Consider the following 57,671-nt stretch of genomic DNA (forward strand, 5'->3'; position numbering starts at 1 on the left):
CAAAAATCACCTCAGAATTATTATTACTATTATTTTAAATGAAAAAAAGACTGTAAACAAACTAGATTTTCGCTAGTTTGTCTACAGTCTGAAAGGATGACAATTTGTCATCCTTTTTTGCTGTTCTTAAAGATTGATGCCTTTAACTGAAATGAACATATGTTACAAAATTTAGATATATTGAATCAATACATTTACAAATTCTTCTAAAAATATTTGGTCTTCCTCGTCGAATCTATTTTTAATAGGGCTATCGATATCTAAAACCCCAACTAATTTACCTTCTTTAACGAGTGGAACGACAATCTCTGAATTTGATGCTGCATCACATGCGATATGTCCTGGAAACTCATGCACATCTGCTACACGTTCAGTTTTTAAATTAGCTGCAGCTGTACCACATACACCTCTGCCAACTGGAATACGAACACAAGCAGGTAAGCCCTGGAATGGTCCTAGAACTAGTTGATCTTCCTTCATCAGATAAAAGCCTACCCAATTTATGTTATCTAGAAATTGATTTAATAATGCAGAAGCATTAGATAGATTTGCGATCTGATCTTCTTCACCATCTAGTAGTGCTTTGAGTTGATTAAGTAATAATTGATATTGATCTTGCTTATTACCATTGTATTTTTCGACATGAAACATGAATATTACCTACTTTCAGCTATTTAGTTACAAAACCTCATCAAACATTGTCGAGCGAATGATAAAGGATTCTCCAAATTCGAATTGAATTATTACATAAGGAGGTGAGTGTGATGGCTCAAAAAGTGTTAAAAGATACAAGACAGAAAATTCTTACTGCTGCGATTGAACTTTTTAATTCAAAGGGTTTTACTGGTACGTCAGTTAGAGAAATCGCCAGTAAAGCAGATGTAAATGTTGCACATATATCTTACTATTTTAAAGGAAAAGGTGGCTTACTAGAATTTCTTGTTTCTTATTACTATGAAGGATATATTAAACTAATAGAAGATAATTATTCTCTTCTCCAATATAGTAATGTCCACGCAGTATTAAGTAAGATTATTCTAGATATATTAAATTATCAACATGAAAATCGTCAACTTTCAAGATTAGTTTATCGTGAAGTGACGGTTGATTCGATCTTAATACGTGAGGTTATGACAACATATTTAACAAAAGAGAAGTACTATATTAAGTCTTTATTTGAACAAGGAATTAAAGAAGGTTATTACCGCAAGGCCTTTATTCCACATTTGATCATTCAACTTCGAAGTCTTTTGCATACGCCATACCTACAGCCACAATACATGAGTGAAGTGCTGCATATTCAGTCACACGAAGCTTATTTTGTTCATCAATACTATAAAGAGCTTAAAATATGGTTAAATTCATTGCTGATTGAAAGCTATTCAAGAGATGAAAAAATAGCAGTTATTCGTTAGTTTGAAACGAATAAACTTGGAATAAGCAGTACTTAAGAAAGGCTCTGTTCAGAAAGATTGTTCCTTTTAGTCAGGTGCGATTTGTAGATGAAAAGATGCCAATACTTTGTACAGAGTTGTTTCTATCATGATTCCTAAAAATAGCATAGTTTACCAAGAATAGCTTTAAGAAAAGAATTATGTCAATGAATAAAAATAAGAATAATTCTTCCCAACATCCCTTGCACAATGGGCATCAGAACCGTATATTAAAGGGATTTTTTGTTTTTTCGCCAATTGGATAATTGTTGGTCCAGGATAAGCTTCTCCACAGAATTCTTTTCTTAAACCCGCTACATTATAATCAATCTCCATACCTTGATCCTTAATTGCCTGTAGAATATGTAAAATCGTTTTTTCCATAGAAAATGTTATTGGATATAACTTTTGAAATTTATTTACTAATGTTAGATGACCAATCCTATTTGGTTTATAAGTACCTAAATAACTATTAACTGAATGTAAAACTTCATCATAATATAATTGGTGAAGTTTTTGTAATGACCCGGAAAGCTGAACCATTTCTCCAAAAGTATTTTCATCAAAGTCTAGGCAATAGTAGGAGTTCTTTATATTTAAGAAATGAACAGAGAGAATACTATCATCTAAATATTTTCCATACTTATTTAGAAACTTTGTTGTTTCATTTTCAAAATCTTTAATATAATCTACCTCTAGACCAAGGTTGATTGCTATTTTATTATGATATTTATTTTTTACTATTTGAACTTTTTCAATATATTCCTCTAAATCCTCTAGCTTCATTGCACTATCCTTCATAGGTGTAGGATCAGTAAAACCAATTGGAAGTGGAGCATGCTCTGTAAAGCTTAAGCTTTGAAAGCCTTCTATAATTGCTTTTTCAACATATTCTTCTAATAAATCTGTAGTCCCGTGTGGACAATATGGTGAATGAACATGTCCATCTATTTTCAACATACTTCTTTCCCTCTCTTCGTTACCATTTTATTTTGCTATTCATCTATAGCTGTAGTATTTAGAAACTTAATGAAAATAGTATATAAAGAACTTGAGATATTTCATTATAATGATATGTTACATTACTCCTCAGACACAGGTTTCTTGAGAGGATAAATTAGGCTTTTGTTACTTTGCAGTTGGGGCTAAGGACTTTCCTCGACCTTACACTTTTATCAATTATTTCCTTTGCTTTTTTATTTTTTTTGAGTGAATTTTGCTTGCAAAATCACATTTACAACAAAATAGGACAAATAATGTAAAAAAATAAAAATTTCTGGTCAAAAAATGTCGTTTACATGGTATCATAAAAACATTGAAAAAACATTATAAACTCTTATATAAAGTGTGTTCTGTTTTAGGACTTTACTATGTATTTAAATAAATGAAGTAATTTAGCTTAGCATGTAACGGACTTCAACAATAAAGTTTAATAAAATTCTATTAATTAATAAAAATAATTTGATATAAACGCTTATCAGCATGATCATGTGAAACCTTTCATCTTTGGGGAGTTTCAATCATCCCTGTCATGACGATTTTGTGTAACAACGAGGGGGCTCATTATGGAAGTTATCATTGGACTAGTCCTTCTAATATGTATTTTATTTGGTACTGGATATGTATTAAGAAGAAAGATATATAAAGAAGTAGATCGGTTAGAGGCACGGAAAATTGAAATTATGAATCGATCGATTATAGACGAGTTATCAAAAGTAAAAGAATTGAAAATGATCGGACAGGCAGAAGAGTTGTTTGAGCAGTGGAGAGATGAATGGGATGAGATTATCACTTCTCAACTACCAGAAGTTGAAGAACTTCTATTCGATGCTGAGGATTACGCTGATAAATATCGCTTTAAGAAATCACAAAGTGTTCTTGAACATATTGATGAGGTGTTAAGAACTGTAGACGATAATATTGATAAGATTATCGTAGAAATTAATGAGTTGGTTTCAAGTGAGGAAGAAAACTCAGTTGAAAGTGAAGAAGTAAAAGAACAAACGAAAAAAATAAAAAAGACATTGTTAGCACACAGCCACCAATTCGGGAAATCTCATAGTAAATTGGAGGATACGCTTGAAGAGATAACGAGTGCGTTAAAGCAATTTGATATTGAAACAGAACAGGGTAATTATTTAGTAGCGAGAGATCTTCTAAAGAATACAATGAAAAATGTTGATACACTTCAAGTCAAAATAGATGAAATTCCTAAGCTGTTGACTGAATGTCATACAACAATTCCAAATTTACTACATGAGCTAGAAGATGGATATAAGGAAATGATCGCAACTGGTTATTATTTAGAACATCTTCAAGTAGACGAAGAAATAAGAAAAGTTAGAGAAAAGCTTTCTTTGATTAGCCAAAAAATTGAAGATACTGAAACAGAGGATATTCAAGAAGGTCTTCAATTACTTCAAGAATCAATAGACCAATTATATGATCTACTAGAAAAAGAAGTGGAAGCAAGTCAATTTGTGAAACAATCTAAAAACAAAATAGATCAACAATTAGAAAAGCTTTCAGAGCAAAAAACAGCTACTTTACTAGAAACGGACCAAGTGAAACAAAGTTATCAATTATCTGAAACTGAGCTTGAGAAACAAAAAGTTATTGAAAAGCAGATTTCTCAAATTGAAAAGAAGTTTGTGCATATTCAGCAAAATCTACAAAGTGATCATGTGGCACATTCAATCATTAAAGAAGAACTTATGGAAATTGAAACACAAATTGCTCAACTTTTTGCTGATCATAATGCATACAGAGAAATGCTTCAAACACTGAGAAAAGATGAGCTTCAAGCAAGAGAAAGACTTAATGAATTAAAACGAATGCTATTAGATACGAGTCGATCTGTTCAACAAAGTAACATACCAGGTTTGCCTATTGAATTTGGGGAATTGATTGATAAAGCTAGAAAAGATGTACTGAAGGTTACAAATAAGTTAGATGAGATTCCTTTAAATATGACTGTTGTCATTCAATTTCTAGACGAAGCTGTACAGTCTGTTGAATCACTAAAGGAATTTGCTGATGAATTAATTGAACAAGTTCTATTAATAGAGCAGGTTATACAATATGGTAATAGATATCGAAGTAGAAACCAAGAGCTAGCATCAAGGTTTAGAGAAGCTGAGGATTTATTTAGGGACTATGACTATAGTAAAGCATTAGATGAAGCTGTCGCAGCGCTAGAGCAAGTGGAGCCAGGCTCCTTTCATAAAGTTCAGGAACTTTATGAAGAACAATATAATAAACCAAAAAATCGCAAAGCTTAAGAATTATTCAAATTCAAGGATGACACTATAAACTGGTTGTAGTTTTGAAACTAGAGAAATCTTGTTTTTTAAATCACCATTTTATCTTGTTATCCTTGTTTTTTGGCGTTTATAAGAGTTTTTTAGATCGTCTACAATAGATCAAATTAGCGAACTTGCTTTCGCTTAGTATAGCTATAGGACTTTTTGTGAAAAGTCATATACCTAACCAGCCATCGAGAGGTAAGTCAGACCTTATTTCGTAGGGCGAAGATAAAGAATTGCAAGTTTTTCCTTGTTCATAAGCGGGGTTAAATAAGGCAAAGGGAGTCACCATATCTAAACCGTCTTTCTTGCTGTGGCAGTTTTTAAGGTGCTTGCTCTTTTGTTGTAGAAGTTGTTATGATATGATTACTTCTGAATTTTTCCCTTAAGAGGAAAAGATTTGGATCATAATTTATGAGGTTTCTTGCTTGGGGGAAGAAGAAGGATGCTGTATTTAGATAACAGTGCAACAACAAAGCCATATGAAGATGTACTTGCTACCTTTATTAAGGTCACTGAAGAATACTTTGCTAATCCATCTTCGATACATAAATTAGGTAGTGAAGCAGAAGGATTACTCAATCAATCAAGAAAACAAGTAGCAAACTTATTAGGAGTATTACCGAATGAAATAATTTTTACTTCTGGAGGAACAGAAGGAAATAATTTAGCCATAAAAGGCGCAGCATTTGCCAATCAACATAAAGGGAAACATTTGATCACTTCAGTTATTGAACACCCATCAGTATTAGAGTCTTTTAAGCAGCTTGAGAAAATTCATGGCTTTGAAGTGACTTATTTAGCTGTTGATGAAAGTGGAACTGTATCATGCAACGACTTAAAAAAGAATTTACGAAATGACACAATTCTTGTCTCCATTATGCATGTTAACAATGAAGTCGGAACAATTCAGCCAATAGCTGAGATGGGACAACTTATAAAACAATTCAAAAATACATTATTCCATGTGGATCATGTTCAAGGTGTGACAAAGGTACCCTTAAATATCAATGATGCACATATAGACTTATGCACCATTTCAGGACACAAATTTCACGGACTTAATGGAACGGGAGCATTATTTATAAAAACAGGAGTACAGTTGCTTCCCCTTTTTACAGGTGGCTCTCAGGAGCTAGAAATGAGATCTGGAACTGAAAGCCTTGCGGGGAATGTCGCTTTAGCCAAAGCACTTAGACTTACAACAGAGAAAGCAGAAAAGCAATTGAAGATCGTGAAAGAGACACAAGATAAGCTAAGAAGTGAATTAATGGACATTAGTGGTGTTGTCATTAATACCCCAGTTTTTGCAGCACCACATATATTGAACTTTTCAGTTCCCAACTTAAAAGCAGAAGTATTAATTCATTATTTTGGTGAGCATGGTATTTATTTATCTACTACTTCAGCGTGTTCATCTAGAAGAAAGACCATAAGCCACACCTTGTTAGAAATGAAGAAAAAAGAAGAAGTAGCCAAAAGTGCAATTCGTGTAAGTTTATCACTTGATCATAATGAAGAAATAGTAGGACCGTTTATTACTACACTTAAAAATGGAATAAGTAAATTAACAAAAGTTATGAGGTAGAAAAATGAAATTTGATCATATATTAATACGTTTCGGCGAAATTTCTACAAAAGGAAGAAATCGCAGGAAATTTATCGATCGTTTAAAACGAAATATACGTGAAGTCTTAATAGATTTTCCTAATTTAAATTATCAAGGCACAAGAGATCGAATTTATATCCTTTTAAATGATGAAAATCATGAAGAAATTATTGAAAAATTAAAGCTAGTTTTTGGAATTCAATCTTTTAGTTTAGCTATTAAGTGTGAAAGCGAAATATCAGCTATAAAAGATACAGCTTTAAATGCAATTAATAGTCTTTACAAACCAAACGATACATTTAAGGTAACAACAAAACGAGCTGATAAGCAGTTTCCATTAGATACAAATACATTAAATTATCAAATCGGCAGTCATGTTCTTATAAATACGGAAAACTTAAGCGTTGATGTGAAGAAGCCTGTTATTAACCTTCGAGTTGAAGTGAGAAGTGAAGCAACATATATTACCTGCTTCGATTATCAAGGTGCTGGTGGGTTACCAGTAGGCTCTGGAGGAAAAGGGTTGCTTTTATTATCTGGTGGAATAGATAGCCCTGTAGCAGGTTATCTAACCTTAAAAAGAGGTGTGGAGCTTGAGATTATTCACTTCTTTAGCCCACCGTATACAAGTGATCGTGCTAAACAAAAGGTGATTGACTTAGCTAAAGAGTTAACTTCTTATGGTGGAAAAATAAAGCTTCATATTGTTCCTTTTACAACTATTCAGGAGAAAATTCAAGCACAGGTACCGGAAAATTATACGATGACATCTACACGAAGAATGATGTTGAAAATTGCTGATCAGCTGAGAGAAAAACAACAGGCTTTAGCATTAATTACAGGTGAAAGTCTTGGGCAAGTTGCAAGTCAAACATTAGAAAGTATGATTGCTATTAATGCTGTGACAAATACACCGATCTTAAGACCATTAATTACGATGGATAAGTTAGAAATAATCGAGATTGCTAAAGAAATAAATACTCATGATATTTCTATTCGTCCTTATGAAGATTGTTGCACAATCTTCACTCCAGCAAGTCCTAAAACGATGCCAAAATTAGAAAAGGTTTCAAGATTTGAGAGCTTTGTCGACTTTGATGAGCTAATATCAGAAGCTGTGGATAACATCGAGACAATTTTGATTACAAAAATTCAAGAAGAAGAAATGAATAGTTTATTTTAATTTTTAGTAAATTGCGACTGTGTTAAGGCTTAATGTTGATTATTAGAACTTTTGTTGATTGAAGTGAAAAGCATTAGTTTTCTGTAATGGAAATCAACAACAATGTTTAACATCGCCAAGTAAATAAAAGCAGAGAAGAAATTACCAATAAATATTATGAATGAAGCCATGTGTATTAACACATTCTATACTCACAAGGAGGTGATACACATGGCACAAAACAGCGGATCAAACAGCTCAAACCAACTTGTTGTACCTGGTGCACAACAAGCAATCGATCAAATGAAATACGAAATTGCTTCTGAATTTGGTGTTAACTTAGGACCAGAAACTACTTCACGCGCAAACGGTTCTGTTGGTGGTGAAATCACTAAGCGTCTAGTTTCTTTTGCTCAACAACAAATGAGCGGTTCTTTTCAACAACAATAATTGAATAGATAATGGCTACTAAGGTGGGAGTTTATCTCCTGCCTTTTTTGATTCTTCTTTACTACTTGGTGCTTCGCAAACTTTTACCTTAAGCAGTTTTTTCAGGAATTCATCAACTTTCACGAATAATCCATCATTCGACAAATTCCAGCAACTATCATTGACCCTTTTACTAAAACGATTTCAAATGTAAAAGAATTTAGTCAACAACTAAATAAGAGAAAGATAAATAATTTTTTAACATAACCTTTATTACCCGAAAATAAACTATACAAAATCCATTCTAAAATGTCATTAGTAATATTTTAAAAATTATAATAATTATGTATACTATTATTGTACAAACATTAGGGAGGGGAAATAATGGTTAAAGAAGAATTGCTTGCACCTTCGAAATATAATCTTGTAGAAGAGATTGAAAAGTATGCTGCAGAGCCATCAAAAATTGCTCTTAAATTTGAAAATGAAGATGGTGACAAAAGTGAAATTACATATTATTCCTTAATTGAAAAAGTGAATAAAATTGGAAACGCTTTAATTAACCAAGGCCTAACTACTGGAGATACTGTTTTAGTGGTCATTCCTCGAATGATAGATGCTTATGCTGTCTATTTAGCAGCCCTAAAGGCAGGACTAGTAGTTATTCCTAGCTCTGAAATGTTGAAAACAAAAGATTTACAATATCGAGTAACACATGGTGATGTTAAAGCCATTATTAGTCATGTATTGTATATAGATGAGTTTAAAGAAATTAGAGAATTTAATGATTTAAAGAAATTTGTAATCAATGGTAATAATAATGAGTGGATATCACTTGAACAATTAAGTAGTAGAGAAAGTAATAAAATGGATATTGCCGATACATTGTCTACAAGTATGGCTTTTTTATCTTATACTTCTGGTACAACTGGAAATCCAAAGGGTGTGGTACATACACATGGTTGGGCTTATGCTCATTTAAGAACAGCAGCAAAAAATTGGTTAAGTATTAATGAAGAAGATACAGTTTGGGCAACAGCAGGTCCTGGTTGGCAAAAGTGGATTTGGAGTCCCTTCTTATCTGTATTAGGCTGTGGTGCAACAGGCCTCATCTATCAAGGGAAGTTTGATCCGAATAAGTATTTACAGCTTTTAGATGAATATCAAGTTAATGTATTATGTTGTACACCTACAGAGTATCGCTTAATGTCTAAGGTTGAAGATCTTGATAAATATTCACTCACCTCATTACATAGTGCTGTATCAGCTGGTGAACCATTAAATCGCGAGGTTATTGATACCTTCCAGAAACAATTCAAAGTAAGTGTACGTGACGGCTACGGTCAAACAGAGAATACACTGTTAGTAGGTGTTATGAAAGGTATGACAATCAAGCCTGGATCAATGGGGAAGCCAACACCTGGTAACGATGTGATTATAATAAATGATAACGGAGAACCTTGTGAAGTAAATGAAGTGGGGGATATTGCCGTTCATAAAGATACACCTGCGCTATTTAAAGAATATTATAAAGACACCGAAAGAACGCTAATGCAATATAGAGGCGATTATTATATTACTGGAGATCGCGCGAGAATGGATGAGGACGGATATTTTTGGTTTGAAGGAAGAATGGATGATATCATCATCAGCTCTGGCTATACAATTGGACCATTTGAAGTTGAAGATGCTCTAGTGAAGCATCCATATATTAAAGAATGTGCTGTTGTAGCAAGTCCTGATGAAATTAGAGGAAATATAGTTAAAGCTTATGTTGTTTTAAGAGATCAATCATTAACTATAGATAATAAATTAATTACCAGCTTACAAAATCATGTAAAAGAATTAACAGCTCCTTATAAGTATCCTCGTGAAATAGAATTTATCGAAGAATTACCGAAAACAACATCAGGTAAAATTCGACGAATAGAGTTGAGGCAACGTGAGCTCCAACTAAAACAAGCTTAACAAAAACTTAAAAAAGCCAGGAGACTTTTCCTGGCTTTTTTATGTGTGTCTATGATTCAAACGATTTGAAGATGTTGTTGGCCTTGAAAAATTGATATAAGCTAACAACGTTCGGTATTTTAATGGATTCCCCACCCTCTCTTACTGATCGCAACAGAAGTCTCGCGCTTTTGCTTCCTTCAACCGCTTGTAGCAAATTTGCATTGAAACTTCTAAAGCTAAATTTGATTACCATATTTCCAAAATACATAGATTTCTGGTAATGTTTCAAATAACAATATTATTGGTGATTTAATTCCTTCATATTGAGGAATTAAATTAGTAAGAAATTGCATGACGGAGGGAAAACATTTTGGGAACTTTATGGTATGGCGGAAATATTTATACATTAGAATACGAGGATTGCAAAGTTGAGGCTATTTTTTCAAAAGAAGGAAGAATTATTGAGACCGGAAAGTATAGTGATCTTGTTAACCAATATAAGGAAGAGATCTCTGAATACATAGACTTATATGGTAAAACAATGATTCCTGGTTTAGTTGATAGCCACCTGCATTTAATTGGACATGGAGAAAAACTTGTTAGGTTAGATTTCTCTAAAACAACAAATCCAGATGAAATTATACAAACAATAAAGGATAGAACTCTTCATCTTAATCCTGGTAGCTGGATAATTGGAGAGGGATGGAATGAGAATCAATTAGAGGATCGAAAAATCATACATCGAAATGAATTAGATGAAATATCACCGAATCACCCGGTAATGCTAAAAAGAATATGCAGACATGCAATTATTGTTAATACAAAAGCATTAGAGCTTGCAAATATATCAAGTGAAACACAAGATCCTCCTGGTGGAGTCATTGTGAGAGATGCAACAAATACTCCAACAGGATATTTATTAGATCAGGCTCAAGAGCTTGTGTTTGAGGTTGCACCAACTTCTACAAAAGAGGATCTTGTTCTTGCTCTTGAAACATCTATAAAAGATTGCTATAAAAAAGGGTTAGTTGGAGCACATACAGAAGATCTTTCCTATTACGGTGGATTAGATAAAACTTTGCATGCTTTTGATGAAGTTTTATCAAAAGGCTTAAAATTTCGTACTCACTTACTAGTTCATCACCTTATTGTTGATGAATTTCAGCAGAAAGAAAGAGATTTAGGGGAGTTTGGAGAATTCGGTGCGATGAAAATATTTGCTGATGGTGCATTAGGAGGAAGAACTGCTCTTTTAAGTTTTCCTTATCATGATGATCCATCAACAACTGGTGTGGCTATACATACAGAAAACGAGCTTGCTTTATTAGTTAAAAAAGCTAGAAGCTATAAAATGGAGGTAGCAGTGCATGTAATCGGTGATTTAGCCTTTGAAATGATCCTTGATGCGATAGAAGCTGATCCACCGCAAGATGGTCAACACGATAGGTTAATTCATGCTCAAATATTGAGAAAAGATTTGATTGAAAGAGCAAAAAAATTACCGATCATACTTGATATACAGCCACGATTTGTGGCAAGTGATTTTCCATGGGTAATTGATAGAATCGGTGAAGATCATATGAAATCTTGTTATGCATGGAAGACATTAGTAGAAGAGGGTATTCACTGTGCTGGTGGATCTGATGCACCAATAGAACCAATTGATCCGTTACTAGGTATTCATGCAGCTGTTACAAGAGAGAGTATTTACGACAATACGGGGACAAGCTATTTCCCAGAACAAAAGCTATCAATATACCAGGCAGTTGAATTGTTTACAAAGGGAAGTGCATATGCGATTCACCACCAACATGATAGAGGGATGATCAAAAAAGGATTTGTAGCAGATTTTACAGTTTATGATCAAGATATATTCAAGCAAGAGCCTGATACTTTATTACAAGCAAAAGTTATGATGACCGTTGTAGACAATGAGATTATGTATCAACATAGAGCTTAATAGAGAGGCTGGGACATAAGTATTTAAGCTAATGATAAACCCGAATTATTAGGTGATATTTCAATTAATCATTGGCCTAATAATTCGGGTTTTTATTTGCCGTCTTCAATAGTTTTTTGATTTTGCATACTATTTTTAAGAACTAGTGGAATGGAGCGGAAGACACTCGACTCCTACGGGAATAGAGGAAAGGCTAAGACCCCGCAGGCGTAGCTGAGGAGGCTTAGCTTCCTCCCCGTGGAAAGCGAGTGTCTGCAGCGCAATGGAACGAACTTGTTTCATACAGTTTAACTGAATTTGAATTTATTCGTCTTATTGACTTCTTTAATTACATTAGTATGTTTTATTTCTTATAGAAATGATCTTTTTACCTTTTCCCAGAAAGAATTATCTTTAAGTTTAACGGTTTTGATTGGTTGATCACTTAAGCTATATTCTAATTTCAATACATTTCGAACACTTAGAGCCTCATTGTCCATTCCGATTACAGGATAATCATTTCCGTCTTGAACAATCTTTAATGTTAGTTTTCTCTTTTCACTTAAAATGAATGAAGAACCTAGTGTACGATATAGGTTATTATTTAAGGATGCCAATTCACTAACCTGTATGCAAGGAAGCATTGGGTCAACAACAGCACCATTAACTGATTTATTGTATCCAGTACTTCCTGTTGGAGTAGCAATTAACATTCCATCTCCTCTAAATGTTTCAAAATGAAGATCATCAATGAAGACATCAATAGCAAAAGTTTTAATAATACTTGATCTAATTGAACATTCATTTAAACATTTAAATGTTGCTAAGTCATCAATTTTAACCTCTAGCACAGGATACCGTCTAACTTCAATTTGAGATTCATTCATTGCATGAATCATTTTTTCTTGTTCGTCAATGTGGAAGTCACAGTATAGGCTTAAAGTGTCATCAACAGAAACACCAGCATATAAACAGTCTGTTCTGAAATTTGTTTTTCGAACAGCTTGTAAAAACGCCCCATCTCCACCAATACTCACAACAATATTTGCTGTATTCACATCATCAACAATCGTAAATTCATTATCCTTTGCAAATTGAATTAATGAGTTGATTTTTTCTAAGAGGCTGTCCTCCTTTTTATAGAAAAAATATATATTTCGTCGATCTGGCATAATGATTCCTCCTTATGATTATGTAAAATCTCCACATTTTTCCTTAAAGGTGTTACAATACTTTATGTTGTTTAGTTTACCACTTTTAGATATTTAAATGTTCTAAGAAGCAATAAATTTGAAACTAAAAGATAATTGCTCTTTTCCAATTTATTAGTATTTGCTTAAGTTAATCTTTATATTCATAACATGTACACATTATGAAATCACATGTCGAATCTATAAGGAAGTTAAAGCAGAAAAGAGCAGCTAGTAGACGAAGTAGGTTTAGCTAGTGGTAATAAGCACGATTCAAGATAGTAAAGGAGGAAGTAAGAGATGAATGGTAAACGGTGGGGAGCATTAGGAATAGCGGCAGGCTTATTTGTTATTTCGATTATTATTAGCTCATCAATGTTATTTTTAAAACAAAGTAATATGTTTAGTGAAGCATTTGCTGCGACAAATAATGATTTTGCTGAGGAGGTTATAGAAGAAGGTACCTCAACTAGCAAAATACTCGTCTTAAATGTAAATGGAGTTATTCAGGATACTGGTGAGGATGTTGCTTCTTTTTTTAGTACAGCAGGATATCAACACCAAACCTTTTTAGATATGGTTGAGGCAGCTGGAAAAGACAAGAATGTAAAGGGTGTAATTGTGCGAGTAAATTCACCTGGTGGTGGTGTTGTAGAAAGTGCAGAAATACATAAAAAGCTAACAGAATTAAAAGAAAAAAGTAAAAAGCCTGTGTACATCTCAATGGGGACAACTGCTGCATCTGGTGGTTATTATATCGCAACTGCAGCAGATAAAATCTATGCTGCACCAGATACATTAACAGGATCTCTAGGTGTTATTATGCAATCTGTTAATTATGGTGAGCTTGCAGAAAAGTATGGAGTGAAATTTGAAACAATTAAAAGTGGACCATATAAAGATATTTTTTCTCCAACACGAGATATGACTGAAGAGGAAAGAGATATTCTTCAGACAATGGTAGACAATGCGTACAAAGGTTTTGTCAATGTCATTACTGAAGGTCGCCCTCTTACTGAAGAAGAGGTACGAAAAGTGGCAGATGGTCGTATATATGATGGAAGACAGGCAAAAGAAAATAACTTGATAGACGAGTTAGGATATTTAGATGATACAATTCTTGCTATGAAAAAAGACTTAAAAATTGAAGATGCTCAGGTAATTGAATATGGAACTTCTTTAGGTTTAGATAGCTTCCTGTCTATGGGAGCTTCGAAAATGTTTAAAGATGATATAGAGCTTTCAAACTTATATCAGTTTATAGCTCAGCCTAATTCTCCAAGACTTATGTATCTGTATTCTGAATAAGGGGGGAAATATAATGGATGCTACATTTGAAGGTTCAGAAAAAGAGGAAGCATACTATAGCTCTGAAACTGTAGACAAAAGTACTGTTTTGGATTATAGCCATTTACTTGCAGGCTTTTGGATCCGTTTTTGGGCATATCTTGTTGACCTCTTAGTAATTGGTAGTGTAAACCGAATCGTGATTTATCCATTGTTTGAACTGTTAGATATAAGCACAAAAAAGACATTCATTTTTTCACCAATAGCCATAACAACAGCCATAACATTTTTTGCTTATTTTGTGTTAATGACAAAGTTTAAAAATCAAACTTTGGGAAAGATTATTTTTGGCTTAAAGGTTGTATCTTTAAAAGAAGAAAGAATAACATGGGGAACAATTATTTTCAGAGAGTTGATTGGAAGATATATTTCCAAATTAATTTGGGTCGGATATATCATTGTTGCTTTTACCCCAAACAAACAAGGTCTGCATGATCTATTTGCAGATACTCAAGTTATTCATGAAAAACTCTATAAACAAAAATCATTAAAATCTGTATCTTAATTCTTATTTAAGAAGAGGCTGGGACATAATTAAAGAAATCATTCAAAAAGACGAATAAATCTAAATTCAGTAAACCTGAAAGAAACAAGTTCGTTCCATTGCGTTGCAGACACTCGCATTCCACGGGGAGGAAGCTGAGCCTCCTCGGCAAGCATGCGGGGTCTCAGCCTTTCCTCAATTCCCGTAGGAGTCGATTGTCTTCCGCTCCATTCCACTAGTTCTTAGAATAAGTATGCAAAATCAAAAAATCCATTTATGAAAGCAAAAATAAAAACCCGAACTATTAGGTGAATGTTTAATTGACATATCACCTAATAATTCGGGTTTTTCATTAGCTTAAATACTTATGTCCCATCCTCTTTTTGTTATTAAGACACTTTTTTGAAAGATTATTGCTAAGTATCCCAAATTTGTAGTAGAAACAGTGTGTTTTTCGCATAGAGGCTACTATTTTATGATGAAAAGACTTAATACGATGCTGATTTCTTCCGGTAATTATAAGCAACAAATTTTGCGAAAAGAACCTTGCTTAAAATTCACCAGAAATAGTCATTCATATTGCTACAAAAATCCCTAAGAAGTTTTCGTGCCTACTATCTATTTAGTAGGTTTATTTTATTTATAAGAAGGTGATAATGAAAAATTGAAAGGGTGTGATAAGACTGTACTGGATTATTGGTATTTTACTGCTATTATTATTACTATTTTTCCTCATTATTTTTACGAGATTAACAATCATTCTTGATTTAATACATGTTGGAGATAATGATCATATCAAAATTAAAATCAAAGCGTGGTTTGGTTTATTAAGGTATACGATAAAGATTCCTTTTGTGAAAATCGATGACCAAGCAAATATAATCATCAAACAGGAACAAAAAATTGGAGATGAAGATACCGCTAGTAAGGTTTCAAAAGGTAAAGAAAAGATCACCCCAGAAGAAGAGGTCAAAGCACTACATGACATAAAAGAAATCGTACAGCATGTTGTAGGTTTACATAAAATCGTTCAACGTTTTTTAAGAAAAATCAAAGTGAAACAATTTATCTGGCATTCTCAAATTGGGATAGGTGATGCTGCTCATACAGGATTAATAACAGGTGTTGCTTGGTCAATAAAAGGTGTTGTCATTGGGATTGTAGGAGAATATATGAAGCTTAAAACAACTCCAATCGTAACGATAACACCAGAATTTAATCAAATTTGCTCAAGGACAAAACTTCAATGTATTTTTCAGTTTCGAATCGGGCAAGCTATGTTGGCAGGTATACAATTCCTAAAATACTGGAAAGGTGGACGTCCAGATTTAAAAAGTAAACCTTTTTCTTTTTTTGCTAACTAGTGATTAAGGATTACAGTATCAGTGGGAAATGACCGGTTTTTTAAATTGTTAAAGGAGGCTACATATATGAGTGATCACCCAATTCAAGGTTTAATGAAAACAGCCATGGAGAACCTAAAGCAAATGATTGATGTTAACACAATCGTTGGTGATCCTGTTGAAACACCAGATGGTAGTGTCATCTTAACTGTTTCAAAGGTTGGATTTGGTTTTGCAGCAGGAGGTAGCGAATTTAATTCAACTGGTGCAGAAGAGGGAGATAAATCCCCGAAGCTACCATTTGGTGGAGGTAGTGGTGGAGGAGTTTCTATCACGCCAATAGCGTTTCTTATCGTTTCTTCAAATGGTGTAAAAATGCTTCATTTAGATGAAAATACACATTTATATGAAAAAATTCTTGAGGCTGCACCACAAACGGTGGAGAAAATTCAAAGCCTTTTTAAAAAGAATAAAGGAAGCAATAGCAGTGGTAACAACAACAGCAACGGTAAAGAAGACCCAGCTGAGGATGTAGATTTTAAGTCAGGTCAAAAGCAAGATCTAGATATTTAAGTTCTTAAAAGGTTCAGCGTTTCTATTAGCGTTGAACCTTTTGCATGTTTGCGAAATTTTTAATAGCTAAATTTTATTTAGCAGTACAAAGCACCAAAAACTAATAGTGATTGAAATACATAATAATTGATAATTCTGATTAGCTGGGCTATATTTACACTGTACATAATTTTTATTTATAGGGAGGATTTTAGTATGGCTTCAATCACTTTTAAAAATAACCCTGTTACATTACTTGGAAATGAAGTTAGTGTTGGCGATCAAGCACCAAACTTTACTGTTTTAGCAAACGATTTATCTCCTGTAACATTAGCAGATACTAAAGGCAAAATTCGTATCATTTCTGTGGTTCCATCAATTGATACAGGAGTTTGTGATGCACAAACTCGCCGTTTTAACGAAGATGCTTCAACAATAGATAATACAGAGGTTTTAACAGTTAGCATGGATTTACCGTTTGCACAAAAAAGATGGTGTGCTTCAAATGGTCTTGAGAATGTGAAAACGTTGTCTGATCATCGTGATGCTTCATTTGGAGAATCATATGGTGTCCTTATTCAAGAATTGCGTTTATTAGCACGTGCTGTATTTGTTGTTGACGCAAATGATAAAGTTACATATGTAGAATATGTTAGTGAAGCAACAAATCATCCAAACTATGAAGCAGCAATCGAAGCTGCTAAAGCCGCAAAATAATATTTATTGTAAATTGCACTGTAAAAAACGAATGATATGAAAACTGTCCTCAGGGCAGTTTTTTTATGTTTTAAATTCTTCAGTTGACTTGTAATTAGTTTATTGAGTTCCTAGTAAGCCTAAATATGAGCAGAGATTCAAGAGAATTTTTGTCATATTATGACCTAATTCCACTAATGTTGTTTTCCTTTGACTATACTAAGAACTATGTCTAGAATTAGAAGAGGTAAAGAGCTAGGAGGAGTAAAAGCATGCAAACACTTTCAAAGATAGAGAATTTATTTACTGTAATAAATGAAACAGCAGAATTAATTTCAAATGAAGCTCAAATCACGTATATAGAAGCAGTAGCTGAAACAGGTGAAAATATTTTCCACAATTCTATTCTTCAAGAAAATCTTAGTGAAGTTACTGAAAAAAGCTTAAAGAGAAAATATGAGACAATTCAAATCGATTCATATGATAAAGAAGAGCTACGTAAAGCTTATCAACTAGCTATCTTGAAAGGGTTGAAGGAAGGAGCACATCCTAATCATCAAATGACTCCTGATACAATTGGGTTATTTTTAGGTTATTTGGTTAGTAAGTTTTTGGGTAAACAAAAGAATGTTACTATATTAGATCCAGCAGTGGGAACAGGAAATTTATTAACGGCAATATTAAACTATCTTTCTTTGGAGAGTATAGAAAGCTATGGAGTAGATGTTGATGATCTTTTAATTAAGCTCGCTTATATAAATGCAAATCTTCAAGAACATCCAATTAGCTTATTCAATCAAGATAGCTTAGAACGTTTGTTAATTGACCCTGTCGATATGGTTGTTTGTGACCTGCCTGTTGGGTATTATCCGAATGATATGGAAGCTGCAAAATATGAGCTTAAAGCAGATGAAGGATATTCATATTCACATCATCTTTTTATTGAACAAAGCTTAACTCATACGAAAGAAGATGGCTATTTATTTTTTATTGTTCCTAACTCTCTTTTTGAAACAAAGGAAGCTCCAAAACTTAATAAATATTTAAGAGATACAGCTATCATTCAAGGGTTTATTAAGCTACCTGTCTCTTTATTTAAAGATGAGAAACATGGGAAAAGTATTCTCATCCTTCAGAAAAAAGGTGAAACAAGTATCGCTCCAAAACAGGCTTTGCTTGCAGAATTACCGAGGTTTTCAAATAAAGAGGCAATGAACTCAATTATGAAAAAAATGGATGATTGGTTTAAAGAAAATAAGTAGGAAAAAGGAGAGCTGATCAGTTTAGCTCTCTTTTTTATTGAACTTTCTTATTAAATGGATTTTTTTTGTAAACTTTGTTACTGTATCCTATTAATTTGATGAAAATGTCTGTAAACGCACTCATTGTAGAAGCAAAGCCTTATTTCACCCCGCTACATTTTGAAAGAATTATTAGAATTATAAGAATTTTACCTGTAACCGATTGCAATTTCATCAAGTTCTTGAAATGTCGAAATGTCAGTGTTTAAATGGAAAAGGCAGATAATAATCAGAAGTTTTTTGCAAAGACTAAGGAAGTAAAGAAAAACACATCTAAAGAGCTAGTTTATTGCTAATAGTTTTGTGTCGATTAATTGTATTACATATATACATTATTAATGCCTATAAAGGTGATTTGAAATAAAAAGGAGCGAAACAAAATGGCTAAGGTTATAGCAATCAATGCAGGTAGTTCATCACTAAAATTTCAACTATTTGAGATGCCTAGTGAAACAGTTTTAACAAAAGGTTTAGTTGAAAGAATAGGTATAAATGATTCAGTGTTTAGCATTTCAGTCAATGGTGAAAAGCAAACAGAAGTAACAGATATTCCTGATCATGCAGTAGCGGTAAAAATTCTCTTATCAAAGCTAACTGATTTAGGAATTATCAAATCACTAGATGAAATTGAAGGTATTGGTCACCGTGTAGTTCATGGAGGAGAAATCTTTAACGACTCGGCTATAATTACTGACGATACATTAAGTAAGATTGAAGAGTTATCTGATCTGGCACCACTTCATAACCCAGCAAACATTGTTGGAATTAAAGCCTTTAAAGAAGTACTACCAAATGTTGATGCAGTAGCAGTATTTGATACAGCTTTCCATCAGACTATGCCTGAGCAATCATTTTTATATAGCTTACCTTATGAATATTATGAGGATTATGGAATTCGTAAGTATGGTTTTCATGGTACATCACATAAATATGTTTCTGAAAGAGCAGCAGAAATTCTTGGAAGACCTGTAGAACATCTTCGTCTCATTTCTTGTCATTTAGGAAACGGAGCAAGTATTGCTGCAATTGAAGGCGGAAAATCAATTGATACCTCAATGGGCTTTACACCACTTGCTGGAGTTGCTATGGGGACAAGATCTGGAAATATTGATCCTGCGCTTTTACCTTTTATTATGGAGAAAACAGGAAAATCGGCTGATGAAGTATTAGATATTTTAAATAAAAAGAGTGGAATCCTAGGTATATCAGGGCTTTCTAGTGATCTTCGTGATATCGAACAAGCAACATCAGAAGGAAATGAACGAGCAAAAACAGCTCTTGAAGTATTCGCAAGTCGTATTCATAAATATATTGGATCTTATGCAGCAAGAATGTCAGGTGTTGATGCAATTATCTTCACAGCTGGAATTGGAGAAAACAGTACTGAGATACGTGCACGTGTGTTAAACGGATTAGAGTTTATGGGAATATATTGGGATCCTGCTCTAAATAAGGTTCGTGGTGAAGAAGCATATATTAGCTATCCGCATTCACCTGTTAAGGTTTTAGTTATTCCTACCAATGAAGAAGTTATGATTGCAAGAGATGTTGTTCGTCTAGCGAAATAAATAGGGTCTTATCTATAAAAAAATTATTTAGGCCAGTTGAGTAATAAATTGACCTATTAACCGAACAGAATAAACAATAAACATAAAAAGACAGTCGTGAACAAAACGACTGTCTTTTTATGTTATGATAAATAAAGGATCTTTTCTGAAGTTTTTGGTGGATCTATTTAAATGTTAAAACATAGCTTTCCAAGAAAAAAGATGTCATGTAGACTATGTACAGTACTGTTTTCTAAAAGTTACAGAGCAACAAAATTTAGGGAAACAGTTTAATAAAAAGACCACTTATTACGTTAATAAGGAGACATTTCTCATGAATGAATCAGTACGTGAAAAAGCCATATTAGCAGAAATTACTAGTTGGGAAAATGATTTACAAAATGATGTAAGAACAGATTTTCAACGAACATTTAACAGGTGGATAGATAGAAATATCGAGGAAATACCAAAGCGAACGAAAACAATGATATTAAAAAAAATTGATGCTAGTTTTTTTAACTTACATTCGTTTATTCAAAATTCGTTTATACAACAAGATGCTAAGCAACAAATTTTACTATCTGCAAAAGCATTAAATGAGGATATTATTCAAATTAGTGATTTACATAAGCTTTCAATTAGTCAACTGCATTACTTAGCAGACCTACAAACCTCAAAGCACAGATTATACTCCTTCCTACAGGGAGGCATTACAGGAACAGGTGGTATTCTTTTAACAGGTGCCGACATTCCTTTACAAACCATACTAAATTTACGTGCAATTCAAATGATTTCAATGTGTTATGGATATGAAATAAATAATCCGTATGAAATGATGACTTCCTTGAAATTGTATCATGCTTCTTTATTACCAAAGCATTTACAATATAAAGCGTGGATAGAATTAAAACAGGATATAGATGAAGAAAGTGTTTCCTACTTTTACGAAGGAAATGAGGATTTAGCAGATCCTAAGAGTATGGAATTCCTACTTAAGCAGATTGCGAAATTGTCAGTAATATCAATATTCAAACGTAAACTTATTGCTGGAATACCTTTAGTCAGTATGATGATTGGTGCTGGTGCAAATTATCAACAAACTCGTCATATTAGTGATTTTGCAAATAGATTTTACCAATATCGCTATATCACACAAAAATCAACTTACTTTGAAGGAGGGGTAGTATGAGTAGTATTGAGCATAAACTTGAAGCACCAAATCAGGTTAGATGTAAAGTAATTACGATTAGTGATACTAGAGACGAAGAAACTGATAAAAGTGGCTATCTTATAAAAAGTTATTTAGAAGAACATAATCACTTAGTTGTGGATTATGAGATCGTAAAGGATGAAAAAACGCTCATTCGAAGTTCTATCCTAAAAGGCTGTGAAACAAGAGAAGTTGATGTGGTACTTACCAATGGAGGAACAGGTATAGCCAAAAGAGATGTTACCATTGAAGCAGTTGAGTCAATCATCGACAAAGAAATTCCTGGCTTTGGTGAGATTTTTCGTATGCTTAGCTATCGTGATGATATTGGTTCAGCTGCTATTCTTAGCAGGGCTGTAGCTGGTGTTGCAATGGATACAGCGATATTTGCCATGCCGGGGTCATCAGGAGCTGTTAAATTGGCAATGGAAAAGTTGATATTACCTGAAATAGGTCATGTTGTTCGTGAGGTAAAAAAAGATTTATAACATTAATTTTATTGAAAGTATAATTTTTTAAAATTATTAATATCCAAACAAAGGAATGGAAGACAATTTGTGTTTTCCATTCCTTTTACTTCTACCTTATGAGGTTTGGACAAAAGTATTTAATTTAAGTTAATGAAAACCCGAATTATTAGATGATATTTCAAATATCACTTAATAGTTCGGGTCTTTTACTGTCTTCATTTGGAATTTTTAATTTTGCATACTATTAGTGGAAAGCGAGTGTCTGCAGCGCAATGGAACGAACTTATTTCTTTCAACTTAACTGATTTAGATTAATTTGTTTTTTTTATGATTTCTTTACTTATGTCCTAGCCTCATTTTTGTTATGTATGAACTTTTGCTTTAGATATTTGCTGGTTAGATCTATACCAAATCCATAAATCATTTATAATCGATGCTAATTCAGAAATTTCCTCGGTTAGCTTACAGGACGTTTGGAAATTCTCCTCTTCATTTAATGCCTCTTGTTTAAGATTAATATCTTCTTCAAGTTCTGCAATACGGTCAGGAATATGACCGCGAATATGTTCCCAATCTGTCAAAATACAATTTTGAGTATGTAGGCTATAAGAGTTCCAATCTTGATCTAACTTCGGAAGGTATATTTTTAATCTAGGGTTATAGGTGAAGTATTCATTCAATTCCCATTCCTCCAAATTTAATTTCACATCTATTGTACCATTAGTCGAAAGAAAAGTTCTATGCACAATTTATTAGTCATTTTAAGTGAAACTAAGGGATGATATTTATTTTTATACAAAAATTATGAGAAAATATACAAAATTTCTATTGACGAAATAGGGAAAGAGTTGGTAAAGTGATACTTACATAGAAAATGTATTTTTATTAGTATATATTAATTTTTATACAACTAAGGAGGAACAAATAGATGAAAAAAGTAGTTTTAGCATATTCCGGGGGTTTAGATACTTCTGTTGCAATTAAATGGTTACAAGAACAAGGGTACGCTGTTGTTGCATGTTGTCTAGATGTTGGTGAAGGAAAAGATACTGCTTTTGTTCAACAAAAGGCACTGCAAGTTGGAGCAGTTGAATCATACATGATTGATGCAAAAGAAGAATATGCAAATGACTTTGCATTACTTGCACTACAAGCACATGCTTTATACGAAGGGAAATACCCTTTAGTTTCAGCACTTTCACGACCACTTATCGCAAAAAAATTAGTTGAAATTGCAGAAAAAGAAAATGCTGTTGCCATTGCACATGGTTGTACGGGTAAAGGAAATGATCAGGTTCGATTTGAGGTTTCAATCAAAGCACTAAACCCAGATCTAGAAGTTCTTGCTCCAGTAAGAGAGTGGGGCTGGTCACGTGAAGAAGAAATTGAATATGCAATTAAGCATGATATTCCAATTCCAATAAACTTAGATAGCCCATATTCTATTGACCAAAATCTATGGGGTAGAAGTAATGAGTGTGGAATTCTTGAAGATCCTTGGGCTGCTCCACCTGAGGGAGCTTATGATTTAACAGTACCGTTAGAAAAAACACCTGATGAAGCAGAGGTTATCGAAATTCATTTTGAAAAGGGTGTTCCTGTAAAAATTAATGACAAAGCATATCCTCTTCATGAATTGATTCTTGAATTAAATGATATTGCTGGTAAACATGGTGTAGGACGTATTGATCATGTTGAAAATCGTCTTGTAGGAATTAAATCACGTGAAGTGTATGAGTGTCCAGGTGCTATGACTCTTATTAAAGCACATAAAGAACTTGAAGATTTAACGTTAGTAAAAGAAGTGGCTCATTTCAAACCAGTGATCGAACAGAAATTAACAGAGCTCATCTATAACGGACTATGGTTCTCACCATTAAAAAATGCTTTACATGCTTTCTTGGAAGAAACACAAAAGTATGTAACAGGTACAGTTCGTGTGAAGCTTTTTAAAGGTCATGCAATTGTTGAAGGAAGAAAATCAGAGTACTCATTATATGATGAGAAACTAGCAACATATACGAAAGATGATGCGTTTGATCATAATGCTGCAATCGGATTTATTGAGCTATGGGGACTTCCTACGAAAGTGAATAGCATGGTGAAAAATAAGAAGGTGGAAGTATGAAAAAACTTTGGGGTGGACGCTTCCAAAAAACCCCTGAACAGTGGGTGGATGAGTTCGGCGCATCCATCCATTTTGATAAGGAATTAGTTGAGGAAGATATTACAGGCAGTCTTGCACATGTTGAAATGTTAGGTAACTGCGGCATTATCTCAAAAGATGAAGCAGAAGAAATTTCAATTGGGTTAACGACACTGTTAGAAAAAGCAAAGAGAAATGAGCTTGATTTTTCAGTTAACTATGAAGATATTCATCTGAATATCGAGAAGCTGCTAATTGATGAGATCGGTCCTGTTGGTGGAAAGTTACATACAGGTAGAAGTAGAAATGATCAAGTAGCTACAGATATGCATTTGTATTTACGTAAGCATGTTGAAATGGTGGTTGACCTGATTGAGGGACTTCAAACATCACTTGTTAATAAAGCAGAAGCACATGTAGAGACAATTTTACCTGGTTACACACATTTACAGCGTGCTCAGCCTATTTCGTTTGCTCACCACTTAATGGCTTACTTCTGGATGTTAGATCGTGATAAACAAAGATTTGAAGAATCCTTAAAACGTATTAATATATCTCCTTTAGGATCTGCTGCACTTGCAGGAACTACTTTTCCGATAGACCGTGAATATACTGCAGAAAAGCTTGGCTTTGAAGGAATATATGAAAATAGCTTAGATGGTGTTAGCGACAGAGATTTTATTATAGAATTTTTAAGCAATAGTTCACTTGTAATGATGCATCTTTCTCGTTTATGCGAGGAAATTATTTTATGGTGTTCACAAGAATTTCAGTTTATTGAGCTAGATGACACGTATGCAACAGGTAGTAGTATTATGCCACAGAAGAAAAACCCCGACATGGCTGAATTGATAAGAGGAAAAACAGGTCGAGTTTATGGTAACTTAATGTCATTATTAACTATTTTAAAAGGTCTTCCTCTAGCCTATAATAAAGACCTTCAAGAAGATAAAGAAGGTATGTTTGATACTGTTAAAACTATAGAAGGAAGTCTCCAAATTTTCATTGGAATGATTGATACATTAAAAGTTAATAAAGAAAACATGGAAAAAGCAACAAAAGAAGATTTTTCAAATGCAACTGAGCTTGCTGATTATTTATCAACTAAAGGAATGCCATTTAGAGAGGCACATGAAGTTGTCGGTACACTAGTGTATCAATGTATTCAGTCAGGAATATATTTGAAGGATTTACCTTTTGAGGAATATAAAAAATCCTCTAACCTATTTGAGAAAGATTTATATGAAGTAATAAATCCATTTGAAGCAGTAAGAAAACGTATGAGTGCGGGTGGAACAGGCTTTGAAATGGTTAAAAAGGCAATTCAAAAGGCAAAAATATCGTTAGAAGGATAAACAAGTAAATTAACGGTATAAGCTTCTTATTTTCAGAAACACTATATGAGAACAGTTGAAAATAAGGAGCTGAAAACAGTGCGAGAAAGAAGAGTAACACGACAAACATATTACTATGATCACCTTGGTGAGCAGGAAACAATGCAACAATTAACAGATTCCTATTCAAGTGGTGTAGTAGAACAGCAATATGATCCCAATTTCCTTCAAGAGCATTTCCAAATAAAAAGGGACTAATACAATTTACTTAGCAAAACAGCTGATTGATATATGATCAGCTGTTTTTTTCTGCTTTGGAAATAATTTATAAAAAATAATTTATTATGAAATTCTTAGCTACCTTTTACAAAATGTAACAAGTTTCAAAACAAGATTATTGTAAAATGATCTTGTTACAAGCACAATAGAATTGGAAACAGTCAACTTAAGTTCAGTATAGTATATAAAGAGAGAGATGTAGTTTGTTAATAATTTTTATAAGGACAAGTTAGGGGAGGAAATTTATCGTGCGACATGCCCTTATTACCGCAGGATCTAAAGGGTTAGGAAAAAAAGTAACAGAAGAATTTCTAAAGAATGGTTTTTCTGTAACGGTAAATTATCATAAAGACATCGATGCAGTTGAAAAGTTAAAACATACATATTCACATATGAAAGATCGGATGCTTTTTGTTCAAGGAGATGTGACTAAAAAAGAAGATTTAACAAAAATAATCGAATTAACACTAAAACGCTTTGGCCGAATTGATTGCTTAATAAATAATGCAGGACCTTATATTTTCGAAAGAAAAAAGCTAGCTGATTATTCAGATGAAGAATGGTATCAAATGATAGAAGGAAATCTTAGCTCTGTTTTTCATTTATTTAAATTAGTTGTACCAGTTATGAGGCAACAGCAATATGGTCGAATCATTACATATGGTTTTCAAGGTGCTGAATCATCACCAGGATGGCTTCATCGAGCAGCATTTAGTGCAGCAAAGGTAGGACTTGTATCCTTGACAAAATCTATTAGTATCGAGGAAGCTGAAAACGGTATTACAGCTAACATGATATGTCCAGGTAATATTATCGGAGAAATGAAGGAAGCAACAATTGATAGCTCAAGAACTCTAGCTGATAAAAATACACCAATTGGCCGATCTGGAACTGGTGAGGATATTGCGAGAACATTAGCATTCATTTGCCAAGAAGATTCAGATATGATAACTGGTTCAATAATTGAAGTAACAGGTGGAGCTAATGTGATACATAGGTACCATATCTAATTTTATGGATTGTAAAAAAATATGACTTTTCTGTAAATCTTAATTTCAATCCAACTACATAGAAAGTGTGTGAAGATTAACGAAAAAAAGTAAAAGATAGGAATGAAAAAGCTGAATTTATCTAAATCTTTACTAACCTGTCTCACTGCGTAATCATATGATAAATTACGGTCATACTGATAAGGACGCAAAAGTGAAAGGGTTGATTGATATGAAGATTGGCATTCCGGTAGAAATAAAGAATAATGAAAATCGTGTTGCAATGACTCCTGCGGGTGCTGTTCATCTTATTAAACATGGACATGAAGTTTATATTGAAACAAATGCTGGGTTAGGATCCGGTTTTACTGATGATCAGTATATTGACGCAGGAGCGCAAATTGTTGATACGGCTCAGCAAGCATGGTCAATGGACATGGTGATGAAGGTAAAAGAGCCTTTAAAAGAGGAATTTCAATATTTCCGTGAAGGATTGATTTTATTTACTTATCTACACCTTGCACCAGAACCTGAATTAACTGTTGCACTGATCAATCATAAAGTAATAGCTATTGCATACGAAACTGTACAGCTACCAAATGGATCTCTTCCACTTTTAACTCCAATGAGTGAGGTTGCAGGAAGGATGGCCTCACAAATTGGTGCACAATTTTTAGAAAAAACACGTGGAGGAAAAGGGATTCTATTATCTGGTGTACCAGGTACACAACGAGGTAAGGTTACAATTATTGGTGGTGGTGTGGCAGGAACCAATGCCGCCAAAATAGCTGTGGGATTAGGTGCTGAAGTCACGATGTTAGATGTGAATCCGGAAAGATTAAGACAGATAGACGATATTTTTGGTCATGATATTACCACTTTAATGTCAAATCCACTTACGATCTCAGAAGCAGTTCGCAGATCAGATCTTGTTATCGGAGCTGTGCTTATTCCAGGAGCAAAAGCACCTCTTTTAGTAACAGAAGATGATGTTAAATCTATGTCACAAGGATCCGTTATTGTGGATATTGCCATTGACCAGGGTGGTATTTTTGCAACTACTGATAAAATAACCACACATGATTCTCCAACATACGAAAAACATGGTGTCTTGCATTATGCAGTGGCTAACATGCCTGGAGCTGTTCCACGTACATCAACGATTGCATTAACAAATGTAACAGTACCATATGCAGTTCAAATTGCTAATAAAGGCTATAAAAAGGCGTGCTTAGAAAATGAAGCTCTACTAAAAGGAATAAATGCTTTAGGTGGATTTGTTGCTTATGAAGCTGTTTCAGAAGCACATGGTCTCTCATACACAGATCCGCGTACGTTTTTGTTAGGAATTTAACCAGTGTGGTCTGCCAGAAACATACTGTCGGACCTCTTTTTGCTATGTTTAATTGTTAGTTAAATATGGGTATTTATAAACTTAGCGTGAAATTAATCATCATAAAAATGTAAAGAAGGTAGGGGAAGATATGCAAGCATCTTATCATGGACATGCTGTAGTACAAATTTTTACAGAAAATACAAAGGTAATCATCGATCCATTTATTTCAGGAAATGAGTTAACTGATTTGAAGGTAGATAACATTGAAGCAGATGTCATAATTTTGACTCACGGTCACAACGACCATGTAGGTGATACTGTAGAAATAGCAAAGAAAAATGATTCACTTGTTATCGCACCATATGAATTAGCTATGTACATAGGAAAACATGGAATTAAAGTTCACCCAATGAATATTGGTGGAGCCTATCAGTTTGAATTTGGTACAGTCAAATTAACACAGGCCTTCCATGGCTCAAGTTATGAAGAAGAAGATGGTACTGTTATTTATACAGGAATGCCCTCAGGTGTCTTGTTTACATCAGGTGGAAAAACAATCTATCATGCAGGAGATACTTCATTGTTCTCTGATATGAAAATGATTGGAGAGCGTCACACAATTGATTTGGCGTTTTTACCTATCGGTGATAATTTAACTATGGGTCCAGAAGATGCAAAATATGCAGCTGAATGGTTAAAAGCAAAAAAAGTTGTGCCAATTCACTTTAATACATTTGAACTAATCAAACAGGATCCACAAATATTTATTGAAATGTTACCAACAAATATTGGTTTATTATTAGAAGTTGGAGAATTTGACTCCTGCGGGTGCAGAGGAAAGGCTAAGACCCCACAGGCGCGCAGCTTACGAGGAGGCTTAGCTTCCTCCCCGGCGAATCTTATGTCTGCAGCGCAATGGAACGAACTTATTTCTTTCAACTTAACTGAGTTTAGATTTATTCGCCTTTTTGTATGACACCTTTAATTATGTCCAGCCTCTTTCTATAATCTTTTTCTCTTCTTACTTAATCTTTTTGTTTGTTTCATACACCCATCTTATCTCAAGAAGCTCCCTCATTTTTTAAAATCCGATATTATGCCCAAATTTTTAATTGTTAGGAAACAATTTCCACCCGAAATCAGAAGCTGATATTTTTGCATTCGCTTCTTTTTTTTATTGTCCATGCATAAATTGGATTATAGAAAAGATTTGAAAGGATGATTGCATTTGAAAAATTTATTGTATGCATTGATTGCCTTGATGATGCTTTATTATGGTCTTCAGCAAATCACTTTATCAGGTAACCAAATGCAAACTGTTTTTGCTATGAGCTGGCTATGTTTAGCGATCTTCGTTATCGGAGGTAATTTTGCACATTATTTATATCGTCCAAAAAAAGCTGTTAGTGTAAAGAAATCGTACAAGCAATCTCTTCAGAAGAAGAGACAACGTCAAATGATGCGTTGATATAAGCTTCCTTGACCTATATAATAATAGTGGATTCTAGTTACTTAAATAGTCCTATAACATTTAGTTGTTCGTTAATATCTTTAACTAAATTAACTAATCTATTATAGAACAAAAAAGGAATTCACTATAATAAAGGGTGATGAAGCTTGGCTACAAAGCATGAGCAAATTTTACAATATATAACTTCTCTTTCTGTTGGTGAAAAGATCTCTGTTCGTCAAATTGCAAAGGAAATTAATGTGAGTGAAGGAACTGCTTACAGAGCAATTAAGGAAGCAGAGAACAAAGGGTATGTTAGTACAATAGAACGTGTTGGAACGATAAGAATTGAAACTAAGAAAAAAGAAAACTTTGAGAAATTAACATTTGCAGAGGTTGTTAATATTGTTGATGGACAGGTTTTAGGTGGAAGAGCAGGATTACATAAAACATTAAATAAGTTTGTTATTGGTGCAATGAAGCTAGAGGCAATGATGAGATATACAGGTGCTGGTAATTTATTAATAGTTGGTAACCGTACAAATGCTCATCAATATGCTCTTGAAGCAGGAGCGGCTGTGTTAATTACCGGAGGCTTTGATACAGAAGATCATGTAAAAAGACTTGCAGATGAACTAGAATTACCAATTATTTCAACAAGCTATGATACATTTACGGTTGGTACGATGATTAATAGAGCTATTTATGATCAGCTTATCAAGAAGGAAATTGTCCAAGTTGAGGATATTTTAACTCCTGTTGATAAAACAATTTGCTTATATACAAGTGATAATATTGCAACTTGGTATCAACATAATTATGAAACTGGACATGGTCGTTTTCCGGTAATTGATCAAAACATGAAGGTACAAGGTATTGTTACTTCAAAGGATATTATGGGCTATGATCATGAAACGATTATTGAAAAGGTGATGACAAAAAGTCCTATCACGGTAATTGGCAAGACCTCTGTTGCTTCAGCTGCACAAATGATGGTATGGGAAGGCATTGAGGTTCTTCCAGTAGTTGATCAACAAAATAGGCTGCAAGGCATGATCAGTCGTCAAGATGTTTTAAAAGCACTTCAGATGATTCAGCGTCAGCCACAGATTGGTGAAAAAATAGATGATATTGTAACAAATCAATTTGTCACAATCGAAGATGATTCAAAAAGAAGTAGTGTCTTTAGGTGTGAGGTAAGTCCACAAATGACCAACCATCTTGGAACGATTTCGTATGGTGTTTTTACAACTCTAGTTACAGAAGCAGTTAATCGCTATCTACGAGCTCAAAAAAAGGGCGATATTATTGTTGAAAATATAACCATCTATTTTATAAAGCCTGTCCAAATGGAAACAATGCTTGAAATTCATCCGAAAATATTGGAAGTAGGACGTAAATTCGGAAAGATTGACATTGAAGCATATAGTGATGGAGCAGTAGTTGGAAAAGCTATGATGATGGTTCAATTAATTGAGCGCTAAAAAGGTAGGAAACATTCAAAAGAGGCTGGGACATAAGTATTTAAGCTAATGATAAACCCGAAATATTAGGAGATATTTCAATTGATTATTCGCCTAATAGTTCGGGTTTTTATTTGCTGTCTTCAATTAGATTTTTTGATTTTGCATTCTATTTTTAAGAACTAGTGGAATGGAGCGGAAGACATTTGACTCCTGCGGGTGCAGAGGAAAGGCTGAGACCCCACAGGCGCGCAGCTTACGAGGAGGCTTAGCTTCCTCCCCGGCGAATCTTATGTCTGCAGCGCAATGGAACGAACTTGTTTCTTTCAGCTTAACTGAATTTAGACATATTGGTCTTTTTGTTTGACTTCTTAATGATGTTCCCAGCCTCTTTAAAAATTTTATTTCTGCTGCCCAGCTTCTTTAATAATTTGTGGTAAAAAATGTTTATAAGCACGATAACCAGCCCAAGCACTTGCGAGACCTAAAATAATGAAGATTATTCCAATAACAAATGCTAAGGTTGAACGAAACAAAAACATTTGATTAGCTCCAAACGATGCTACAAATATACCTAAAGCAATACTAGATTTAGCAGACATCCATCGTTTTTCCAACTGATTCTTTGATCTATATGCTTTCACTTTATAAAATACATAAAAAGCAATTGAAACAACAATAAAGAAAACAAATACTGGCATAAACAACCTCCGAGATCGTGTAAGAATTAATTAATATATATGATCAGAACTATATGTTCCAACTCTATTTTAACATTTCATAACGGAAAATCTATTTTTTTACGCACTGTTTCTAAAAGTCTATTGATCATTACTCTAAATAGTTTAAAATTAATGATTTTATTGAGCATCGATAGGACTTTATTGATAAATGGATGTTGAAGGACTTATCCTAAATATTAAATGATAAACAACTTTTTCAAAGAAAACTGATTGTTCTTTCTTTTTAAATGTCTTTATTTATGCTTTAATAATTGTTATAGAGAGCAAAGGAGAATAAGATGAAACAACAAATTATAGATACAATCGTACAGAATTCTACAATAATTATCCATCGTCATGTTAGACCTGATCCTGATGCTTATGGATCTCAATGTGGTTTAGCAGAAATCTTAAAAGCATCTTTCCCGAGTAAGACCATATATGTGGTGGGTGAAACAGAACCTTCATTAGAATTTCTTTATAAAATGGATGTTGTTCCAGATGATGTATACAATGATGCATTAGTTATTGTATGTGATACTGCAAATCAGGCTCGTGTAAGTGATAAGCGCTACAACACTGGTAAGTCACTAATAAAAATTGATCACCATCCTAATGATGATCAATACGGAGATGTTTTGTGGGTGGACACAGAAGCAAGTGCTACAAGTGAAATGATTTATGAGTTATATTTAGCTGGAAAAGACCAAGGTCTAGTATTATCTACAAAAGCTGCTGAGTTATTGTATGCAGGAATTGTAGGGGACACAGGACGTTTTCTTTTTCCAAGCACAACAGAAAAGACATTTCAGTATGCAAGTGCTTTAATATCAGAGGGAATTAAACCAGCACCACTTTACGATGAGCTATATAAAACCAAAAGAAACGTAGCTCAATTAAGTGGATATGTGTTGCAAAACTTTAATTTAACTTCTTATGGCTCAGCACATATGAATATTACAAAAGAGATGTTAGCAAAGTATAATGTAACACCGTCAGAAGCATCACAGTTAGTAAGCATTCTTGGAAATATTGAAGGTGTAAGAGCCTGGGCATTCTTTGTAGAAGAATCAAGTCAAATACGAGTAAGGCTACGCTCAAAAGATATAGTTATTAACCAACTTGCTAAGAAGTATAATGGTGGAGGTCATCCATTAGCTTCAGGTGCATCAGTTTATAGCTGGGATGAAGTAGATATGGTATTAAAAGATTTAGATCTCCTCTGTCAGCAGGCATAATCTCATTATGTAATTGTGGTTCGGAACTTTATCTTCCGAACCTTTTGCAAATGGGAAATTGTAGTAAGCTTTTTTGTGAAACCTGATAATTGAGTTGAAGTTTCTGATGTAGGAGTATGCTTGCGGAATATTGTGATAACGCTTACCTTTCTTTGTTGGGAATAAACCAAAAACCAAATTCTGTGGCATCTTCATAAACATCAAGCTGAAGCACACGGATTTCTCTTTTTATTAAATCAGCAATTTCAGGTGATTCTTCATATGCGGAAAATCCTCTTTTAATCGTTTCTAGTTTTTCTTGAGCAAGCTTTCGATGATTCAAGATATACATGGTGATCCCTCCAATTTATCATAAATTTTCTTTTGTAAACCGTCTGTTAATTCCAAGCCCAGGTTTGAACTTTTTCTTGAAAAGAATACAAGATATAACTTCTCCATAGTAAGTTTGTAGAAGACTCCTCAGTAGAAATAATTGCTTGTTGTGTAATGTAAACGAATCGACCTACAGCTCATATAAAAGTAAAAGTGGTGGTAATTGAAGAAGGATGTACTTCTTCGAATTCTACAATAAGGAAATAATATGATGTAAATGATAAAACAAGAAAGTGAATAAGAAAGTGCATGACTAAATTGCCGGTGATGTTTTGATGTTTAACGAAGGAGAGGAAAAGTAAGAGGTATTTCCCTTGTTTTTCCTATTTCTATTTTATCAAAAAAATCAGAAATTGCGATAGATTTCTTAATATTTACATAAAATTGTTAAATTTAGACTTTGCAATCCACAGATTCTTACTAAATTGCCGGCTATGTTATGTTAGGAGGTTGTTTGAATTGGACAAGATAGATCTCCTGTGGGATAGTGTTTAAAGATGGATCCCACAGGTGCTAAGCTTACGAGGGAGGATCCTGAGGGGGAAAATAAATTTTTTTACCCCGGAAAAGTGAATGACTATGACAGAAATGGGCTGTGAAGTTTAACCGGGTGTGAAAAAGCATTCATCATAAGTACATAGGGGGGTGTAAATAAAACGACTAGCTCAATAAGTTAGTCAGAAAATGAAATTTCAATTTCAATGGAAAGTGTTGTATGTAACATAAATTTAGTCATTTTTAGCTTATACTTATTTCCATCTTCAAGTTCTATAGGGAGGTTTTCGATCATTCTTTCAATTAAAAGGTGGTTAGAATTAATACTTTCTATATCCTTTGCGATAACAATATCTGCTAATTCATTTTTGACTTTATCTTCAATATTTTTTACCTTAAATTCTTTCAAGTGATATTTATCACCATTTGTTAAATCAATATTTAGCTCTTGAACTGTAAGCTTCTTTTGTGCTTCTTTATTTAATTTACTATATTCCTGTTGGTAAATTTCCCCTTTCTTTATTAATTCGTTAATTTTTGTGCGTTGTTCTTCAATTTCTGTGCTTTGTTTTTCTTGAACAACACCAAAAATAAATAGGAAAACACCCCAGCTAATAATCGCTCCGATCGCGACACCTGCAAAAAAACGTTGCCATGTTGGTTGCTGATAATGTGGCGGAATTCTCATGTAATATGCTCCTGTGTTAACCAAGCGATTAAATGCCATCCAGTTTGTGCGCCACCCATTGCCGATACAATTAATAAAACCTGTTTTATAATATCCCGTGTTTCACCTTGGAAGATGCCTCGTTCAAAGCTATAAAATGCATCAAAAGTTCCTCCGATTGCAGCAACCAAGGCCCAAATCTTTAACCTGTTAGCAAACTCAAACATTTTTGTTAACGGTGGTTCACCTGCTAAAAAGGCACCAATTGCACCAATTAAAGTACCACCTAAAATTACTCCTAATGCTATAAAATAGCTATGAATAAATGCCGGTATAAAAGCTTCTTTGTCCATATTTATCAACCTCCTATCACTATATATATGGACGACCTATTTTAAGTATGTTTCGTTTTATTTTTAAACCTCTTATTTGTACTCTTAAAACTCTCAGAATATAATGGAATGTAGACATATAATATGGTGGTAATCAATAGTAGAATTATTCAAACACTTATATTGTTTGAGTAATATAGATCAAAAGAAAAGGCACTTTCAATGCTTAATGTTAATTTTTTAACACTTTGTAATACTTAGAACACAAATTCTACGCACAGTACGTTTATATAAATGATGAAGTAAAATTGGAAAGGGGGGGGACTTTTGCCTTTTGTACATCTTCAAGTGAAAAGCGCATATAGTCTTCTAACAAGCTCTGTTAGACTCGATAAACTTGTTAGCAAGGCGAAGGACCTTAATTTTAAAGCATTGGCATTAACAGATTTTCAAGTAATGTATGGAACAGTTCCGTTTTATAAATTATGCCTAAAAAATGGAATTAAGCCAATTATAGGATTAACAATTAAAGTTTTAGATGAATCAAGCGAAGCACAACAAACAACAGTCTTAGTATTGTTAGCCGAGAATAATAAGGGTTACAGAAATTTAATTAAAATAAGTAGTGCTCTTCAAACAAAATCTGTTGAAGGTCTTCCTGAAAGATGGTTAAAAAGTTATAGTGAAGGACTAATTGCAATAAGTCCCAAAAATGAAGGACTTGTAGAAAAATATCAAAATGAAGAAACAGATGAAAAAATGATTGAAGTGATACAAAAATATAAAGCTATTTTTGGTGAAAATTCATTTTACTTAGGATTACAAAAATCTAGTAATCATAATGATGATTTTACCAGTGAGACGGTTTCTTTAAGCAAGAAAATAGGGGTGCCAGTAGTTGCTACAAATGATGTTTCTTATGTAGAAAAAGAAGATTCTATAGCTCAACAATGTTTATTAGCGATTAAGAATAATGAAAAGCTTTCAGAAGATCTTTATGAACTAGATTATTCATATGAAAATAATCTAAAGTCTGCTAAGGAAATGGCTAGCATCTTTGAACAATATCCTGAGGCGCTTGAAAATACGATTCTTATCGCTAATCGTTGTGAAGTTAACCTTGAATTAGGTATTTCCCGTTTACCAAAATTTCCGACATCTACTAAACAAAATGCTGATGAATTCTTAACAGAATTATGTCTGAAAGGGTTGGCAGAGAAAAATTGTGGAGATGATTTCGTTTATAAAAAAAGGTTGTCATATGAATTAGAAGTAATAAAAAAAATGAAATTTAGTGACTACTTTTTGATTGTTTGGGATTTTATGAAATATGCTCATGAACATAATATCCTTACAGGACCTGGGCGTGGATCAGCAGCTGGTTCACTTGTGTCTTATGTTCTTAATATTACAAATGTAGATCCTATAAAACATAAATTGTTATTTGAACGATTTTTAAATCCTGAACGAATTACAATGCCTGATATAGATATTGACTTTCCTGACACAAGAAGAGACGAAGTAATTGCCTATGTAGCAAAAAAGTACGGAAAAATGCATGTGGCACAAATTATTACATTTGGTACATTAGGGGCAAGAGCAGCTATAAGAGATGTTGGCAGAGTACTGGGAGCTTCACCGAAGGACACCGATATTCTTTCAAAATTAGTACCTTCTCGTCCTGGAATATCACTTTCAGATGCACTAAAAGAATCTCAAGCATTAACAAAACTTATGAAATCAGATTCATTCTTTCATAAGATTATCGATACAGCCATGAAGGTTGAAGGCTTACCAAGACATACTTCAACACATGCAGCAGGAGTTGTCTTAAGTGATCAGCCATTAACAAGTATTGTACCAATCCAAGAAGGTCAAACAGATGTTTATTTAACGCAGTTTTCAATGGATTTCTTAGAAGAACTAGGATTATTAAAAATGGATTTCTTAGGATTGAGAAATTTATCATTAATTGAAAACATAACAAAATCAATACAACGTGGAGAAAGACAGGTTGTAAACTTAACAAACATACCTTACCAAGATGAAAAAACATTTGAACTTTTAGCAAATGGTGATACAACTGGTATATTTCAGCTTGAATCAGAGGGAATGAGAAGTGTTTTAAAGCGTCTTAAACCCACCAATCTTGAAGATATTGTAGCAGTTAATGCATTGTATCGACCTGGTCCAATGGAGAATATTCCAATTTACATAGATCGTAAGCATAAAAGAAGTGAAATTGATCTTATTCATCCTGCACTGGAGCCTATTTTACGAAATACCTATGGTGTAATTGTTTATCAAGAGCAGATTATGGAATTAGCTTCTACAATTGCAGGTTTTTCTTTAGGTGAAGCAGATTTATTAAGGAGAGCAGTGGGAAAAAAGAAAAAAGAAATTCTAGATAAAGAGAGAGTCCATTTTGTAACAGGTTGTATGAAGAATGGATATAGTGAGCAGGTAGGGAATGCTATTTATGATTTAATAGTCAAGTTTGCTAATTATGGATTTAATAGAAGCCATGCTGTTGCTTACAGTATGATTTCCTATCAATTAGCTTACCTAAAAGCCAATTATCCCATCTATTTTATTGCAGCATTATTAACAAGTGTAAGTGGAAATGAAGACAAAGTTACACAATATGTCAGAGAAGCTAAACAAAAGGAATTAACTATTCTACCTCCTTCAATAAATAAAAGTGAATATCGATTTTCTGTCGAAGGTAATTGTATCCGATTTAGCTTAACAGCAATTAAAAATGTCGGTATATCTGCTATTAAAGAAATATTTCATGCAAGAAGGCAAAAACGCTTCACAGATTTATTTGATTTTTGTATTCGAGTTTCAATGAAAATTGTTACGAGACGAACAATGGAGCAATTAATTTTTGCTGGTGCAATGGATGAATTTGAAGAAGATCGAGCAACGTTATTAGCAAGCTTAGATGTTGCAATCGAACATGCTGAGCTAATGAAACCAGCTGATGATAATCAATTTGACTTGTTTTTAGAGGATGAATTTATGTTAAAGCCGAAATATATTGAAGTTGATCCATTTAAAATAGAAGAAAAATTAAAGTTTGAAAAAGAAGCTTTAGGATTTTATTTTTCGAGTCATCCTGTTGAAATGTATCGTCCTACATTTGGTTTATCGGGGGCAGTAAATATTTCGGATTTACCCTCAAAACTTGATAAAAAGGTCTCAGTTGGAGCAATGATAGTAAGTAGTCGAACAATAAGGACGAAAAAAGGCGATAACATGGCATTTATCATGATAGGAGACGAAACAGGTGATGTAGATGCAGTGTTATTTCCACAAGTGTATATGAAACATAGTGAGGAGCTCAAACTAAATCATATTTTTCTGTTTGAAGGAAAGGTGGAAACACGTGACGATCGACTTCAGTTTATCGTCAATCAAATGATTGCTGTTGAGGAAATAAAAACAGAAGAACCAAAAGCAAAGCTCTTTATAAAAATAGACAAAGATTCAATTGATCAACAAAAACTACTTGAAGTGAAAACACATTTGAAAAATTATCACGGTAAATCACCCGTTTTTGTATATTACGGTAAAGAAAAAGTAACAGTTAAACTTCCTAGTGAATTTTCCATCTCACCATCAGAAGAATGTTTGAAGGGTTTAGTGAAAATACTTGGAAAAGAAAATGTTGTTCTGCAAAAGGTATAATAGGGACATATATTGACCAGCTAAGAAAAGTAATAAGGTAATATATTCTTTACAAACGACTGAATTATGTTATCATTTAGTAATGATCAAGAGTGGTCTGACCACTTTTTTATATAAGTGCCTAGCAGCTCATTGGAAAAATAACATCTTTTTTCTATGTAATAAGCATTATTGTAATATAAGGATTTGAACTCAATTCCTAATATATTTAAATGTCTTATAACAAAAATGCTAAGCCTTAACAAGGTTCTTTTCGTTTTTTCATATTGCTGTTTACCAAACAAACAACGAATATGGCACGGAAACAACCTGTCATTATTTCTTGTTTATATCAAACTCATAATTTTTGCTGCTAATTACGTTAATTAGACGAAGAAAAGTGGACGATAACAAGGGGAGTGTTAAAAATGTCATTACGAGAAGAAGCCTTACATATCCATAGAGTTCATAAAGGTAAACTAGAAACAAAATCAAAAATACCGGTAAGAAATGCACATGATTTAAGTCTTGCCTATTCACCTGGTGTGGCAGAGCCTTGTAAAGATATTTATGATGATAAAAATAAAGTTTACGATTATACAATGAAGGGCAATATGGTTGCGGTAGTTTCTGATGGTACAGCAGTTTTAGGTCTTGGTAATATTGGTCCTGAAGCAGCACTTCCCGTAATGGAAGGCAAAGCTGTGTTATTTAAGAGCTTTGCAGGTGTTGACGCTTTTCCAATTTGTTTAAATACAACTGATATTGATACAATCATTAACACAGTGAAGCTCTTAGAGCCGAACTTTGGTGGAGTTAATTTAGAAGATATTGCAGCACCTAATTGCTTCGTTATTGAGGAACGCTTGAAAAAAGAAACGAATATTCCTATTTTTCATGATGATCAACATGGTACAGCAATCGTAACGGTCGCTGGACTTGTTAATGCATTAAAAATTGTAGGAAAAAGCATGGGGAAAATTCGAGTTGTAGCAAATGGAGCTGGTGCTGCCGGAATTGCCATTATTAAATTACTATATCGCTATGGTGTCAGAGATATCATTATGTGTGATTCAAAAGGGGCCATTTACGAAAACAGACCATATGGAATGAATGATGTGAAGGCAGAAGTAGCTAAATACACCAATCGAGATCAAGTTGAAGGCTCTCTTTCTGAGGTGCTTACAGGTGCAGATGTTTTTATTGGTGTCTCAGTTGAAGGGGCATTAACAGCAGAAATGGTTAAATCTATGAATAGTGGTCCTATTATCTTTGCTATGGCAAATCCAGTACCTGAAATTATGCCTGAGGACGCAAAATCAGCCGGTGCAATGGTAATTGGTACCGGAAGATCAGATTTTCCTAACCAAGTAAACAATGTACTAGCGTTTCCTGGTATTTTTAGAGGTGCTTTGGATGTTAGAGCGACTCATATTAACGAACAAATGAAGATTGCTGCTGTAGAGGCGATTGCATCATTAATTTCAGAGGATGATTTGAATCCTGAATATGTTATCCCAGCTCCATTTGATCCTCGCGTCGCACCGGCAGTTGCATCTGCTGTTGCTAAAGCAGCAATGGAAACTGGAGTGGCTAGAATCAATGTTGATCCTGAGGAAGTTGCGGAAAAAACAAGGAAACTTGCCATAATCGAATAAAAGTGAGTGATATGTCTTTGACAACTGCACAATCGAAAGTTTATATTGAAATCCTTCGCCATATAAAAGCATATATTTCTGAGAAACAGCTTTCTTATGGAGATAAAATTCCTTCTGAAAGAGAGTTTGCAGAAAAGCTTAAAGTAGGCAGATCATCTGTTAGAGAAGCATTAAGAGCTCTAGAATTGCTAGGTATGATAGAAACAAGAAGAGGCGAAGGTACGTTTCTTAAAGATTTTAGAGAACATAACCTTATTGAAATACTTGGTACATTTATTTTAGAAGATTCGAAGGCAATTGATGATATTTTTGAGATGAATACTATTCTTGAGCATAGTGCGTTAAACTTAATATTAAACACAAATCATGAGGAAGCTCTTAAGCAGCTAGTACGAAAATTAGAAGAAAATAGTATGATCACCAGGTATGAATTTATGAATAACATTGTTTTAATAGCTAATAATCATTTGCTTTCTCGAATATGGAGAGTTCTCAATGAATATGTTCATTTTGTTGCAAAGGGTAATAAAGTAGATACATATCCAAAGGAATCGTTTGAAAATCTAGTAAATGCTTTATTAATTAAAAATCCAGAAAAAACAATGAAAGCCTACCAAATGTTAGCTCTTGAAGAAAATGTCGAATAGATGATGACAATTTTCAACACCATACAAGCTAATAATTCTTTAAAGTAGGATATATATAGCTCTATGTGTATGTCAATCACTTGGAGATTGTGGAAAAGTGAATGCCTGTAATGGATAACCACAAAAATTCAATTGACCCAAAGTAAAAAACTAGATATTAAATGTTTTAATAGAGAAACATTAATAAGGGAGGTACTGTTTTGCTCAAAGATTTATTTTCAAAACCAAAGAAAAAAAAGTATGCTTCAATTCCTTCTGAGCAAGCAAAGCAAGATGTTCCTGAAGGTATTGTCTTGAAATGTTCAAGCTGTAAAAAAATTATGTATACAAAAGAATTAACTAAAAACTTAAAGGTTTGTATGAATTGTGGCTATCATCATCAAATGAACGCTAAGGAAAGAATTAGTAGCTTGTTTGATGAAAATACCTTTGTAGAATATGATAAAGAAATGATGTCAGAAAACCCATTAAATTTCCCAGGTTATGAAGAAAAGCTAGAAAAGGATCGTAAGAAAACTAAGCAGAATGAAGCTGTTGTAACTGGTGAAGGTATGATTAATGGATTTAAAACAACGGTAGCTATTATGGATGCTAGCTTTAGAATGGGGAGCATGGGTTCTGTAGTAGGCGAAAAAATAACGAGAGCGATTGAGAAAGCGAACGAACAAGGTTTACCATTTATTATTTTAACAGCCTCAGGTGGAGCTAGAATGCAAGAGGGTGTGTTAAGTTTAATGCAGATGGCAAAAACTAGTTCAGCTTTAAAGCATTTTAGTGACAATAGAGGATTGATTATTTCAGTTATGACTCATCCAACAACAGGTGGAGTTTCAGCGAGTTTTGCATCTTTAGGTGATTATAATTTTGCAGAGCCTGGTGCACTTATTGGGTTTGCTGGTAGAAGAATCATTGAACAAACAATTCGTGAAGATCTACCAGAAGACTTTCAAACTGCTGAATTTTTACTTAAACATGGTCAGTTAGATGCTGTTATTCATCGAAAGGATCTCAAGGAAACACTAGGAAACATCCTTGATATTCATCAGCCAGGAGGTGAGTTAACTTGGTAGGAGAGTTGGAATTTGAAAAGCCTGTTGTGGAGCTTAGAAAAAAGATTAGCGAGTTAAAAGAGTTTACTAGTCAATCAGATGTGGATCTTTCTTCAGAAATAGAAAAACTAGAAGCGAGATTAGAGTTTTTAGAAGGTGAGATCTATACAAACATTAAACCATGGGATCGAGTTCAAATTGCTCGTCATCCAAGTAGACCTACAACACTGGACTATATCGAACATATTTTTACGAACTTTCTTGAATGTCATGGTGACCGTTATTATGGTGATGATGATGCAATTGTAAGTGGAATTGCAAAATTTAATGGTATGCCAGTAACAGTAATTGGTCATCAGCGCGGAAAAGATACAAAAGAAAATATTCGCAGAAACTTCGGTATGCCACATCCAGAAGGATATCGAAAGGCACTAAGATTAATGAAACAAGCAGATAAATTTAATCGACCAATCATTTGTTTTATCGATACTAAAGGAGCATACCCAGGTAAAGCAGCTGAAGAGCGTGGACAAAGTGAAGCTATTGCCAAGAATCTATTCGAAATGGCTGGCTTATCAGTACCGGTAATATGTGTTGTCATTGGTGAAGGTGGTAGTGGTGGAGCTTTAGCATTAGGTGTCGGCAATTACATTCATATGCTAGAAAATTCTACTTACTCTGTTATCTCTCCAGAAGGTGCTGCTGCATTGTTATGGAAGGATTCAAGCTTAGCAAAAAAAGCTGCTGAAACAATGAAAATAACAGCTCCAGACTTAAAAGAACTTGGTGTAGTCGATGAAATCATACCAGAGGTAAAAGGCGGAGCACATAAAGATCTATTAGTTCAAGCAAAAAATATTGAGACAGTTCTTGCTGATTCCCTTAAATCATTATCAGTTATGACTGGGGAAGAATTAAAGCAACACCGCTATGAAAAATATAAAAGAATAGGTCAAGTATCGTTTGCGGATGATTTACTTGGGGTAAAATAGATAAAACGTGAGGCCACTAGGTCCACGTTTTCTTTTCGGTATGAACCTGGATTGAAATAGGGAAAAGAATTATCTAAGTTATTTAACTATCTATTTGCTGAATCTAATAAATGTGATTTGTAATAGGTAATACAACAATTATTTTATAAAATTACATAATTCAATAAACACAGTAGATAATTTATTGTATAATGAAAAAGGTTCATTAAAAGGTTATTCGACAAAAAGTGAGTATTTGAATTTGGCAATTGTTGTGATAACTATGTATTCATGGTATTTTTGTTATAGATAACAATTGCCATTTAATTATAGTGGGGTGAAGTAAGTTGAAAAAAATAGGTGTCCTAACTAGTGGAGGAGACTCACCTGGTATGAATGCAGCTGTTCGTGCAGTTGTACGTAAAGCAATTTATCATAATGTAGAAATCTATGGTATCTACCACGGCTATTCTGGATTAATTAACGGACAGATTGAGAAATTAGAATTAGGATCTGTTGGAGATATTATTCATCGTGGAGGTACAAAATTGTACACTGCTAGATGTCCTGAATTTAAAACAGTTGAGGGACGAATGAAGGGTATTGAACAATTAAAAAAGCATGGAATTGAAGGGTTAGTTGTCATAGGTGGAGATGGCTCTTATATGGGAGCGAAAAAACTAACAGAACATGGTTTTCCATGTGTTGGTGTCCCAGGAACAATAGATAATGATATACCTGGAACAGATTTTACAATTGGTTTTGATACAGCTCTCAACACAGTAATCGATGCAATTGATAAAATTCGTGATACAGCAACATCACATGAACGTACATATGTAATTGAGGTAATGGGAAGACATGCAGGTGATATTGCTCTTTGGTCTGGATTAGCTGGTGGTGCTGAAACAATCTTAATTCCAGAAGCTGAGTATGATATGGACAGTATTATCACTCGTCTTAAAAGAGGTCATGAAAGAGGAAAGAAACATAGCATAATTGTTGTCGCTGAAGGTGTTGGAAGTGGAGTTGATATCGCTAAGCAAGTTGAAGAAGCTACATCATTTGAAACACGCGTTTCTGTACTAGGTCATGTTCAGCGTGGAGGCTCGCCAACTGCTTTTGACCGTGTTTTAGCAAGTAGACTTGGTGCATATGCAGTGGAGTTACTTCTTGAAGGAACGGGTGGACGCTGTGTTGGTATTCAAAAAAATGAGCTTGTTCATCATGATATTTTGGAAATTTTAGATCAACCACATACAATTGATGAAAATATGTATCAATTATCTAAAGAGTTATCCATCTAATAGTTTGGGTGGTATCGTTTTCACAAAAGATGAAAAATATATGTGAAGTACAAGTAAAGCAATGAATGATAGAGAAAAATTGAGACTAGCTTTATGTTTTAACATATGCTGGTCTCTAAACCACTAGATGGTAGGAGGAAATTGTAAATGCGTAAAACGAAAATAGTATGTACGATTGGCCCGGCAAGTGAGAATATTGATAAGTTATCAGAATTAATGGAAGCTGGTATGAATGTTGCTCGTTTGAACTTTTCTCATGGTGATTTCGAAGAACATGGTGCTAGAATTAAAAATATTAGAGAAGCTTCTGTTAAATTAAATAAAAATGTAGCGATTCTTTTAGATACGAAAGGTCCAGAAATTCGTACAAACACAATGGAAAATGGCGCAATTGAACTTGAAGTAGGTAATGAAATTATTGTTTCTATGGAAGAAGTTGTGGGAACAACAGAAAAATTCTCCGTTACATATGAAGGTTTAATTGATGATGTACACGTGGGTTCTACTATCTTGTTAGATGATGGTCTAATTGAGCTTGAAGTGATTGGTCTTGATCAATCAAAAGGTGAAATTAAGACGAAAATTAATAATAGTGGGACTTTAAAGAATAAAAAAGGTGTTAACGTACCTGGTGTAAGTGTTAAGCTTCCAGGAATTACAGAGAAAGATGCTAGAGATATTGTCTTTGGTATTGAACAAGATGTAGACTTTATTGCTGCCTCATTTGTTAGACGTGCATCAGATGTTCTTGAAATTCGTGAATTACTTGAAGAGCATAATGCAGGTCATATTCAAATCATTCCTAAAATTGAGAACCAAGAAGGTGTAGATAATATCGATGAAATTCTTGAAGTATCTGACGGTTTGATGGTTGCTCGTGGAGATCTAGGGGTTGAAATTCCAGCAGAAGAAGTACCATTAGTTCAAAAAGAATTAATCCGTAAGTGTAATGCTTTAGGTAAGCCTGTTATAACAGCAACTCAAATGCTTGATAGTATGCAACGTAACCCAAGACCGACTCGTGCAGAAGCTAGTGATGTAGCAAATGCAATCTTTGATGGAACAGATGCTATTATGCTATCTGGTGAAACAGCTGCTGGAACATATCCTGTTGAAGCAGTTAAGACAATGCATAATATCGCTTCAAGAGCTGAGCAAGCATTAGATTATAAACAAATTCTTTCAAAACGTAGTACACAGGTAGGTACTACGATTACTGATGCAATTGGACAATCTACAGCATATACTGCTTTAAATTTAGGTGTTGCAGCAATCGTTACTCCTACAGAGAGTGGACATACTGCAAGAATGATTTCAAAATATCGTCCTAAAGCACCAATTGTTGCAGTTACTGTTTCTGAATCTATTTCACGCAAGCTTGCTTTAGTTTGGGGAGTTTACCCTAGAAGTGGTAATCATTCAACAACTACAGATGAAATGCTTGACCACTCGGTAATTGAAGCAATCAATAGCGGCTTTGTTACTCATGGTGATTTAGTAGTCATTACAGCTGGTGTGCCAGTTGCAGAAGCTGGTACAACAAACTTAATGAAAGTTCATGTTATTGGTGATGTTATTGCCAAAGGACAAGGTATTGGTAGAAAGTCTGCATTTGGTAAAGTAGTTGTTGCGAGCACTGCTCAGGAAGCTCAAGATAAAATGAAACCAGGTGCAATTCTTGTTGCTCAAGGAACTGACCGTGATATGATGAAAGCACTTGAGCAAGCTTCTGCATTAATTACTGAAGAAGGCGGATTAACTAGCCATGCAGCAGTTGTTGGCTTAAGCTTAGGAATTCCTGTTATTGTTGGTGTTGAAAATGCAACATCATCATTGAAGGATGGTCAAGATATAACTGTAGATGCTGTTAGAGGTGTAATTTACCAAGGACATGCAAGCGTACTTTAAAATTTTGTGTATGAAGATATAATAACTACTTGTAGTTAGCTAAAGAGAAGGGATATTCCTTCTCTTTTTTGCTATAATGAAATAGAATGGTAGGGAGCTTCAAGAGAAAATTAAGAGGTGAACACATGAGATTATTAATGCTTTTAATCATCATCATACCCGCAATAGAGATAGGTGTTCTAATTCTTTCTGGCAGAACTATAGGTGCTATAGCAACAGTTTTGTTAATTATCTTAACTGGAGTTATCGGGGCATGGCTTGCTAAGCAACAGGGAGTAGAAACATTAAGAAATGCACAACAACAAATGCAATATGGTCAAGTTCCAGGTGTGGCAATAATTGATGGTCTTTGTATTTTAGTTGGGGGATTACTATTACTAACACCAGGCTTTATCACAGATACAGTTGGTTTTCTTTTACTAATACCAATCACTCGAAATAAAATAAAACCATTGATATTAACAATGATTAAAAAGATGATTGATAAAAATCAAATAACCATAATTCGATAGAAAGTAACTTACCAATTTAAGACTAAAACTCAATGAGGGCTTTTGCTCCCTAAAAGTGTTGATTGCAGTATGAGACTTGCTTCTTTAGCAGAGGTAAGAGATCCTGATGTGTTTTTGTAAATACTGCAATCAACATATTTTCAAATTCATGAGTTTTTTAGGCGCAATTCATTAAAGCTTTAGGTTACTTTATTTTTGATGACCACCAATTACAAACTTCCAAACATCCTCATATACTCCTGCTCTGTGTAGAGTTTTAATGATAACTAATACAACAGGGCCTGCAATTAACCCTAGAAATCCTAATAGCTTGTATCCAACAAAAAGCGAAATAAGTGTTGCAAGTGGATCTAGACCTATTGTCGAAGAAAGTATTTTTGGTTCTGATATTTGTCTTTGAACCATTACAATGATATATAAAGTACTGATTCCGATTGCAAGTGGAATACTGCCACTAAATGATAAATATATAATCCAAGGAATGAAAACAAGTCCGGTTCCTAGGTAGGGAAGTATATCAACTAGCCCAATTAACAAAGCAATTGTTATTGCGTATTCAACTCTAAGAACAAGTAGACCGATTAGAACAATAATTGTAGTTATCGAAATAAGCGTCGCTTGAGCACGAATAAATCCAATAAGTGCTTTTCTTAATTCATCAAAAATTGTTTTACCACTGTTTCTAGCTCTTTGTGGCAAAAGTACAGATAATGTAGCTTTAAATTTATACCAATCTTTACTTATAAAAAAGGTAGCAAGTAATGAGAAAATGATAACGGTAGCGGCATTTGGAAGGAAGCTGATCATGACAGGTATTTTTTCTAAAAAGTCCTTTATGAAAGTTCCAGCACTTGAGGCAACCTGCTCGCCAATACTTTGTATGTTGACTATAATTGAATGTTGTTGATTTGATCCAAGAGTATTAAAAAAATATGTAAGCTGATTATATAAAGGCATGATTTTTGTTACAAAAAAGGTTTCAATATAAACAGCTAACAAATCTAAATGACCTGGTAGTACTTTTGCTAAGTAAGTTGTGCCAGTTAGAATTTCAGCTACCAATAGAATAAGTGCTCCTGCTATTACTCCAATTAATAAAATGATAGCTAAAACAACAGCTATTCCTCTTGGAACTCTCACCTTATTCTCTAGAAAGTTGACAAATGGATTTATGAGCATGGCGATCAAAATGGCGATAATAAAAGGGTAAATTAAGGTAGAAAGATAAAAGCTAATAATAAGGCTAAGGCAAACAACTCCTAAAATAAGGAGAAGTCGCAATGAACTATATATATAATCCAAATTCAAATTGTTCCCCCCGTTCATTATTGGTGATCAGTGATCAGTCTTGATAATAAATACCAAACTTTCAAAAATTTCTATGACCTAAGCAAGCAATCTTTAGTCGAGGATTATTTTCATCACCCGTTATTTATGAGCATGAATACGAAAAGCATAAAAGTAAATGCTAAAAAGTCTAGTCCATATAGGATGTTTATTACAAATAAAGCTTGTTTATACTAGTTGAATTGAACGCATTTATAGATTTAATTCGTACAGTAATTTAACAACACAGATTTCATAGGAGGATATCCTTCATGTTTAACCAATCTTTTTTATTTTTGTTCATTTTATTAGGGATAGGATTAATAGCTAAAAATCAGGCATTAATAATCGCAACCTCCTTTTTAATGATCATTAAATTAATTGGCTTAGATACTAAAATATTGCCAACTGTTGGTGCGAAAGGTATTAATTGGGGGGTAACGATTATAACAATTGCTGTCTTAGTTCCTATTGCAACAGGAGATATTGGATTTAAACAGCTTGGTGAGGCACTGAAATCAACATATGCATGGATTGCTTTAGCTTCTGGAATAGCAGTTGCATTAATAGCGAAAAATGGAATAACTCTGTTAGCAGAGGATCCACATATAACAGCAGCACTTGTTTTAGGGACAATTTTGGCTGTTTCATTGTTTAATGGTGTTGCTGTGGGACCACTAATCGGAGCAGGGATCGCTTATATGGCTATGCAAATTGTGAAATTTTTCAGCTCATAAAACAATTTAATCACAGTGAATTTTATAAATGAGAAGTTATTTCCGTTATTTGGATTATGTGGATTTCCTAAAATGTACACTAATATAACAAATTTATGGTATGGTTATATCAGTAGGGTTGATTTGTGAACCAAATATCTTAAAAAACATTTTTCTAACAAATTTTTTTGTTGTTTGAGTTGTTTTCATTCACAAAAGTCTGATAATTGTTTATAATAGATATAGGTTCAAAAAAATCAGTGCCTACAAAATACTAATCCCCTGGCTAATTAAGAAAAAAAGTACAAGTGAATAGGTACATAAAAATCTGCTTGTAATGCGGGTTAGAGTGAGTTTGATAGGTCACACTGAAAGTTGTTCATTGTGTCTATTTTTTAAGTTAAAAATGTAAGCATTTACTTTTTTCTTTGCTTGCATGTGAGCAAGCGCTCAATCGTCTTAAAGTTTAAAGGAAAGAGCATTTGGGTATTTATACTTGATTAAATTCCCATGCTCAAATAAGGATCGAGTATCTTTTACATATGAAAACTATGAAAAAGCCATAATATATATGTTTTCATAGTTATTTCTTTAAACTTTTTGATGAAAAAATGGGGAATAAAAGGTAAAGGAGAGATTTATATGACAGCAACACGCGGTCTTGAAGGAATCGTAGCGACTACTTCATCTGTTAGTTCAATCATTGATGATACTTTAACATATGCGGGTTATAACATTGATGATTTAGCAGAAAACGCTAGCTTTGAGGAAGTAGTCTATTTACTATGGCACAGAAAGCTTCCAAATGCAGATCAATTAAATGAAATTAAGAAACAACTTGCGGAGAATGCAAAAATTCCACAGCAAGTTATTGACCACTTCAGAACATATCCTATCAATAGTGTGCACCCAATGGCAGCTCTTCGAACAGCTGTATCTTTACTTGGCTTATTTGATGAAGAAGCAGATGTGATGGATACAGAAGCTAATTACAGAAAAGCAATCCGTCTACAAGCACAGCTTCCAATTGTTGTAACATCCTTCGCTCGTATTCGTAAAGGGTTAGAGCCAATTGAACCAAGAACTGATTTAACGATGGCTGCTAATTTCTTATATACTTTATCTGGTCAAGAGCCTGATGAAGTAGCTATTGAAGCATTCAACAAGGCTCTGGTTTTACATGCCGATCATGAATTAAATGCTTCTACATTTACAGCTAGAGTATGTGTGGCTACACTTTCAGATGTTTATTCTGGAGTTACTGCTGCTATTGGAGCTTTAAAAGGACCATTACATGGTGGAGCTAACGAAGCTGTAATGAAGATGCTTGCTGAAATTGGTGAAGTTGAAAACGCTGAAAGCTATATTAATGAAAAACTAGCTAATAAAGAAAAGATCATGGGATTCGGTCATCGTGTATACCGTCAAGGTGATCCTAGAGCTAAGCATTTAAGAGCTATGTCTGAAAAACTAACTAAATTAACTGGTGAACCAAAATGGTATGAAATGTCAATGAAGGTTGAGGAATTAGTTACTTCACAAAAACCATTACCACCAAATGTTGATTTCTATTCTGCATCTGTATACCACAGCTTAGGTATAGATCACGATTTATTTACTCCTATCTTTGCTGTAAGTCGTGTTTCCGGGTGGTTAGCTCATATTCTAGAGCAATATGACAACAATCGTTTAATTCGTCCTCGTGCGGATTATGTTGGTCCTGATAAACAAGTATATGTACCTGTTGATCAACGCAGTTAACAAAGGTTCTTATTATAGTTATGGATCCTCCCAGCTTTAAGGGAGGATTGATTTACGCATTCGTTATATTTATTCTAAATAAAAGACTATTTTCTTACATTATTGCTTTTGAATGTATGAGCGAAATGGATCATGTGCATGACTAGCTTATAATTTCTTTACAGAAACAATGTTTTTTAGAAAATAGTGAAGAAAACATAATTTTAAAAAATAAAAACATCAACACTTAATATTTCAGTGATCTATTGATACAATAGATAATTGAAAGTACATAATTTGGGAGGTAATTAATTTGACACAAGGTGAAAAAATTTCAGTTACAAACGGAGTACTTAACGTACCAAACAATCCAGTTATCCCATTTATTGAAGGTGACGGAATTGGATCAGATATTTGGGCTGCGGCTTCACGTGTATTAGAAGCAGCTGTTCAAAAAGCATTCAATGGTGAAAAGGAAATTGTATGGAAAGAAGTACTAGCTGGTGAAAAAGCTTTTAACCAAACTGGTGAGTGGTTACCTGCTGAAACTCTAGATGTTATTCGTGAATACTTAATTGCAATCAAAGGACCTCTTACAACACCAATCGGTGGTGGAATTCGTTCATTGAATGTTGCACTTAGACAAGAATTAGATTTATTTACTTGCTTACGTCCTGTTCGTTACTTCCAAGGAGTACCTTCTCCAGTTAAGCGTCCAGAAGATACTGACATGGTTATCTTCCGTGAAAACACTGAAGATATTTATGCTGGTATTGAGTATGCAAAAGGATCTGAGGAAGTAGAAAAATTAATTAACTTCTTAAAAAACGAGCTAGGTGTTAATAAAATCCGTTTCCCAGAAACATCTGGTATTGGAATTAAGCCTGTATCTCAAGAAGGAACAAGCCGTCTTGTAAGAGCAGCAATTAACTATGCAATCGAGCACGGAAGAAAATCAGTAACACTTGTTCATAAAGGAAACATCATGAAATTTACTGAAGGTGCATTCAAAAACTGGGGATATGAGCTTGCTGAACAAGAATTCGGTGATAAAGTATTCACATGGGCTGAGTATGATCGTATTGTTGAAAAAGAAGGTAAAGATGCTGCAAACAAAGCACAATCAGATGCAGAGGCAGCTGGGAAAATCATTATTAAAGATTCAATTGCCGATATCTTCTTACAACAAATCTTAACACGTCCTCGTGAATTTGATGTTGTTGCAACGATGAACTTAAACGGTGATTATATTTCTGATGCTTTAGCAGCACAAGTTGGTGGAATCGGTATTGCTCCTGGAGCAAACATCAACTATGAAACAGGTCATGCGATATTTGAAGCAACACATGGTACTGCACCAAAATATGCTGGACTTGATAAAGTAAATCCATCTTCTGTTCTTCTTTCAGGAGTTCTTATGCTTGAACACTTAGGTTGGACTGAAGCGGCAGATCTAATTACAAAGTCTGTTGAGAAAACAATTGCTTCTAAAGTTGTAACTTATGACTTTGCTCGTCTAATGGATGGAGCTACAGAAGTAAAATGTTCTGAGTTTGCTGATGAACTAATTAAAAACATGGGATAATAAGAAAAGAAACACGCTTTATTAGTAAACGTTAAAGATGCAGGGGAGCTCTTTTGGTAGGTAGATTGAATGCAAACATTCTTCTAGGGACCTAAAGTAGTTCCCCTTTATTTGGATTTTAATCATATATTAAGGGGATGTTTATATATGGCTAATAAACGTAAAAAGGTTTCTGTTATTGGTGGAGGCTTCACTGGAGCAACCACTGCATTTCTATTAGGTCAAAAAGAACTGTCAGATGTTGTGTTAGTAGATATTCCTCAAATGGAAAACCCTACAAAGGGAAAAGCACTAGATATGTTAGAAGCAAGTCCTATACAAGGATTTGATGCAAACATAACGGGCACTTCAAATTATGAAGATACAGCTAACTCAGATATTGTGGTTATAACTGCGGGTATTGCTAGAAAACCTGGAATGAGCCGTGATGATTTAGTATCAACTAACGCTGGAATAATGAAAAGTGTCACAAAGGAAATTGTGAAAAACTCACCTGATTGTACAATTATTGTTTTAACCAATCCTGTTGATGCAATGACCTATACTGTTTATAAAGAATCAGGCTTTCCTAAGCACCGTGTAATTGGTCAATCTGGTGTACTTGATTCAGCAAGATTCCGTACATTTGTAGCACAAGAACTAAATTTATCTGTTAAAGATATAACAGGCTTTGTGTTAGGTGGTCATGGTGATGATATGGTCCCATTAGTACGTTACTCATATGCAGGTGGAATACCATTAGAGACTCTTATTCCAAAAGATCGTTTAGATGCTATTGTAGAAAGGACACGTAAAGGTGGCGGTGAAATCGTTAATCTATTAGGTAATGGAAGTGCATATTATGCACCCGCTGCTTCTCTAGTAGAGATGGTTGAAGCGATCCTAAAAGATCAACGCAGGGTTCTTCCAACAATTGCTTTTTTAGAAGGTGAATATGGTTTTGATGGTATTTACCTTGGTGTGCCGACAATTCTAGGTGGCAATGGAATAGAAAAAATTATTGAATTGAATTTAACAGAAGAAGAAAAAGCTGCTCTTCAACAATCTGCTGATTCTGTTAAACATGTTATGAAGGTATTATCATAATAAAGGATGAATATACTATAAATAGTAAGGCTCAGCGTTCAGAAATATTTGCCTGATAACTGTGAGAAATAATATGTTCACTTTAAGAAGAAAAGCAGTCACTAGATTTTCTAAAATGCTGTTTTCTTAAATTAACCAATGAAAATAGCCCATATTAAAGAAAGTTGGGGGAAATACCTCAATTTTCTTTTTTGTACATAAAATACATCCATAGTAATTGTAGCAGGAAGTAGATTTTTATCCTAAGAGAAAAGATAGGTGGAATATTAATGCTTCTAGGAAAGAAAAGAAAGCTAGGTAGACAAATAGGAGAAATAACTATTGGCGAAAAACTATCATTAACAGAGAAAATTGAAGATAAAGATATCCTGTTATATCTTGGTTTAACAAATGATGCTAATCCCCTGTATATTCAACATGATTATGCATCACAAACTCCTTATGAAAAACCACTTGTACCTAGTATTATGCTGACTGGAATTATAACAGCTGCTGTCTCAAAATATCTACCTGGTCCGGGAAGTCATATCTTAAAGCAAGAAATCGAATTCCTCAAACCAATATATCATTATAGTATTGTTCAATTTATGTTCGAAGTGACAGAAGTTTTTATTGATGAAAATAAAATTATTGTTCAGATTGTGGCTGTAAATGCTGATGAAGAGAAAGTATTAGATGGGAAAATTACCGTATGTCCCCCATGTAAGGTTACTCCGATCGAAGGAAAAGCGCTAGAAAATTTCTAGTGTATAATGTAGTTTAAACCCTGAATTATCTTATAAGAAAGTTCTGATAAAAGAGAGCTACTAAATGACTTCGGAATAAAGCCGAAGTCATTTTTATTAATCCTTAATCTACCTTTCTATTTTTTTTGAAACCAATAGTTGCTCTTTTTCACTAAAATTCGCTAGAATAGATATAACACATAGAGAGAAAAAGTTTTAGTTAATCATTAACTTGGATCATTCGAAGGGAAATATATACTTTGGAGGCTTATATGAGTAAGAAAATACTAGTAGTAGATGATGAACAATCTATTTCAACATTGCTAAAATATAATCTGGAACAAGCGGGTTATACTGTTATAACAGCATTGGATGGTGAAGAAGGCCTGCAAATGTGCATGAAAGAAGACCCTGACTTACTTGTATTAGATTTAATGCTACCGAAAATGGATGGAATAGAAGTTTGTAAACAGCTTCGTCAAAGGAAAATAATGGTACCTATTTTAATGTTAACAGCAAAAGATGATGAATTTGACAAAGTACTTGGTTTAGAATTAGGTGCTGATGACTATATGACAAAGCCATTTAGTCCTAGGGAAGTAGTTGCGAGAATAAAAGCCATACTTAGAAGGAGTCAAACTCAGATAGAACAACAAGAAACAAAAGAGTATGATGAGGAAAACCAAGTGATAATAGGTGATTTAAGGGTGTTACCAGATCATTATGAGGCTTATTATTCTAAAGAAAGATTGGATTTAACACCAAAGGAATTTGAATTACTTATCTATTTAGCCAAACATAAAGGTCGTGTCCTTACACGAGATCAGCTATTAAGTGCTGTTTGGAATTATGATTTTGCGGGTGACACTAGGATAGTTGATGTACATATAAGTCATTTGCGTGAGAAAATTGAACGAAATACAAAAAAACCATTATATATTAAAACAATTCGTGGTCTAGGTTATAAATTAGAGGAGCCAAAGGTGAATGAGTAGGTTTCGTTCCAGGTTTTTATTTGCTCTAACGACATTAATCATTGCCGTTCTGGTTGGATTAGGTTTATTATTGGGGCAAATTTTTGATAGCTATTATATGAATTCTTTTAAAGATGAGTTGAGAAAAGAAGCTTTGTTAGCAAAATCAATTTATTTAGATGATCAATTATCTGGAGAGTCAATTTCTAACCTTGTAGCTGAACTAAGTGAAAATTTCAATTCTCATATAACGATTATTGATCAAAATGATAAATTGATATTGGATGAAGGAGAAAACACCAATCATGACCATCAATTTTTGTTAGAGGAAATACTTCCGCTTATTAAAGATGAAGGCAAGGCTTTTTATTATACAGATAAAAATAATAATATAGCTTATTATAGTATCCCTCTAGATGAACAAAGTATTGATAAAGGTGTATTGATCATCAATTCATCTATAGACTCGTTAATTCGAGTCAATCAACAGATGTGGGGTATATTAGGTGCAAGTTTAGGGTTAGCATTTATTATTATTTTATTATTAGGTATTAGAATAACAGCACAATTTACACGCCCGATTGAATCTGCGACCCAAGTGGCAATGGAGCTTGCAAAAGGTAATTATAAAGCAAGAACATATGAAGATCATTTAGATGAAACAGGAATGCTTAGCCAGTCAATCAATATACTTGCTAGAAATTTACAAGACATGACAAGGGCACAGGAAATGCAGCAAGATCGTCTTCAGACATTAATAGAAAACATGGGTAGTGGACTGATTTTAATAGATGGAAGAGGTTATATCAATTTAGTTAATCTTGCATATAAAGAATTATTTAATGTAGATTCTGCAAAATTCCTTTACCAACTATATCATGATGCGTTTACACATCATGAAATTATCGAGATTGTTGAAGAAATTTTTATGACTGAGGTAAAGGTTAGGAAACAACTCCACTTGCCACTGGCAATTGAAAGAAGGCACTTTGAGGTTTATGGTGCGCCAATTATCGGGACAAATGATGAATGGAAGGGAATTGTCCTTGTTTTCCATGATATCTCAGAGTTGAAAAAATTAGAACAGATGAGAAAAGATTTTGTGGCAAATGTTTCTCATGAACTAAAAACACCAATTACCTCAATTAAAGGCTTTAGTGAAACACTATTAGATGGGGCACTAAGTGATAAACAAACTGCGGAATACTTTTTATCAATCATACTAAAAGAAAGTGATCGTTTACAATCACTTATCCAGGATCTTTTAGATTTATCTAAAATTGAACAGCAAGGATTTCAATTGTCTGTTCAAAATTGTGATTTAAAAGAGATTATAGAAGATATAAGAATTATGTTGGAAGGTAAAGCGAAAGAAAAAGAGGTAAATTTAACGATCCATTATCCGGAAGGCCTGGTCTTTATCGAAGGAGATATCTATCGTTTAAAACAAATTTTTATTAATTTAATTAGTAATGCGTTAACTTATACTCCTAAGGAGGGCTCTGTATCTGTTACTCTAGAAAATTTTGATGAACATACAATGATTACTGTATCAGACACCGGAATTGGGATTAGTACGGAAGAAATACCGCGAATATTTGAGCGTTTCTACAGAGTAGACAGAGCAAGAAGCCGAAACTCAGGAGGAACAGGTCTAGGGCTCGCAATTGTTAAGCACTTAGTGGAAGCACATAAAGGACAAATAAGTGTACAAAGTAAAATTGGAGAAGGAACGACCTTTTCAGTAAAATTATATAAAAAGTGGATTGATAAATAATCTTTTTTTGTATGTAAACAGGATAAAGGGATAAATCTGGTTATTTCGACATAATTTACAATTAATTTACACCAGATTTATTATTGCTTAATATTCAATTGGTATTATACAAAGTGAAAACCCCTTCATCCAAGGAGCCAATCTTTTGGACATGAGCACAACCTGCTCATGTCCCTTTTTTTATTTCATAGACTCTGTTAAACTTTGTTGTTGATTTTTGTTACAGGCATTCGCTTTCCGTGGGTGGTCCGGGAGCCTCCCTCGGCGCGAGCTTTTGCGAGGTCTCCCCTGGACACGCTTCTCCAACAGGAGTCTCATGCTGCCTTTTACTTCAACCAACAAAGTGCTAAAAATCAACATTAAGCTTTATCATAGCCATTTCATAAAGAATAAGTTTCTTATTATTGAGTCTAGATGTATACTTTTTCCCCTTACAATTGACATTGTTATTAATTCTAGTCTAATTACACAAAATCAAATGCAGGGACAATAACTGATTGAAATGATAAAACCTCGATAAAATAGTCGTACATTTAGTTTGTTTGTATAGAATGATAGAAAGAAAGAATTTAGAGAACTTGTAATAATACTGAAACCTTTTTGACATAAGTTCGTATTAAAGGTAAGCAAATAATCATCTAAATACATAGATGTAGAAAAAGGGTGGGGATAAGATGTTAAGTGTGAAGAGAATTTATAGCATAGTTGGATTTGTCTTTCTAATTGCCATCTTAGCAGTGATTGCATTTACTTCATGGTATACAGTTGATGAATCAGAACAAGCTGTCATGATTACATTAGGAGAAGTTGAGGAAGGGGTTAGTGAACCAGGACTTCATTTTAAATATCCTTGGCCTATTCAATCTGTTGAAGTGCTTTCAAAAGAAACCTTCAGTTTACAATTTGGGTATGAAGAATCTGAAGATGGTGATGTAAAGGATTTTCCTAAAGAAACTAAGATGATAACAGGTGACGAAAACATCGTTTTAGCAGACATGGTTGTTCAATGGAAAATAACAGATCCCGGTAAATATTTATTTAATGCAGAAAATCCAAAGGAAATGCTAGAGGATGCAACTTCTGCCAGCTTAAGAAGTATTATAGGTAGCTCTACTATTGATAACGCCTTAACATCTGGTAAGGTGGAAATTGAAAAGCAGGTACAGGAATTATTATCAACATTAATAAATGATTATGATATTGGGATTACTGTATTGGCTGTAAAGCT

General features: G+C 33.8%; 49 protein-coding genes and 1 pseudogene (1 of these 50 running past the window's edge). 41 read left to right on the top strand and 9 right to left on the bottom strand.

Annotated features, from left to right (window positions below):
- Window positions 1-171: 171 nt before the first annotated feature.
- Window positions 172-651: a GAF domain-containing protein gene (locus tag JOC75_RS17725; RefSeq protein WP_204955349.1), complete on the bottom strand. Its 480-nt coding sequence runs from the start codon at window positions 649-651 to the stop codon at window positions 172-174.
- Between the two features lie 125 nt (window positions 652-776).
- Between JOC75_RS17725 and refZ the strand changes: the two genes are divergently transcribed.
- Window positions 777-1,415 carry a forespore capture DNA-binding protein RefZ gene (gene refZ, locus JOC75_RS17730; protein WP_204955521.1) on the top strand — a complete coding sequence of 213 codons (639 nt, stop codon included), beginning with the start codon at window positions 777-779 and terminating at the stop codon, window positions 1,413-1,415.
- A 177-nt stretch (window positions 1,416-1,592) separates the two neighbouring features.
- Here the strand turns inward: refZ and hisJ are convergent, their stop codons facing one another.
- Entirely contained in the window at window positions 1,593-2,393 is an 801-nt protein-coding gene (gene hisJ / locus JOC75_RS17735; RefSeq protein WP_204955350.1) for a histidinol-phosphatase HisJ, read from the bottom strand.
- Between the two features lie 605 nt (window positions 2,394-2,998).
- Between hisJ and ezrA the strand changes: the two genes are divergently transcribed.
- From ezrA to JOC75_RS17765, 6 genes are all read left to right on the top strand, one after another.
- Window positions 2,999-4,714, top strand: a complete 1,716-nt coding sequence (ezrA, locus tag JOC75_RS17740; protein ID WP_204955351.1) for a septation ring formation regulator EzrA — start codon at window positions 2,999-3,001, stop codon at window positions 4,712-4,714.
- A gap of 469 nt (window positions 4,715-5,183) precedes the next feature.
- Window positions 5,184-6,326, top strand: coding sequence for a cysteine desulfurase family protein (locus tag JOC75_RS17745; RefSeq protein ID WP_204955352.1), 1,143 nt, complete (start codon window positions 5,184-5,186; stop codon window positions 6,324-6,326).
- A gap of 4 nt (window positions 6,327-6,330) precedes the next feature.
- Complete coding sequence (thiI, locus tag JOC75_RS17750) at window positions 6,331-7,530, top strand: tRNA uracil 4-sulfurtransferase ThiI (RefSeq protein WP_204955353.1); 1,200 nt, start codon at window positions 6,331-6,333, stop codon at window positions 7,528-7,530.
- A gap of 210 nt (window positions 7,531-7,740) precedes the next feature.
- Window positions 7,741-7,959: an alpha/beta-type small acid-soluble spore protein gene (locus JOC75_RS17755; RefSeq protein WP_204955354.1), complete on the top strand. Its 219-nt coding sequence runs from the start codon at window positions 7,741-7,743 to the stop codon at window positions 7,957-7,959.
- Between the two features lie 363 nt (window positions 7,960-8,322).
- A complete protein-coding gene (mbcS, locus tag JOC75_RS17760; protein WP_204955355.1) occupies window positions 8,323-9,906 on the top strand; it encodes an acyl-CoA synthetase MbcS in 1,584 nt (527 codons plus the stop codon).
- Between the two features lie 352 nt (window positions 9,907-10,258).
- Window positions 10,259-11,848: an amidohydrolase gene (locus JOC75_RS17765; protein ID WP_204955356.1), complete on the top strand. Its 1,590-nt coding sequence runs from the start codon at window positions 10,259-10,261 to the stop codon at window positions 11,846-11,848.
- Between the two features lie 350 nt (window positions 11,849-12,198).
- Here the strand turns inward: JOC75_RS17765 and JOC75_RS17770 are convergent, their stop codons facing one another.
- Window positions 12,199-13,002: an NAD kinase gene (locus tag JOC75_RS17770; protein ID WP_338036610.1), complete on the bottom strand. Its 804-nt coding sequence runs from the start codon at window positions 13,000-13,002 to the stop codon at window positions 12,199-12,201.
- 315 nt (window positions 13,003-13,317) lie between these two features.
- Here JOC75_RS17770 and sppA point away from each other — a divergent pair, with 315 nt between their 5' ends.
- From sppA to JOC75_RS17815, 9 genes are all read left to right on the top strand, one after another.
- The gene (sppA, locus tag JOC75_RS17775; RefSeq protein ID WP_204955358.1) at window positions 13,318-14,325 is read left to right on the top strand and encodes a signal peptide peptidase SppA; all 1,008 of its coding nucleotides are present in this window, start codon (window positions 13,318-13,320) and stop codon (window positions 14,323-14,325) included.
- 13 nt (window positions 14,326-14,338) lie between these two features.
- Window positions 14,339-14,869 (top strand): RDD family protein, encoded by a 531-nt coding sequence (locus JOC75_RS17780; RefSeq protein WP_204955359.1) that lies wholly within the window; start codon window positions 14,339-14,341, stop codon window positions 14,867-14,869.
- A 653-nt stretch (window positions 14,870-15,522) separates the two neighbouring features.
- Window positions 15,523-16,212, top strand: a complete 690-nt coding sequence (locus JOC75_RS17785) for a DUF2953 domain-containing protein (RefSeq protein ID WP_204955360.1) — start codon at window positions 15,523-15,525, stop codon at window positions 16,210-16,212.
- A gap of 66 nt (window positions 16,213-16,278) precedes the next feature.
- Entirely contained in the window at window positions 16,279-16,764 is a 486-nt protein-coding gene (gene ytfJ / locus JOC75_RS17790; protein WP_204955361.1) for a GerW family sporulation protein, read from the top strand.
- A gap of 195 nt (window positions 16,765-16,959) precedes the next feature.
- Entirely contained in the window at window positions 16,960-17,460 is a 501-nt protein-coding gene (gene tpx, locus JOC75_RS17795) for a thiol peroxidase (RefSeq protein WP_204955362.1), read from the top strand.
- Between the two features lie 251 nt (window positions 17,461-17,711).
- Window positions 17,712-18,701 carry a class I SAM-dependent methyltransferase gene (locus JOC75_RS17800; protein WP_204955363.1) on the top strand — a complete coding sequence of 330 codons (990 nt, stop codon included), beginning with the start codon at window positions 17,712-17,714 and terminating at the stop codon, window positions 18,699-18,701.
- 419 nt (window positions 18,702-19,120) lie between these two features.
- A complete protein-coding gene (locus JOC75_RS17805; protein ID WP_204955364.1) occupies window positions 19,121-20,308 on the top strand; it encodes an acetate kinase in 1,188 nt (395 codons plus the stop codon).
- A gap of 313 nt (window positions 20,309-20,621) precedes the next feature.
- On the top strand, window positions 20,622-21,476 hold the full coding sequence (locus JOC75_RS17810; protein ID WP_204955365.1) for an EcsC family protein: 855 nt from the start codon (window positions 20,622-20,624) through the stop codon (window positions 21,474-21,476).
- A complete protein-coding gene (locus JOC75_RS17815) occupies window positions 21,473-21,985 on the top strand; it encodes a MogA/MoaB family molybdenum cofactor biosynthesis protein (protein ID WP_204955366.1) in 513 nt (170 codons plus the stop codon). Before JOC75_RS17810 ends, JOC75_RS17815 begins: the two co-directional genes overlap by 4 nt.
- Window positions 21,986-22,329: 344 nt before the next feature.
- Here JOC75_RS17815 and JOC75_RS17820 read toward each other — a convergent pair whose 3' ends face one another.
- Window positions 22,330-22,647, bottom strand: coding sequence for a hypothetical protein (locus tag JOC75_RS17820; RefSeq protein ID WP_204955367.1), 318 nt, complete (start codon window positions 22,645-22,647; stop codon window positions 22,330-22,332).
- Window positions 22,648-22,895: 248 nt separating this feature from the next.
- Here JOC75_RS17820 and JOC75_RS17825 point away from each other — a divergent pair, with 248 nt between their 5' ends.
- From JOC75_RS17825 to JOC75_RS17860, 8 genes and pseudogenes are all read left to right on the top strand, one after another.
- A complete protein-coding gene (locus JOC75_RS17825) occupies window positions 22,896-24,095 on the top strand; it encodes an argininosuccinate synthase (protein WP_204955368.1) in 1,200 nt (399 codons plus the stop codon).
- The gene (gene argH, locus JOC75_RS17830; RefSeq protein WP_204955369.1) at window positions 24,092-25,468 is read left to right on the top strand and encodes an argininosuccinate lyase; all 1,377 of its coding nucleotides are present in this window, start codon (window positions 24,092-24,094) and stop codon (window positions 25,466-25,468) included. The genes JOC75_RS17825 and argH overlap by 4 nt, the downstream gene beginning before the upstream one ends.
- A 78-nt stretch (window positions 25,469-25,546) precedes the next feature.
- Window positions 25,547-25,705 (top strand): hypothetical protein, encoded by a 159-nt coding sequence (locus tag JOC75_RS17835; protein ID WP_204955370.1) that lies wholly within the window; start codon window positions 25,547-25,549, stop codon window positions 25,703-25,705.
- A gap of 269 nt (window positions 25,706-25,974) precedes the next feature.
- Window positions 25,975-26,736 carry an SDR family oxidoreductase gene (locus tag JOC75_RS17840; RefSeq protein WP_204955371.1) on the top strand — a complete coding sequence of 254 codons (762 nt, stop codon included), beginning with the start codon at window positions 25,975-25,977 and terminating at the stop codon, window positions 26,734-26,736.
- Window positions 26,737-26,947: 211 nt separating this feature from the next.
- Window positions 26,948-28,069, top strand: a complete 1,122-nt coding sequence (gene ald, locus JOC75_RS17845; protein WP_204955372.1) for an alanine dehydrogenase — start codon at window positions 26,948-26,950, stop codon at window positions 28,067-28,069.
- A 130-nt stretch (window positions 28,070-28,199) separates the two neighbouring features.
- Window positions 28,200-28,865, top strand: a pseudogene (locus tag JOC75_RS17850) (metal-dependent hydrolase); the annotation flags it as partial.
- Window positions 28,866-29,279: 414 nt separating this feature from the next.
- Window positions 29,280-29,519, top strand: a complete 240-nt coding sequence (locus JOC75_RS17855) for a hypothetical protein (protein ID WP_204955374.1) — start codon at window positions 29,280-29,282, stop codon at window positions 29,517-29,519.
- A gap of 149 nt (window positions 29,520-29,668) precedes the next feature.
- Complete coding sequence (locus JOC75_RS17860) at window positions 29,669-30,985, top strand: DRTGG domain-containing protein (RefSeq protein ID WP_204955375.1); 1,317 nt, start codon at window positions 29,669-29,671, stop codon at window positions 30,983-30,985.
- A 380-nt stretch (window positions 30,986-31,365) separates the two neighbouring features.
- Here the strand turns inward: JOC75_RS17860 and JOC75_RS17865 are convergent, their stop codons facing one another.
- Window positions 31,366-31,665, bottom strand: a complete 300-nt coding sequence (locus tag JOC75_RS17865; RefSeq protein ID WP_204955376.1) for a YtpI family protein — start codon at window positions 31,663-31,665, stop codon at window positions 31,366-31,368.
- A 320-nt stretch (window positions 31,666-31,985) separates the two neighbouring features.
- Here JOC75_RS17865 and JOC75_RS17870 point away from each other — a divergent pair, with 320 nt between their 5' ends.
- Window positions 31,986-32,924 (top strand): DHH family phosphoesterase, encoded by a 939-nt coding sequence (locus JOC75_RS17870; protein ID WP_204955377.1) that lies wholly within the window; start codon window positions 31,986-31,988, stop codon window positions 32,922-32,924.
- Between the two features lie 142 nt (window positions 32,925-33,066).
- Here the strand turns inward: JOC75_RS17870 and JOC75_RS17875 are convergent, their stop codons facing one another.
- From JOC75_RS17875 to ytrH, 3 genes are all read right to left on the bottom strand, one after another.
- A complete protein-coding gene (locus JOC75_RS17875; protein WP_146949305.1) occupies window positions 33,067-33,255 on the bottom strand; it encodes a YtzJ family protein in 189 nt (62 codons plus the stop codon).
- A 714-nt stretch (window positions 33,256-33,969) separates the two neighbouring features.
- On the bottom strand, window positions 33,970-34,479 hold the full coding sequence (gene ytrI, locus JOC75_RS17880) for a sporulation membrane protein YtrI (protein WP_204955378.1): 510 nt from the start codon (window positions 34,477-34,479) through the stop codon (window positions 33,970-33,972).
- Window positions 34,476-34,811, bottom strand: a complete 336-nt coding sequence (gene ytrH / locus JOC75_RS17885; protein ID WP_204955379.1) for a sporulation membrane protein YtrH — start codon at window positions 34,809-34,811, stop codon at window positions 34,476-34,478. Before ytrH ends, ytrI begins: the two co-directional genes overlap by 4 nt.
- 306 nt (window positions 34,812-35,117) lie before the next feature.
- On the opposite strand from ytrH, the gene dnaE reads away from it, so the two are divergent.
- The 8 genes from dnaE (at window position 35,118) to JOC75_RS17925 (ending at window position 46,514) form a co-directional block, all read left to right on the top strand.
- Complete coding sequence (dnaE, locus tag JOC75_RS17890; RefSeq protein ID WP_204955380.1) at window positions 35,118-38,483, top strand: DNA polymerase III subunit alpha; 3,366 nt, start codon at window positions 35,118-35,120, stop codon at window positions 38,481-38,483.
- A 407-nt stretch (window positions 38,484-38,890) separates the two neighbouring features.
- Complete coding sequence (ystJ, locus tag JOC75_RS17895; RefSeq protein WP_146949301.1) at window positions 38,891-40,120, top strand: NADP-dependent malic enzyme; 1,230 nt, start codon at window positions 38,891-38,893, stop codon at window positions 40,118-40,120.
- A 17-nt stretch (window positions 40,121-40,137) separates the two neighbouring features.
- Window positions 40,138-40,767 (top strand): FadR/GntR family transcriptional regulator, encoded by a 630-nt coding sequence (locus tag JOC75_RS17900; protein ID WP_204955381.1) that lies wholly within the window; start codon window positions 40,138-40,140, stop codon window positions 40,765-40,767.
- Window positions 40,768-40,967: 200 nt separating this feature from the next.
- Complete coding sequence (gene accD, locus JOC75_RS17905; protein WP_204955382.1) at window positions 40,968-41,837, top strand: acetyl-CoA carboxylase, carboxyltransferase subunit beta; 870 nt, start codon at window positions 40,968-40,970, stop codon at window positions 41,835-41,837.
- Entirely contained in the window at window positions 41,831-42,808 is a 978-nt protein-coding gene (accA, locus tag JOC75_RS17910; RefSeq protein WP_204955383.1) for an acetyl-CoA carboxylase carboxyl transferase subunit alpha, read from the top strand. Before accD ends, accA begins: the two co-directional genes overlap by 7 nt.
- 326 nt (window positions 42,809-43,134) lie before the next feature.
- Window positions 43,135-44,094, top strand: a complete 960-nt coding sequence (pfkA, locus tag JOC75_RS17915) for a 6-phosphofructokinase (RefSeq protein WP_204955384.1) — start codon at window positions 43,135-43,137, stop codon at window positions 44,092-44,094.
- A gap of 147 nt (window positions 44,095-44,241) precedes the next feature.
- Complete coding sequence (pyk, locus tag JOC75_RS17920) at window positions 44,242-46,002, top strand: pyruvate kinase (protein WP_204955385.1); 1,761 nt, start codon at window positions 44,242-44,244, stop codon at window positions 46,000-46,002.
- Between the two features lie 125 nt (window positions 46,003-46,127).
- Window positions 46,128-46,514, top strand: a complete 387-nt coding sequence (locus tag JOC75_RS17925; protein ID WP_204955386.1) for an FxsA family protein — start codon at window positions 46,128-46,130, stop codon at window positions 46,512-46,514.
- A 189-nt stretch (window positions 46,515-46,703) separates the two neighbouring features.
- Here JOC75_RS17925 and ytvI read toward each other — a convergent pair whose 3' ends face one another.
- Window positions 46,704-47,822 (bottom strand): sporulation integral membrane protein YtvI, encoded by a 1,119-nt coding sequence (gene ytvI, locus JOC75_RS17930; RefSeq protein ID WP_204955387.1) that lies wholly within the window; start codon window positions 47,820-47,822, stop codon window positions 46,704-46,706.
- A 290-nt stretch (window positions 47,823-48,112) separates the two neighbouring features.
- Here ytvI and JOC75_RS17935 point away from each other — a divergent pair, with 290 nt between their 5' ends.
- The 8 genes from JOC75_RS17935 to hflK form a co-directional block, all read left to right on the top strand.
- On the top strand, window positions 48,113-48,577 hold the full coding sequence (locus tag JOC75_RS17935; protein ID WP_204955388.1) for a DUF441 domain-containing protein: 465 nt from the start codon (window positions 48,113-48,115) through the stop codon (window positions 48,575-48,577).
- A gap of 621 nt (window positions 48,578-49,198) precedes the next feature.
- Complete coding sequence (gene citZ / locus JOC75_RS17940) at window positions 49,199-50,317, top strand: citrate synthase (RefSeq protein WP_204955389.1); 1,119 nt, start codon at window positions 49,199-49,201, stop codon at window positions 50,315-50,317.
- A 292-nt stretch (window positions 50,318-50,609) separates the two neighbouring features.
- A complete protein-coding gene (gene icd / locus JOC75_RS17945; RefSeq protein WP_204955390.1) occupies window positions 50,610-51,881 on the top strand; it encodes an NADP-dependent isocitrate dehydrogenase in 1,272 nt (423 codons plus the stop codon).
- Window positions 51,882-52,028: 147 nt separating this feature from the next.
- Window positions 52,029-52,967, top strand: a complete 939-nt coding sequence (gene mdh / locus JOC75_RS17950) for a malate dehydrogenase (RefSeq protein ID WP_204955391.1) — start codon at window positions 52,029-52,031, stop codon at window positions 52,965-52,967.
- Between the two features lie 269 nt (window positions 52,968-53,236).
- Window positions 53,237-53,713 carry a MaoC/PaaZ C-terminal domain-containing protein gene (locus JOC75_RS17955; protein ID WP_204955392.1) on the top strand — a complete coding sequence of 159 codons (477 nt, stop codon included), beginning with the start codon at window positions 53,237-53,239 and terminating at the stop codon, window positions 53,711-53,713.
- Window positions 53,714-53,964: 251 nt separating this feature from the next.
- On the top strand, window positions 53,965-54,687 hold the full coding sequence (locus tag JOC75_RS17960; protein ID WP_204955393.1) for a response regulator transcription factor: 723 nt from the start codon (window positions 53,965-53,967) through the stop codon (window positions 54,685-54,687).
- Window positions 54,680-56,443, top strand: coding sequence for a two-component system histidine kinase PnpS (gene pnpS, locus JOC75_RS17965; protein ID WP_204955394.1), 1,764 nt, complete (start codon window positions 54,680-54,682; stop codon window positions 56,441-56,443). Before JOC75_RS17960 ends, pnpS begins: the two co-directional genes overlap by 8 nt.
- Window positions 56,444-57,117: 674 nt before the next feature.
- On the top strand, window positions 57,118-57,671 hold the 5' portion of the coding sequence (gene hflK, locus JOC75_RS17970; RefSeq protein WP_204955395.1) for an FtsH protease activity modulator HflK. It continues 427 nt past the right edge of the window; only the first 554 of its 981 coding nucleotides appear in the window; it begins with the start codon at window positions 57,118-57,120; the stop codon falls past the right edge of the window.

Origin of the sequence: Metabacillus crassostreae (genome assembly GCF_016908395.1) — a bacterium.
In the GTDB taxonomy this organism is placed as follows: Bacteria; Bacillota; Bacilli; order Bacillales; family Bacillaceae; genus Metabacillus; species Metabacillus crassostreae.

Coding starts and splice junctions, on each gene's coding strand:
- JOC75_RS17725 (WP_204955349.1), bottom strand. CDS start 651: ATGTTTCATGTCGAAAAATACAATGGTAATAAGCAAGATCAATATCAA.
- hisJ (WP_204955350.1), bottom strand. CDS start 2,393: ATGTTGAAAATAGATGGACATGTTCATTCACCATATTGTCCACACGGG.
- ezrA (WP_204955351.1), top strand. CDS start 2,999: ATGGAAGTTATCATTGGACTAGTCCTTCTAATATGTATTTTATTTGGT.
- JOC75_RS17745 (WP_204955352.1), top strand. CDS start 5,184: ATGCTGTATTTAGATAACAGTGCAACAACAAAGCCATATGAAGATGTA.
- thiI (WP_204955353.1), top strand. CDS start 6,331: ATGAAATTTGATCATATATTAATACGTTTCGGCGAAATTTCTACAAAA.
- JOC75_RS17755 (WP_204955354.1), top strand. CDS start 7,741: ATGGCACAAAACAGCGGATCAAACAGCTCAAACCAACTTGTTGTACCT.
- mbcS (WP_204955355.1), top strand. CDS start 8,323: ATGGTTAAAGAAGAATTGCTTGCACCTTCGAAATATAATCTTGTAGAA.
- sppA (WP_204955358.1), top strand. CDS start 13,318: ATGAATGGTAAACGGTGGGGAGCATTAGGAATAGCGGCAGGCTTATTT.
- JOC75_RS17780 (WP_204955359.1), top strand. CDS start 14,339: ATGGATGCTACATTTGAAGGTTCAGAAAAAGAGGAAGCATACTATAGC.
- ytfJ (WP_204955361.1), top strand. CDS start 16,279: ATGAGTGATCACCCAATTCAAGGTTTAATGAAAACAGCCATGGAGAAC.
- tpx (WP_204955362.1), top strand. CDS start 16,960: ATGGCTTCAATCACTTTTAAAAATAACCCTGTTACATTACTTGGAAAT.
- JOC75_RS17800 (WP_204955363.1), top strand. CDS start 17,712: ATGCAAACACTTTCAAAGATAGAGAATTTATTTACTGTAATAAATGAA.
- JOC75_RS17805 (WP_204955364.1), top strand. CDS start 19,121: ATGGCTAAGGTTATAGCAATCAATGCAGGTAGTTCATCACTAAAATTT.
- JOC75_RS17810 (WP_204955365.1), top strand. CDS start 20,622: ATGAATGAATCAGTACGTGAAAAAGCCATATTAGCAGAAATTACTAGT.
- JOC75_RS17815 (WP_204955366.1), top strand. CDS start 21,473: ATGAGTAGTATTGAGCATAAACTTGAAGCACCAAATCAGGTTAGATGT.
- JOC75_RS17825 (WP_204955368.1), top strand. CDS start 22,896: ATGAAAAAAGTAGTTTTAGCATATTCCGGGGGTTTAGATACTTCTGTT.
- argH (WP_204955369.1), top strand. CDS start 24,092: ATGAAAAAACTTTGGGGTGGACGCTTCCAAAAAACCCCTGAACAGTGG.
- ald (WP_204955372.1), top strand. CDS start 26,948: ATGAAGATTGGCATTCCGGTAGAAATAAAGAATAATGAAAATCGTGTT.
- JOC75_RS17865 (WP_204955376.1), bottom strand. CDS start 31,665: ATGCCAGTATTTGTTTTCTTTATTGTTGTTTCAATTGCTTTTTATGTA.
- JOC75_RS17870 (WP_204955377.1), top strand. CDS start 31,986: ATGAAACAACAAATTATAGATACAATCGTACAGAATTCTACAATAATT.
- JOC75_RS17875 (WP_146949305.1), bottom strand. CDS start 33,255: ATGTATATCTTGAATCATCGAAAGCTTGCTCAAGAAAAACTAGAAACG.
- ytrI (WP_204955378.1), bottom strand. CDS start 34,479: ATGAGAATTCCGCCACATTATCAGCAACCAACATGGCAACGTTTTTTT.
- ytrH (WP_204955379.1), bottom strand. CDS start 34,811: ATGGACAAAGAAGCTTTTATACCGGCATTTATTCATAGCTATTTTATA.
- ystJ (WP_146949301.1), top strand. CDS start 38,891: ATGTCATTACGAGAAGAAGCCTTACATATCCATAGAGTTCATAAAGGT.
- pyk (WP_204955385.1), top strand. CDS start 44,242: ATGCGTAAAACGAAAATAGTATGTACGATTGGCCCGGCAAGTGAGAAT.
- JOC75_RS17925 (WP_204955386.1), top strand. CDS start 46,128: ATGAGATTATTAATGCTTTTAATCATCATCATACCCGCAATAGAGATA.
- JOC75_RS17935 (WP_204955388.1), top strand. CDS start 48,113: ATGTTTAACCAATCTTTTTTATTTTTGTTCATTTTATTAGGGATAGGA.
- citZ (WP_204955389.1), top strand. CDS start 49,199: ATGACAGCAACACGCGGTCTTGAAGGAATCGTAGCGACTACTTCATCT.
- mdh (WP_204955391.1), top strand. CDS start 52,029: ATGGCTAATAAACGTAAAAAGGTTTCTGTTATTGGTGGAGGCTTCACT.
- JOC75_RS17955 (WP_204955392.1), top strand. CDS start 53,237: ATGCTTCTAGGAAAGAAAAGAAAGCTAGGTAGACAAATAGGAGAAATA.
- JOC75_RS17960 (WP_204955393.1), top strand. CDS start 53,965: ATGAGTAAGAAAATACTAGTAGTAGATGATGAACAATCTATTTCAACA.
- pnpS (WP_204955394.1), top strand. CDS start 54,680: ATGAGTAGGTTTCGTTCCAGGTTTTTATTTGCTCTAACGACATTAATC.